Here is a 55,910-nt window from a genome sequence, read left to right on the forward strand (position 1 = left end):
GCTGGCAGGCCGTGTTCACGGCGGCCTGCGGCCCGCCGCGAACCGCGACCATCTGACCACCCAGCCAAACGGCGCAACCGGAGCAGGAACACCACCGGCAGCAAGGCCGACCGCACCGCCATGCCCACCACCAGGAACCTCAGATCAACTCCGAGCGAAACCGCTCACCCAAGCCGACCGGTGGATCGAGGCTAAGCTGGCCGCCTTCACGGATGCCGGGGTCCTGAAGAGTGACGAGCGCGTCGCCGAGGCGGTTCGTTTCATTCGGAATCCGCCACTCTGGCCAGGGATGATGCCGTTCTATCGGATCATGTTCGCGGGAGCCGTGGCGTCGCTTCCCCTGCAGCACCGGCTGCTGCTCGGAGCGTCGTCCACCTCAGAGAATGCTGCCCGCACTCGCCTGGGACTGGAGAAGCGAATATTCATTGAGAAGGCTCGAACCCGGGGTTATCCAACGAACGGGTGGGGGATGAGTTCTACCAGTCGACACTCAGGGCATAGTTGACGCACCCGGACTCCGTATGGTGTCTCCACCGTCGCCACGTTCATCTCGTGGCCGCACGCAGGACATACTGGTCCCTCTCCGGGGATGTCGCCATCGTTCATCGTAGGATTGTGCCTCACATTGTGAAGGCCCACGCCGACAGGCGATGCAGGCTTTCGTGCCCCGGGATTAGCTGCGCAGAAGGCTGACTATGTGTTTGTCGCGTTCGGCGAGAGCAACAGTAACCCTCTTATCGATCAGGGCTGTGAGCTCTGCCATGGCTTGGTGGGCGTACTCGTCCGCGCTGACTTCTGTTGTTGACGTTTTAAAAACATTTTCCGATGACCGTGCTTCTATGTAGCGAATGATCGCGTCTAGTAATTCGCGATTTGGCATTATATATTCCCCCCGAGTGTGGCTCTTGATCCCAAACCTAGTCCTTCATGCCATGGGCCGGCAACGAGCACCACGCGCGCAGATTTTGCAATAAATGTTTTACACGGGTCTTGCCTGCGTCCGGCACCCGGCATGACATGAAGGCGGAGGAGCTTGACGAGTTTCTCCGGCCGCCTCATCGAGGCCCTGAGCAGGTATCAGGTCGCCATGACGCTGGCCTGGGAGTCGTCGGCCTGGCGGCTGCGTTCGAGGGGCCAGTTCGGGAAGTAGGTACCGGTGCACAGCTTCGGGATCGCGACGTCGAGGGACGCACATCAGGGCCCGGGGGAGGGACTATACGATTTTCGGTGTAACTCCTAACAATGGAGGTGCCTGATGACTGATGTGATTCTTGGCGTGATGGAGGACGAGGCCGTGGCGACGGTGAAGCATGAGGACGTGGTGGATGGCCGGCTCGTGGACCAGCTGGTCGGGCGGGCCCGGGAGCAGGGTCTCGCTCTGACGGGCGAGAACGGGTTGCTGGGCCAGCTGACGAAGATGGTCCTGGAATCCGCGCTCGAGGGCGAGATCACCGATCACCTCGGTTATGAGAAGCACGAGAGGTCCGGGTCGGCCTCGAACGCACGGAACGGGTCCCGGACGAAGACGGTTTTGACGGATATCGGGCCGGTCCCGATCGAGGTGCCGCGGGACCGGGACGGGTCGTTCCAGCCGCAGATCGTGCGCAAGCACCAGCGGCGCCTGACCGGAGTAGACGAGCTGGTGTTGTCGCTGTCCGCGCGCGGGCTGACCCACGGTGACATCAGCGCGCACCTCGCCGAGGTGTATGGGGCCGAGGTGTCCAAGACGACGATCTCCACGATCACTGACCGGGTGCTCGAGGGCATGACGGAGTGGCAGAACCGGCCTCTTGACCCGGTATATCCGGTGATTTTCATCGACGCGATCCACGTCAAAGTCCGCGACGGGCAAGTCGCGAACCGGCCGATCTACGTGGCCCTGGCCGTGACTGTCGAGGGCAACCGCGACATCCTCGGGCTCTGGGCCGGGGACGGTGGCGAGGGCGCGAAGTACTGGCTGCAGGTGCTGACCGAGATCAAGAACCGGGGTGTCCGGGACGTGTGCATGGTCGTCTGCGACGGGCTGAAAGGCCTCCCCGACTCGATCGGGGCCGTGTGGCCGGAGGCGATCACCCAGACCTGCGTTGTGCACCTATTGCGGGCCAGTTTCAGCTACGCCGCACGGCAGGACTGGGACAAGATCGCCAAGGCCCTGAAACCGGTCTACACCGCCGCGACCGTCGACGCGGCCGAGGAACGCTTCCTCGAGTTCGTCGAGGCGTGGGGGAAGAAGTACCCGGCGATCGTGCGGATGTGGGAAGCGAGCTGGGCCGAGTTCGTGCCATTCCTGCAGTTCGACGCCGAGATCCGCCGGATCGTCTGCACGACGAACGCGATCGAGTCCGTCAACGCGAGGATCCGCAAGGCCGTCCGCGCCCGCGGCCACTTCCCCAACGAGTTGGCCGCACTGAAATGCGTCTACCTGGCCGTGATGAGTCTGGACCCCACCGGCCAAGGACGAGCCCGCTGGACCCAACGATGGAAGGCAGCCCTCAACGCCTTCGACATCACCTTCAACGGCCGCCTGTCTATCCGAGACAACTAAAAATCAAACCCAGTTACACCGAAAACTTGACAGACCCTACGAGCGTCGCCCGCTCACTGAGGGCCACGAAGGCGGCCGGCCGGTGCTTGCTACTGCGGTTAACCGCAGTTATTGCCTCACGACGGCTGAAAACCCAGACGCCACGACATCCGGCCTAGGCTCAGCGCCCTTTAACAGGGAGGCTGGGACATCATCGCCGGCCGAGAACATGATCCATTTCGCTAAGGAGCTTCGTGTCCAGAATCCAAGACGGGTCAAGGACCGAGGGCTCAATGATCGTGCCGCCCAGTGACCAAGAACCCATAGGCACCAACAGCAGAGTGCCCAGTCATCGTTCTTGGCGTGGCTGGACGCGCACGCGAATTGTCCAGCTTGCTGCCGTCGTGGCCGCGACAGGGGTCGTCGCCACGATCGTCGTCCTCTTTGTCCGGCCGGTGGGGACCCAGTTCCCGTGGCATACGCACATTGTCTCGACCACGTTTTGGGTGGGCGAGGTCTTCGACCCGACGGCCGCAGACGGCAGCCAGGTTCTCTCCACTTATAACTCGCTCTGGATCCAGAGCTTTGGAGGGTGTGACGGGGTTCTCACTGATGGGTCCTGTCAGACCGAGCAGCGCAGTGGCGTCAATGGGTTTTTTCCCAGCCAGATGACTCCGAAGGAGAACCCGTTCTACCTGGATCTTCCCTTCGATGACGTCCACGATCAGACTGCCCTATCCATGCGCCAGAAGGTGATTCCGTGGGCGGGGGAGCCGGACTACGCAGCGCCTGCGGGAGATCCTACGGCGAGTCTGATGAAGAACAGGTGGGTCAGGATTCGGGCGAACGGGCAGACTTGCTACGGCCAGATCGAAGACGCCGGCCCCGGCAGCTATCACGACTCCAGCTACGTTTTCGGCTCCAACGATCAACGACCCGAAAACCGCAAGTTCAACGGTGCAGGCATGGACGTGTCCCCAGCGCTGAACGGGTGCCTACATTTCACCGACGTCAACGGGGAAGCCGACACTGTCGACTGGCAGTTCCTCGCAGCAAGCGACGTCCCGGCCGGTCCGTGGACCGCGATCGTCACGACCAGCGGAACACGCTAACACCACACAACACACCTGGCGCCTGGTGCAGTTCCTCGAGGTGCGTACGTCTGCCCATGATGAAAACTGCACCCGGGGTGCCGCCGTGAAGCCCCAGCTATGAGCGATGAGCGGTTGCAGGGCAGGGCGCAACGAATGGGGAGGGTGCGACGATCGCAATAGTCGCGAACGAGCTTGCGGGATTGCAGGAGAACCTCAGTACTTTTGTGAGTTGCCGGAACTGATCGGAGGTCGGTTGGTTGGCGAGTAGCCCTTGTTGGTACTTCCAGTCCACGTAGTCGGTACCCCTTGTTCTGGGTAGTTGGTACGGCCTGACCTCTTCCGATTCTCTAGTCGAAGCGGGGACACATCGGTGTCGCCGCTTCGATGAGACGGAGGCAGTATGGCCAACTACCGGAAGATCATGGAGCTCGTGCTCCAGGGGCGCAGCTACAACGAGATCGTCGAGATTGTCGGGTGCTCCCGGCGCGATATTTCGGCGGTGAAGAAGACCATCACGGCTCGCAGCATCACGGCGGGGTCGGCAGAATCGATGACCGACACCGATATCCAGGCTTTGTTCCCCGATGGGCGCAAGCGGGTCTCTGACGAGTATGAGACCCCGGACTTTCCCGCCGTGCTGCGGTCGATGAAAGCCAATCGGCACTTCACCCTGCAGCAGAGTTGGCGCAAGTATGTCGGTGCTGGCGGGCAGAGCAAGAAGTATGGCTATGCGCAGTACTGCCACCTGTTCGGTGAGCACCTGCGGACCAATGACCTGGTCGCGACGCTGCAGCACGAGCCCGGCCGGGCGATGCTCATCGACTGGGCCGGTGACACGATCGACCTGGCGGACGCGGTCACCGGTGAGACCACCCGCGCCTACCTGTTCCTGGCGGTGCTGCCGTTTTCCGGGGCGTTGTTCTGCCACGCGACGGTGAATATGAAGTCCGAGGCCTGGCTTGACGCCCACGTGAGGGCGTTCTCTTTCTTCGGCGGCGTCCCGCAGATCCTCGTCCCGGACAATCCCACCACCGCGACCCACCGGCGCACCCAGGGAGACACGGAACGGATCGTCAACGCCCGCTACCAGCAGCTCGCCGACCACTACGGCACCGCGGTCGTTCCCGCCCGAGTTCGCCGCCCGCGTGACAAGGCGGCCGTGGAATCGGCGGTGAACGTCGTGAACAAACGCGTCATCGGCTACCTCGCCGAGGATGTCTTCACCACCCTCGGCGAACTGAACGCCGAGATCGCAGTGCGGGTGAAGGAGATCAACCATGACATCCGCCGGGCGAACGACACCACCCGGTGGGAGGTATTTCAGGCCGAGGAAGCCGCCCAGCTGGGCCCACTGCCGGGCGACCGGTTCGAGGAAGTGGAGTGGAAAGAACTCAAGGCCGGCCGCAACTACCACCTCAGCTGCGACGGGCAGCACTACTCCGTCCCGTTCAAGATGGCGGGCCGGCTGCTGCGCGTGAGGCTGACGTCATCACGGGTGACAGTGTTCGACGGTCAGGACATCGTCTCCGAACACGCCCGCAAGCTCGGCCGGAAGGGCCAGTACTCCACCCTCCCCGAGCATGTCCCGACCCAGCACCGCGACATCGAGGGGCTGTGGTCCCGGCGCTGGTTCGTGGACCGCGCCCGCTCCTTCGGCCCGGCGACAGTGACGGTCATCGAGCAGGTCCTCGACCGGCAGAAGATCGAGGCGCAGGGGTATCTGGACTGCCAGAACATCCTCGAGGGCCTCGGCAAAAGGAACCGGGGGCGGCTGGAAGCAACCTGCCAGGAGCTGATCAACCAGCGCGGCCACGCCACGTATTCGACGCTGAAGCGGATGATGGCCGCGATCGACAGCGACCGCAAACGGCCCGGCCCGCTCATCCCCGCGGCCTCGACACGGAAACCGGCCAGCACCGTCGCGTTCCGCGACACCCTTCTGGACGTCTATGTCCGCGACGCCTCCCACTACGCCCGCGGAACGGAAGAACTCTGATGTTCACCAGCATCGACTACGACAAATTCCGGGCCCTGAGGGTCACCCACGTCGCGACCCGGTTCGAGGAACTCATCCGGGACGAGACCAACGACACCCTCACCCCGGAACAGCTGTTTCTGACCGCGATCGACTACGCGCTCGAGCAGCGACGACACAGCCGGATCGAGAAACTCATCCGGCAGGCGAAGTTCCCGATCCCGAACGCGTCGGTCGCTGAGCTCGACTACCGCGAAGGCCGTGGCATCACCCCGGTCCGGATGCGCCGATACGCGGCTCATTCCTGGCGGGCCGATCCGACGAACCTGCTCATCATCTCGCCCAGCGGCGGCGGCAAGAGCTATCTCGCCTGCGCGATCGGGATCGCCGCCTGCCTGAACGAGCACACCGTCACCTACGCACGGATGGACGACCTCGCCCGGCGCCTGATCATCAGCCGAAGCGATGGCATCGCCCACCAGCGACTACTCAACGAGCTCTCCGACGTCGACCTCCTCATCATCGACGACTTCCTCACCGTCGGCATCGACAGCGACGCCGCCAGCGACCTGTTCGCGGTGCTGGCGAACCGAGAACACCGCCTACCGACCGTGATCGCCTCCCAGTCAGGCCCGGCCTACTGGGTCGAGGCCCTCCCGGATCGAGTGGCAGCGGACTCGATCGTGAACCGGCTCGCGAACCATTCCCGCACCATCAACCTGGGCCGCGTCGACATGCGCAAGATACGCGACGACACCGCCCGCGCCAACAAGGAACACTGGGAATAAGACTCACCGGGGCGGTGCTGGCAGCGGCGGTCAACGACCCGCTGCTGCCAGTACCACCTCGCCAGAAGATCAGTACCACCTGAGTGGACTAACGGTTCCAACTACGGCTACTCGCCAGTTGGTCATCAGGGGCTTTCGTGGAATTCTGCAGCAGTGAGTTCGAAACTTGATGCCGGGATCAACCGTGCCGGGAGAGTGTCTGTGAGGTTTTGTCATAGGCTGTCCGCGAGGCCTGCCAATTTGGGGTACACGCCAGCTTGATCTCACATGGGGTCAGGGCCAGGGCATTCGTCGTTGTACGACGTTGTAGTGTGTGGCGTTTTCTCTTCGAGGTGGCTGTCCTGCACCAATTGCTGGACCGGCATCAGTTCCATAGCCGTCACGCCCAGCTCGGTGAAGTGCGTGAGAGCGGCAGGGCTTGATAGGCCCGCGTAGGTGCCGCGAATGTTGTCCGGGACGTCAGGGTGGGTCTGGGTGAAGCCTTTGACGTGGACCTCGTAGATCACCGTGTTGCTGAGCTGTGTCAGCGGTGCGCTGTCGCCGGTCCAGTCCAAGTCCGGGTCAGTGATCACGCAGCGCGGTGTAAACCCGGCGGAGTCGCTCGGGTCCAAGTGTTCGGGGTTGTTCTGGTCGTGTCTGAACATTTCCTGGGCCCACGCGTAAGCGCCCTCTACGGCGCGGACGTGGGGGTCGAGCAGCACCTTGAGGGCGTTGTGACGTAGCCCGTTGGAGGCCGTAGCGCGTACCGATCCCCGCCCCGGGAATCAGGCCGTGGAATACGTGGCCGGTGCGCTCGGCCAGCGGGGTGCGGGTGTCCACGCCCGCGTCATCGAAGGAGCAGAACTCGACCAGGTCGGCCGTCTCGGAATACACCGCCATGTTGATGCCCCCCCGCAACCGGGGTGGCACCCAACGGGTAGGGCAGAGACCGGGATGCGACGGAGCTCATGGGCCCCTTTCAGTTGGAATCGACGCGCTCAGGACGAGAACTGAATCGTCGCCATCACGGCCGAAACACCCCGAAACTGGAGACCACCTATACCGGTTGATGACAACCCGGTATCCGCGGCGGTGCGCGTTTTTCGCAGTCCACGGGCACGTGGGGGGTGCGCAGGGCGTGGGCGCTCGGACTGGGAAAAACCTGTGAGGCGTGGTAGTGGTGGGTGCCGGGCGTGAGAAATCGGTCGCGGCGCCCGTCGTAGTTAGTGTCTGTCCCTGTGCATTCGCGTCGGGGAAGAACCGTACTGAAAGGGAGTTCACCGTGACTGGACGCAATACGTTTGTTCGCAGCCTGCATGATGTGGGGTTGGCCGTATGGGCGGGCGGGGCATTGATGGGAGCTGTTGGGCTCAACGGGAGCGCCGCGACGGCGAAGAATCCCCGGGAACGATTGGCCTTGGCCAGTGAGGGATGGAAAAGGTGGGCGCCGGTACAGGTAGCCGCCCTCATCGCCCACGGGGTCGGCGGGGCCGGCCTGATCCTAGGCAACAAGGCGCGTCTGGCCGGTCAGCCCGAAGCGCGCGCGAACACCATCGTGAAGCTGGCGCTCACGGGCGTGGCCGCGGGAACAACCCTGTATTCGGGCATCTTGGGCACGCAGATGAGCAAGCACTCCGGGGAAGCCACCATCGGAACCACCGAAGGCGGTCCCGGCGCGTCCGCGGAACTCGAATCTCTGCAGCGTCAGCAGCGCGTGTTGCAATGGGTGACGCCGGCTCTCACCGTGATCTTGATCGTGCTCGCCGCCCAGCAAGGCGAGCAGCAGCGCCCGATCGCCGGATGGCTGGCACGATTCTCCCACACCTCCCGCTGAACCGAGAACCCCTGATTGGGCCCCACTGGGGGCCACACTGCGGTGACGCAGTAGCCGCCACAACCGCGCGCAGCTGGCCTGTGGGACGCTTTCCTTGCGAGGGCCAGCGCGCGTTGTTGCTGCAAGACGAGTCGCTGCCGACGACTTGACCGGAGCTTGCGGAATGTGCGGTGCAAGCCACGGAATCTGAGTGCACTGGGTGCACTACCTGGTTGTTATACGGGCCTGCGCATGAAGACATCCGGCACGCTCAGATTTACCAAGGCCGTCACGAGGAGGGTGCGTCCAGCTTGACGCAGGGTGGGAGGCGGGCTTTGGAACGTGCTCTGTTCATAGTCGGCAGCACGCCCAATGTCGGTTTGGCGCTCGGCCTTGGTCCGGTCCGCTTTGACGGGGCGGCCCGGACCAACGCAGCGAGGTCCTGCCCGGGTGCCCGGACAGGATTAGTTTTAGGCCGTCCGGCGGCGGTCTGTGACGAGGCCGTAGATCAGCAGCACGACGATGGAGCCGCCGATGGCGAGTAGCCAGGTTTGGATGGAGAAGAAGTCCTGGAGCGGGGCTTTGAAGAGCAGGCCGCCGAGGAACCCGCCGAGGAGGGCGCCGATTACGCCCAGGAGGAGGAATCTGAAGAAGCCCATGGTGGGTGCTCGCTTTCTAGTGTTGGACCGGGTGATCGCCGAGGTGGCGGCACCGGGGGCGGAGCTTTGTGCGGCAGGCCGGAGCCTGCCGCACTGCAGGGTTAGCTTGTGAAGGCGTCCTTGACGTTTTCGCCGGCCTTCTTGACGCTGGCGGATGCCTGCTCGGCGCGGCCCTCGGCGACCTTCGAGTCGTCGTTGGCGGCCTTGCCGATGGCCTCGTTTGCCTTGCCCTTGAGGTCTTCGGCGGCGTTGTTGATCTTGTCGGATGCACTCATCGTGTTCTCGCTTTCTGTGTTCATTGGGGTGCTGCTGGGGGGAACCGGAGCAGGGTGTGCCGGGGAGTTGGAGACCGAACCGGCCAGCGGGTCGGCGGTGTCGTCTGGTTCGTGGATGTCGGCAATGGTGACGTTGACCTCGGTCACGGTCATGCCGATGAGGTCTTCTACGGCCCGGACCACGGCTTCGCGCACGTCTGCAGCAGTTTGCTGCAGGCGAGCTGGGTACTGGGCCACGAGTGTGACGTTGACGACTACGTTTGCCTTTTCAACGTCTACGTCGATGCCTTGGCTTGCATCGGTGCCGTTGATGGTTTCTCGGAGTGCACCGAGCGCGCGCGCCATGCCACCGCCGAGGGCGTATACGCCGGTGACGTCGCGGGCGGCGATGCCCGCGACTTGCGCGATGATGCTCTCGCTGATGAATGTTTTGCCCGCACTGCCGCCCGGGTTTTCAGAGGGCAGGGTCACCGCGGACGGGGACGAGAACGCCATAGTCGCACTCCTTCGCTTCAGCACTATGTAGTCGATGCGGTCAAGTCGTCAGTGTTGCACCGATGTCGTACCCGACGACGGTCACAGTTATGACGTGTGGACTGGCCGATTCGTCACATCGAGTGGCAAAAAATACCCGTGAAGGCCCAGGACCCGTCCGGACACCCGGTTCTCGTCGGATGTGGATGCGCCCGGCGTTCGGCGGTGGTCGAAATCCTACGCACGGGCTCCCGGCGGGTGCAACTAACAGGGCTGGTATCGCGGCGGCGGGGGTTCGGACTGCGGGGCGGGGTTCGTGGTGAAGCTGACGAGCTTGTGGGTGTCGTCGCAGAATGGCTTAATCGCAGACACACCGCAACGGCAGAGCGCGATGGATGCGCGGGTTCGGGGTATTTCCCCGTTCTCGTTTTGCAGCTCGAAGTCGCCGCGGACAAGCAGTGGACCGTCGGGGCGGGCTGTGATTGGGGGGGGGGGGGGGGGGGCNGGGGGGGGGGTGCGTGTCTGCCCGGCTCATGGTGTGGTTGTGGCCGCCGGCGGGAAACCCGCCTGGGGTGAGGTTCGTAGGGAAGGCTTCCCGTCTTTCCAGGTGGTGAGGATGTGGTCGGCCATCCGGCCGTCCAGGGTCAGGCAGGTGTTGGCGCCGAACGTGATGTCGGCGACGGCGACGGCGACGGCGACGGGGTCGTCGTGGGCGAGGAGCCGGCCAGGTCGCGGCCGGCGATTTGTTCGTGTACGGCATCTGCTTCGACCTGTTCGTCAAAGTATTCGGTGACCGCGTCATCGAAACCGAGGCGTTGGAAACCGTCGGCGTAGAGTCGATTCGGGATCGCGGACGTCATCTCGAACGCCGCCAAGTGCCCCACCAACGCGCCCACAAGGCGACGATTCAACCCGAACAGGGACATCGTGTTGAACGAGGCCAGGGTGATTGCCGGCACCGCGTCCACATACGCCCCGTAACGGTCGTCGAGCCCGACGCCGCGCATCGTGGCGGCGAAGAGCACCGAATACATCCGCTCCACCCGGCCGCCCCCGTACTCGTCGGCCTGAATCTCGATCAGGGCCGCCTTTGCCCGCCCGGTGAGGCGCGGGATCGCCGAGGAATGCGGGTCGGCCTCTTTGAGGGTATACACGGAGCGGTGCACGATGAATTCGATGGCTTGTTCCCGGGTGGCCGTTCGTGCCAGGTTCCGGGCCAGGCTGGGGTCCGGATGGGTGCCGGTGAGGGTGAAGAGCGCAGACCCGTTGGGGCACGGTACGGCGAAGCTGCGCCTCGAGGGCCCGTTCAATCATGATCCGGGCGCTGATGGTGTCGGGGTGCCATCCCCAGTCCTCGTCGCCGGGAATGACGCCGCCGTAGTGCAGGCCGTAGAGCAGGAACAGGGTGAATTGAACGTCGTCGTCGACCAGAATGTCGCCCCCGTTCTCAAGGGCGCCGGCTACGACAACGCCAAAGCCGTCCAGGAGGGCCTCAGGCGCTCCCGCGCCCGGGCGGTCGGGACCGGAACAAAGCTTTGAGGAGCTGCTCGCTGAGCGGTCCGCGCGCCGAGAAGAGAACGCGGGGGAGAGTGTTCGTGATGCCGGGAATCACGGGGCTTCGATCAAGTGGTCGTGCTATCAAATCTTCTGGGGAGGTGGCGGCGCGTGCCTGTTCGGGGGCGGAGAGTGTTGCCGCCGAACAGGCCCGCGCCGGGTGGTGCCGGGTTGCGGGTGAAACCCGGGTGCTGTGTGTTAGCGGGCGTTGTTCATGCGGCGGGTGGTGCCGGCGTCGGTGGGGTTGAGTGTGTTGTGCACCTTGTACTTGGCCTGCTCGGCCTGTTCTTTCACGCTGGGCGCTTTTTGGGCTTCGAGGCGCATTTTCGGGGCTTCTTCTTCGGCCTTGGTGAGGTAGGACTCCCAGCGGGCTTGCATTGGCTTGATTAGGCCGCCGCCGGCGCCCACGATGATGACGCCCGCGATGATGGCCAGCACGGCGATCAGGATCGGGGTGGTCACGGTCGTGGCGACGTCGATCTGGTTCAGTGCCGCCGTCACGCCCAGGAACAAGATGAAGATGCTGGCAATGTTGGCGAGGACTTTCCCGTAGGACAAACCGCCCAGGGTTCCCTGGATCAGTGTTTTCGCGCCTGCCGCGACCGCTGCGGCGATGACGATGATGATGATCGCGACGATGATTTTCGGCAAGAACGCGATGATGCCAGCGAGCAGGTCGCTGACCGGGTTGGGTCCAAAGACGCCGAACGCGAACTGCAACACGAACAGCACCAGCGTGTAGTACAGGATCTTTCCGATGATGTCGGAGGCGTCCAGGGCGGAGCCCGCCAGGGCCTTCTTGACTCCGCCGCGTTCCACGATCCGGTCAAAGCCGACCTTGTCCAGCAGTCGTGCCAGCGCTTTGGAGATCAGTTTCGCCACGACAAGTCCGACAATCAGAATGACCAGGAACAGCAAGAGTTTGGGGACGAAGTCGATCAGAGTGGCCAGCCCACCCGCGAGAGCGGTAGTGAATTCGATAGGCATGTCAACCTCCAGGGTTGGATTGGGCCGACGGGTCGGCACGATGTAGTCGGAAACGACGGCGTGTGGCAGTTCAAGCGCGCCGCATGTCAAGCGCACCGCACGCATTTCTTCGGAAAGGCCGAAGAACGCAGCGCACAAGGCGCGAATTGTCACACAGCTCTGGGTAAGACGTACGACGTCGGTGATTCCTCACGCGCGGATCCGAAATCGTGGGAACGTCAGTCGATGCTGGCGACCGTGACGCTGATGGTGTCGATCGGTTCAGCGGCCCGGATGGCCGGGTTGGCGGCGATCGTGTCGTACACGAGGCGAGACACCGAGGCCGCGGATTTCGTGTCGGCGACACCGATGCGCGCGGAAACGCTCAGTCCGGCGTGTCCGTTGGAGACCGAGACGAGAGGGGGGGACACCGTGCGGGTAGTGATTGCGTCAACGACGGCTCCAACGATCGTCGCGAGCAGCGGCGCGGTCGGGTACAGGGTGCTCACGCCCGGCACGGCGCGTACGGCGGTTTCCAGGTCTGCAGCGAGAGCGGTGGTATCCGTCACGGTGTGTCCTGTCCGATTTCGGGATCGTGCCGGGTGAGGTAAATGTTTTGAATAGTTACGTCGATGGCCGCGATAGTGAGTTCGGTGTGCGCGCTCAACGCGGCTGCAACGGTTTGTCGGAGCTGCTCGGCGAGGGCCGGAATGCTCTCGCCCCGGTAAATGCTCGCGTTGATGGCGATCGTGATGGGCGCCCCCGGCGTGGCGAGGTCACCGTCGAGTCGGCAGCGGCCGACGATGAGGTTGGCGACGGTATCGCCGGCCGCGCGCACGAGTCCGCGTACGGCTCCCTCGGTGACGAAAAGTCGGGCGTGCGGCGAGGGATGTTCGAGGGGTATGTCGCGTCCGGATCGGGCGTCGCGCACGATTCCGTCCATGATCGCGGTGACCCAGCTGTCGTCGCGCACGTCTGCCCGGTCGGCTTCGTCCTGGAGTAGGGAACTCATCGCGGAGCTCAGGCGCTCCAGCGAAGCGAGAGCGATTTGACACGCCGGGGACGTGTCGATCGACAGGTTGGCGGGTACCCGGCCGCGGTCAAGGTAGTCGTTGAGTTCCTCGATGGTGTGGCCATCGAGGTGGCCAGGCTCATTGTCGGAGAGGTACCAGTCCGAGGTGGCATCGGGCATGTTCGGTGGTGTCATCGCCAGGCCTCCATCTCGCGGATCAGAGTTTTGCGGGCGCGGGCGAGAAGGCCGCGGATCGTGGAGACAGGTAAGTCGAGTTCTTCAGCGATCTCGGCATAACTGTAGTCCCCGAATTCTTTTAGTTCCCAGCATCGACGCTGATTTGTGGGTAGCTCGGACAACACCTGGGACAGTGCCTCGCTCCGCGAGAGCGCCTCAACCGCAGTGATCGGCGAGTGATGGTCCGGTGCGGGCACGTCGAGGTTGTCGAGACTGGAATGGTGTCGCCTGGCGCGGATCCGATCGATGCTCTTGTGGCTGACGATGCGCATCAGCCACCCCTTCGCCAGAGCGGGATTTTCCAGGGTCGGCAGCTTCGCCCACGCGGTGATGAACGTTTCCTGGACGACGTCATCTGCTTCGTCGTTGGATCCCAGGATCCGGGTCGCGTAGGCGCGCATCAGGGGGCCGTGCCGGCGCACGAGCACCTCGAACGCCCGGATATCACCGTCAACGGTGCGCTCGACCAAGGTTCGGTCGTCAGCATGCTCAAGCAGAGCCCTGATCTGGCTGTCTGGCACGGCCGCCCCCCTGTTCGCTGGGAACACTAGCACCTCGCGTGACGAAGTGACCTTCCTTTACGACTACACCATAACCAACATAATTCCCCCGGTCCCGGGGCGGACAACACAGGAGCGTCACTCATGAACAATCCCACGTCACCGACTCTTTCCCCCACCTCGAGTTCCGCAGCCGCCGCCGGGCGGGGTAAGACCGTGATCAACGACGCGGTCGTGGCGAAAATCGCCGGCATCGCAGCCCGGGAGGTCTCTGGCGTGCATGCCCTCGGCGGTGGTGCCGCGCGGGCTCTCGGCGCCATCCGGGACGCCCTGAACACTACTGACGTCAGCCAGGGCATCAGCGTCGAAGTGGGCGAAACCCAGGTTGCAGCGGACGTCACGATCGTGGCGGAGTACCCGGTGGCCCTGCAGGATGTGGCCGACCGGGTTCGGTCCGCGGTGATCGGCGCCATCGAAGACCTCGTCGGCATGGACGTCACCGAGGTGAACGTCACCATCAACGACGTGCACCTGCCCAGCGATGACAAGGACCAGAAAGCCGAGGCGCGAGTCCAATGAACACGGCCACGAAAACAGGCGCCCTGCTGGGCGCCGTGCTCGCGCTGACGTGGCTCGTCTTCGGGTTCTGGCCGTTCTTCTTCGTGGCCGTGGCCATGGGCGTGGGAGCGACCCTCGGGCGGATTATCGAAGGCAAACTGAGCGTGGCCCGCCTCGTCGACGCCTTCCGCGGCACCCGATCCTCCTCATGACCACCCTGACCCCGGTGGCACCGTCCCTTCCTGTGTTACAGCTCGCTCCCGGTCTCGTTCCGCCCGGTCGTGGCCGGACAACCGTGTCCACGCGCGCTCTGAACAGGCTGGTGTCCGCCGTCGCGGCCGAGGCCCTCGGAGTGAGCGTGGCGACGGTGGGTACGACGATCACCGATGACCGGGGCAGTCTTGCCCTGACCGTCAGCGCCCCGATCCCGATCCTCTCTCTCACCCGGGTGGCCCGTGACCCGTTGATCGTGCCGCGGTCTGGCGGGACGATTCTGGAGCGCGCCGAGCAAGCCCGGCAGCACATTCATCACCGTGCGGGGGAGTTGACCGGATCCGTCGTCTCCTGCGTAAGTGTGCAGCTCACCGGCGTCGACTTCAAAGCAGAGGACCGGGTCACGTGACCACATACCGTTCCACCTATAAGCGGATCAGCCGCCGCGAGCTGCATTCGCCGCGTTCGGTAGCAGCAATCACACTTGCCATCCTGATCAGTGCCGTCTGCCTGTGGCTGATGAGCGAGATCGTGCTGCACCTGCTCGGCCGGCCCGGCCTACTCGCCACCCCCTCCGAGATCGCCCACACGGTTGCGGGTGTCGGATCTGCCCCGCCGGCCCTCGTGGGCGGGATCGGTGTCGCCGCCGTCCTGATCGGGGTCCTGCTGCTGTTCCTGGCCGTCGCACCGGGCCGGCGTTCCCGGCATTTGCTGGCTATCGCGCGGGCCGTGACCATCGTCGATAGCGAGGTCATCGCCTCCGCCCTGGCCCGGGACGCCGCCCGCGCTGCGGGAGTAGCGCCGGACAACGCACGGGTAACCGTGACAGGCCGACGGGTGACGGTGCACCTCACCCCGACCTCCGGAACCCCGGTTGACCAGACGGCCGCCCTCACCGCCGTCCAGGGACACTTGCATGAACTGGGACTGCGGCGCGTGCTGCAGCCCCAAGTCGTCGTGGCCGCCGTGGGAAAGGTCGGTGAATGAACTCCACTAACCGTGTCCTCAACCGGCTGTTCATTTTGGTGGTCGGCCTCGTCATTTTCAGCGGCGGCGCAGCCTTGCTGCTGGTGGCGATCGCAGGGCCCGTCCGTGATACCTGGACGCACTCGGCGGCGATCGGGGTTTCCGGGGTGACCCGGTGGCTGCGCGCCACTCCACTCCCCAACCAGCCCATGCCGATCAGCGGCAGCTGGTTGTGGCTGGTCGCACTTGCAGCCGGCGGGGCACTTATCATCCTGCTTGTCCTCTTCATCATCCGACAGGGCCACGGCCACACCCGCCAGCTCATCACCGTCGGCGGAAATGCCGGTATGGTTCTCGTCGACTCCCACGTCGCCGAGCACGCCATCCAGGACGCCCTCTCCGGCCGGCCGGAGCTTGTTGCCTCCCACGTCTCCACCTATCAGGTCAAACACCAATCGGTGTTGAAGGTGGCCATCACCTGCCGGCGCGGTATCTCGCCCCGGGAAGCCAGCCGCATAGTCACCGAGGTATTGGTCGCCTTCGACACTCTGCTCGGTGGGCAACTACCCGCCCTCGTACAGATCAGCGCTGGCATCCGCGCACGCACAACACAAACTACCCGCCTCCACTAACTCCCATCCGTTCGGGAATCGGCCCATCCCGAAAGCACACGATCACCCGGGTTCGACTACCCACACGCCGGCAGCGCACCACCGAGACAACCCAGAACTTTGCTACCAACGCACAGCCCCGAAGACGTGTATATGCTTCGCTCGCCGGAGTTGTTGCCCCTGAACATGTTCGCTCTCGCTCCATCAACCACGAAAGGCACCCTCATGAAAGCATCGGCAGAATTGGGCTCCAACCTGCAATCCATCCTGGTAGACGTGATCGAATTGCATCTGCAGGGAAAGCAGGCGCACTGGAGTGTGGTCGGCCACAATTTTCGGGATCTGCATCTGCAACTCGATGAAATCATCGACGCCGCCCGCGCGTTCTCTGACGAACTGGCCGAACGCATGCGCGCGATCGACGCCCTGCCCGACGGTCGCAGCGAAACGGTGACGAAAGCCACCCACCTCCCGCCGTTTCCCGCAGGAGAAGTCGACACAGGAGACACGGTTGTTCTGATCACCGAACGCCTCACGGTTACCGTCGATAACATTCGTGCTGTGCACGATGCAGTCGATGCGGAAGACCCCACCAGCGCAGACATTCTGCACGGAATCATCGAGAAGCTGGAGCAGTTCGTGTGGATGGTCAGCGCCGAAAACCGGGTCCCGCGGAAACCATCCAAAAAGACGCCCACCCGCCCCGCCGGGACGGCCTGACCGGCCCATGATCAGACCCGAGCCCCTACGTCTCCGGCACCCCGCCGGACACGCAGCGGAGGCCAGCTTTCATGACTGCGCGGATGCGGCTTGGGCGGTGAACAGCAATGCCGAGCGGGCGCTTGCTCTGGCCGTAGAATTGTCCGGGACCGCTCCGCGGCCAGGGTCAGGCAAGACAGTGGAGTATTTCGAGGTCCTCGCGACGTTGGCGTGTTGCGACCATATAGCGGAGCGGGCAGCCCAAGCGCATTCGGACGCGTTGGCAATTGTGAATTAAGCCGGCGTCGAGCCGGCCGAACTCTTCCGCGCAGAAAACGCGGCGGCGGCGACGTGGGGTGTTTTCGCCGCTGAGGGTGCGGGGACCCATCTAACGGCGGACACCGGTATCTCGGGTTCTGGGTGGCGGCTGAACGGCACGAAACCGTGGTGTTCTCTCGCTGGCACACGTAGCTATGCGCTCGTCAGTGCGCACGTCACCGCCTCCAGCGGGCGACTATTCGCTGTGAGCCTCCGAGACCCGGGCGTCACACCCGACGTGGATACGTGGGTCAGTTAAGGGCTCCGTGCAGTTCCAAGCGGCCCGGTGTATTTTGATAACGTGCCGGCTGTGCCCGTGGGCGGTCCGGACTGGTACCTGAGCCGGCCCGGTTTCGCGTGGGGCGGGATTGTCGTTGCGGCGTGCTGGCTAGGAGGCGCGGTTGGCGTCGCCCGTCGGGTGTGGGCTGCTGCGTTGGAGAAGGATCCCGATCAGATCCCTGCGGCGCACCTGGGCGCGTTGGACGTGGCACTCACGGCCGCCCGGACCTCGTTGATCACCGCCGCAGAGCAGATCGATGCGGAACCGCAACAGGCGCGGACGGGGCGTATCTGGCAGCCCGGGTGCGAGGCCTGGTTGCAGAAGTCGTCTGTATTGATGTCGGTACACGTCTGCACGGAGGCATCTCGTCGTTTTGGGGTACACCCCAACTAGACGTCAGGCCTACGTGGTCAAAGCCGTCAGGATAGGGTTCTATTCGGATTGGTTGACGGCCTTCGTTTCTGGGTTATAGAGTTCAACCTGACAGAAGAGGCAGGAGAACCCCGTGACGGGTCAACGAGTTGGATACGTGCGAGTCAGTACCCTCGATCAGAACACCGTCCGTCAGCTTGATGGTGTCGACGTTGACCGGGTGTTCGAGGACAAGGCGTCGGGGAAAGACCTGAAGCGTCCCGAGCTGGAAGAGATGATCAAGTTCGTCAGGGATGGCGACACTGTCCTCGTGCACTCGATGGATCGCCTTGCCCGCAACCTGGAGGATCTCCGCTCGATCGTGCGCCGGCTCACGGCGAAGAAAGTCCGAGTCGAGTTCGTGAAAGAACAGCTCTCCTTCACCGGGGAGGACAATGCGATGGCGAACCTGCTCCTGAACGTGATGGGGGCGTTTGCTGAGTTCGAGCGTTCTCTGATCCGTGAACGTCAACGCGAGGGCATTGCCCTGGCGAAGAAGCGCGGCGTCTACCGCGGCCGCGCACCGTCGCTGGACGCGGCGCGCGCCGCGGATTTGCGGGAGAAGGCTGCACTCGGGGTGCCGAAGGCTGCTCTGGCTCGAGATTTTGGTATCAGCCGCGAAACCGTTTACGCCTACCTCCGCGCCGACGCCTGAAGGATTCTCCGATGAGGTAGCCATGCCTGCGACTGAGGGAGTGGGGCGTCTCCGCGGTATCTCCGTGCCGGGCGTTTCCGACACTGACAACTGTTTCCGACGTAAGGGCATTTCTGTCCAGCCAATGTTCAAATAGGCGGGGGTATTGCATCGGCGCCCGCCGATCGGTAGGGAAGCCGGCCCCCGCGAGGTCCTTTCGCATTTCCCGTCCGAAGGCGTACAGGCCGTAAAATCCGACAGCAGTCGTCCCCATGAAAAGGACGACGATGGTGACCAACGCACCGGGCACGAATGGGCTGTCGCGCAGTCCCATGACCAAGAACAACATCAGGAACAATCCGAAGACATAACTCAGGATGGAATAGGTGAATCGTCTCCTGACCGGCACGAATGCGCCGGCATAGCCGGGACCAATCAACGGCTCCCACGACTTCCACGTTTGTGTCAGTTCTGCCGAGGTAGACATAGTGCCTCCAATTTCCGTGCCCTGTGGCCAGAGTCTACGAGGCATCAAGAGAACAGCCCGAGCTGTGGTGACTTTCGCTTTCTCGCCGCCCGCTGTCCTGGTAGCTGGTCGGATCTATCTGCGCACAGTAGGGAATACGACGATCGTTGCGACCGACTACTTCGGATTTGGCCGTGGCCGTCGTCGAACTTCGAGCCACGCAGCGAATCGAGCTTCAGATGTCAGCGCATTCTCCGGAATTGAAGTTCCGTCTTCCAAGCCCAGGCTCCGCTGAACCGAAAACGTCAATCGTTTCCGACACAGCCTGGTGAATACTACGATCGCGGCGTAGTACGCCAACTCGATCACGGAAAAGAGCGCGACCCAAAGAGAAGTCCTGTCTGGGTCATGAGGTATTAGGCCAGGGCCCACAGTGACTATCAGGATTTGAAAAAGCCAAAAGCCCAACTGAAGGAAGATCCCCGAGCGGTACTTCGTTCGCAAATGAGATCCTTCGACCCCGATCAGCGGCACCCATCCAGCGCTAGTAGGCAATCTGTGCACAACTCCTAGGTCGATGGAAACGGTCTAGCTCGTCTGGCTGCGGGTTCACGTGAATAGTCCGAGCCGTGCTGCTTTTCGAATGGCATCGATTCGGGATGTTGCGCCGAGTTTGGCGTAGATGTTCGTGGTGTGCCGTTTCACTGTGCCCTCGGCGATTGAGAGCTGGCTGCTGATGTCCTTGTTGGAGGCTGCCTGGCCGACCATGCGTAGGACCTGCATCTCTCGGTCGGAGAGTAGTTTGTTGGGCCGGGTAGGCTCATCGCCGCCCGCTGTCGTGGTCTGTGGACGGGATGGGGCAAGGATTGCCGCGATGAGGTCGTGACTGGCGACGTCCTTGGTGAAGTACGAGGCCGCGCCGGCTCGCAGGAGCTCCTGCCTGAGCACGCTGTCGCGATGCATGGTGAGGATGATCACCGCCACGTCCGGAGCCTTGCGGGCGATCTGCCGCAGGGTCGATTCTGCGGACGCTCCGGCCATCTCCACGTCCAGGAGCAGTACGTCGGGCCTGTGCTCGAGAGCGAGAATGATGGCTTGTTCACCGGATTCGCCTTCCGCGACGATCGTTATTCGGTCGTCCTGTTGCAGGAGAAGAGAGAGCCCACTTCGGAATAGGGCGTGATCGTCGACCAGGACGACACGTCGGGCATCGATTGTCACCGCGTACCGTTCCTGCTCGGCACGGTGAGCGTAACCGACGTGCCCCCGCCTGTTTTCGACGCAACTGTCATGTCGGCGCCGACGACGTCAGCTCGTTCGCGCATGGTCAGAAGTCCCATGGAATCTGTGCGCACTTGGAACGGGTCGAATCCGATGCCATCGTCGTGGATCTCGATTGCGACGTTGTGGTCGGTCCATGTGAAGGTGACATCGATGTGGGCCGCCTTCGCGTGTGCGACCGCGTTCCTCAGCGCCTCCCGAATGATGAGGAACACCTCTTCGCCGACTCCCGCGGGAATCCGACGCGGTATGCCCTTCGTGTGGACCGCTGTCGTGGACCCTGCTGACGCAGCGTCGCCCAGGAAATCACGCACAGCGTCATCGAGGACGTTGTTCCCCACGGTCTGCCGGAGTTCGAGGGCGATCTCTCGTGTGTTGTCGAGCGCTTGTTCCAGCAATCCGGTGGCCATCGTGAACATCTGGATGCCGTCATCGGTGCTGGTGCGTGCGGCTGTGATCCCCAGGTTGACGCGTTGGAGGCTGGCTGCGATACCGTGGGCGACACGATCGTGGAGTTCGCGTGAGACGCGCATCCGCTCTTCTGTCTGCGCCACCGAGAGACGTTCGAGAAGGACATCCACGTACCCGACTGAAGCCGACGCCACCCGTGCCATGATGCAGTGATGCAAGGTGCGTGCGACGGCGATCGCTGTTGGTGCCGTGAGCGTCACGTCGCCCAGCGCCTCGATGAGGCGGGGGAGAGCCAGATCGAACAGAGCGCTCGCTGCGGAGAGACTGTCTGACGGGTGGACGTCGTGGCCTGCTCGGGAACGGCCAATGTTCGCGGACGTAAGGCCGACCTGTACCCGCTCAATGATGGCAGTCGGGTCGAATACTCCGCGGTCTGCTTCGTCGGCGAGGGCGAGCAGGGTGTCGTTGACGATGTCCCGGACTTGACTGCGAACTTCACCCGCGGTGACCTCGTCGTCCACGAGAACGCTCTGCTGCGCGCGCAGCGTGGCATCGACGGAAGCGACAATCCGGTCGCGGATGAATGCGCGCTCGGCTGGCTCGGCTACTGGCATGTCCACAGCCTGCCACTTCCCGATGGCACCCCGCCGCAGTTGCCACGGCAGTCGAGCTGACCGGAACTGTAACCGCGTTTAATGTGACCAATGGCACATTCCGCTCGGGATGCGTCCCGCATAGCCTTGTCGATGACGGTCGTCCGTTCGCTCATCGCGGGGCCGGTGGGAACGCGTGGGAAACCCTGGGGGGAATCTGTATGACCGCTCGGCTCGCGATTGCAATGGGATCGGCTGGGCTCCACCCGGAGCAGGCAGGGCAATAATCATCGCTGCTCAGAGCGGGGCCGGTGGGGAAAACGTGGGGAACCTGGGGGGACCTGTGTGACTGCTCGACTCGCGATGGCAGTGGGCTAGCTAGCCATGACAGATTTCCCACCGCCAGTCCCGCGAGACGGCTACGACGTTCCTGCGCCGGCCATGGGTAGAGTGCGCTAATGAGACAGGGAGGCCACCGGTCGGTCCACTCCATCGGGATAGCAACATTGCTCGCGGCGATCCTGACAGGCTGCACGGCGCCTGCGGTGCATCCTGGTCCTTCGGAAGCGTCCAATGCGGCGGCGCCTGCACCGTCGGCTACTGCCGAGGAAGACACCGTGAAGAAGGTTCCGGGCTTGTCGGACCTGCCTCCTGGCACACTAATCGCCATGGGAGATTTCAGTGGCCAGGGAACCACGGGGAAGATCCAGATCAAGGCGAACGGCGCGGACCATGGGTTCGACGTCATCTTGACCGGCCTGCAACCTGTGCCGCTTGCCGGAGCCTCGCTCGAGCTGAATTCCCTGCCATCCACGGCAAGCGAATGGGACCTGCAGCAGGGCTTCAGCTACTACCGATACGACCCGCTCAGTCAGGTGTCCGATCAAACCTTCTCGACACCGAGCGTCGACTACGGTGGCTTCGAGACGAACGATCCCCGCTTCATGCGCACAGCCGTGATCTGGGCGGCACCGCCCGGAGCGCCGATCGGACTGGGCAGCGTCATCGCGACCGCCACACTCACCTGGGACCTTCCCAACATGCCTGCGGGCCCTAATGTCACCGACCATGGCTCTGCCGAGGGCGCGCAAGGTCAGGTTTCCCTTGGAGCTGACGACACTCCCTTCAGCTACCTGATCGCTCCAAACGACACGGAGAATGCAATCGCTGCTCGGTTCGGCATCACTGCGGAAGACCTCGAATGGCTCAACCCGGATCGGTTCGGCGATCGACTCAATCTGGCCAACATCACGATAAACCTGTCAATGGACTCGCGTGGCCTTCGTTGGTGAGTGGAAGTCCGGTCCGTGGCGACGGGCTGGATTGCGGTGGTGACCAAGGTGAGCTGGTCAATTCCGCTGGGACCTCCGCTGAGGATGCTCAGGTAACCCCGGCCCGGATTTCCGAAAAGGCGGGGCAGTCCGCGATCGGCAGTAAGTTCGTTGTCGGGGGCCGCCGATTGCCCTCGGTTCTTTCGAAGAGAGGGTTCGCCATGACAGATTTCCCGCCTCCCGTTCCGCGGGACGACTACGACGTGCCTGCACCTGTGCCGGTGGATCCGTGGGCGCTCGACGGCGTCCAGAGGACGCGTCCGCCATTTAACAGGACGGCCATTTGGGGTTTCGTACTCGCCTGCGTCGGGTTGATCGTTTTCGGATTCGTCGGTGCGTTGGCTACGGCACTCTGCGGCCGTGCGCTCCGGACCATACGTCGGACGGGGGCACGTGGTCGGGGTCTGGCGATCGCGGGCATGTGCATTGGCCTCATCGATTTCGTTTTCTACGTGATCGGCCGTTTCTACCTCGGATGACGAGACCCCGTGCAGTGGACGCGCAGGCCCGTGGCGCCTTCGGCGACCTCACCATCGCCTCTGCAATGGTCGACCGCACCGTCCACCACGTTGACCTCACTAGCCTCAAGTACGACGGCCTGCCGGCTCGACAACACGAAGCCATCGCGACCACGGCACGCTAGGAACACACGACAGTGGCCCTGGTTTCAGTTGGCGTTAACACACAGATTTGGTTGGTAAATAAATAGTTAACTAAAACACAGCTTGTAGTGTAAAGATGGTGGTATTCGAGTTTCTATTCTTTGCTCGAATGCCACCGGATGATTGGAGAGCTAATGGCTGTCACTACGCATGTTAATGCTGCTCACGCGAGGACGATCAGGCTCGACATCCGAGAAATCACTCGCCGGTTGAACGCATCATTGGGTGGAACCCTTGTTGCATCTCTATCCGGGAGCAAGGATCACAAGCTTCCGTACCGTTGGGCCAAGGCCGATGGCCCCGCTCCGAAGAATGAGTCAATGAGGCGGCTCCAGTTCGCCTACGAGCAGTGGACAAAGCTGGTCGAATCTGAAGGGGAGCACGTCGCACGCGCCTGGTTCATTGGTGCGAACCCCTGGCTCGGCTACGACACACCCATAACCGCTATCCGTGAGGACCGTTTCAAAGAAGCTGGCCAGGCCGTTCAAGCCATCATCGACGATACCTTTTCCGGTTAATGACGGTCTGTTCCGTCTCCGGGTTGGAGCTTGTCGACAATCCGGCGCCCGGCAGCTATCGCATTGCTCGAACTTCGTTCGGCGCGCTCTCCCCGGTAATACGAGAGCCTGAACCTGACGGTTCCCTCGACCCTGCCGGGTGGGGCCGGTACGACACTGTAGGGCGCACGCTCTACTCCACGAACGACCGACTCACGTCATTCATGGAGCTTCTCGCCCCCTACCGCACCGAAATCAACGGAAGTCGGCGCGCTCTGCAGAAAGACGCCGAGGCTATGGGTATTTCACTCGACGATTATTGGGCCATGGTGGTCACCGACTGGGACCAGGGCGGCACTATGCGTGCCAGATGGCTGCCGAAGGCGTGGCGCGAAGGACGTGCGATCTATCGACTCGACTACATGCCCGGGTGGTGGGTGGACATCACGTCAACCAGCACTCTGACCGCGCTCTCCACGCATCTTGAGGAAGAGTTGACCACTCTCGGAATCGATGGAGGTCTTACTGTCGCTCACCTCACGGGAGACGATCGTGCAATTACAACCATGATCGCGGGGTGGCTCAGGGATACTGTCACCCTCTTCGATGGAACTCAGCCCCTCGGCATCCGGTTCACCTCAAAGCACGGACACCCCGCCGGCGGAACTGGAACGTGCTGGGCGTATTGGATGCGGGCCACTGACGCTGGGGTGGACGAGCCGATCAAGATCATCAATGAAACCGCCATCGATGAGACCGACGAGGACTTGAAAGAGGCACAGGCGTTCTGCAGAATCCAGACCCGCTGATCAACCTGAAGCGTCAAGAGGTCGGCCAACCTAATTGAATCCGCTACCGCAAGTAGCGATTTGAACCTGAAAAAGTTGGCACATAACGCGACTAGTGCGTACCCTACGGTCCAGGACAAACCCGGCAGCGTGAAGCGAGTGGAGCTGTCCACCGATGCGGTCCACGCCGCGAACTTCCAGAAGGATTGCGGGAGCCCGACGCCGCGGTACATCGGATCATCAGTTGCGAGCACGGGCGCAGTGAAGGCGCTCTGCGGTTTTTGTTCGTGCGTGCGTAGGTGAGGACATGGTCCTCGAGGCCGAGCCAGAGCTTTCTCGACTGGTTGAATTCCCCGGCCTGCGGGGCGTGGCATCATGTTGTAGGCGAAGGTGTCAGCATTGGCTTGTCTGGCGGACACCGCGTCTCCCCACACCGGTTCTCGTCGCCGGACGAGATGTCCGCGGTCGCGAACGTTTTTCGCGTAGACCGCCTCCCCGGTCTGTTCGCCGATGGGATGCACGGGTCGAGGTGCAAGTCATCGCCTCGGTCAACGTCGACGAGCTGGTTACCGTCGATGTTGACGCCAGTCGCGAGGGCAAGGCGCCGCACAGGCTCCAGCAACACGGTGAAATGTGTGTAGGGCAGATCGCTGGCGCGTCACCTCATCGGGTAGCGCTGTTCTGGCGACCCGGTGTGTGATCTCGTGACATCCAGTGGACACTGGATCTCGTCACTTCGTGGACGCTGGGTCTCAAGGCTTTGCATCGCCGGAACAGCGCTACCCGATAGGGCGACTCGCCACCGTCGAGACCGCGAGTCTTCAACGACCGCAGGAAGCTGGTCCAGAAGCCCTCGTTCTCGCTGTCGCCAACGTCGAAGCCGAGGACTTCCCGGCGCCCATCAGCGGCCACGCCGACCGCCACGACGATCGCCTGGGACACGATCCGGTGGCCGACGCGGGCCTTGCAGTAGGTGGCGTCGAGGAGCACGTAGGGGAAGTCCTGCGCGGCAAGGGTGCGGTCGCGGAACTCGGCCACCTCAGCGTCCAGGCCCGCGCAGATCCGGGACACTTCAGACTTGGAGATCCCGGTGTCAGCGCCGAGGGCCTTGACGAGGTCGTCGACTTTCCGGGTCGAGACACCGTGGACGTAGGCCTCCATCACGACCGCGAACAGGGCCTAGTCTACCCGGCGGCGCTCGGCAGCCTCGGCGAAGCATCCACCACCAACGGGCAAGGCGCCGGTGAGGGAATCACGCCCGGAGCTGCTAGCTGGGTGACCATGGATCTGGCACCCGGACGCTACGAGGTGCTCTGCAACCTTCCCGGTCACTATCCCGCAGGAATGTACAGCGAGCTCACGGTTTCCTAGGCACACTGACGCGGCGTAGCGGTCAAGGGTGTCGACGTACGTGTAGGGCCTCATCCCGAACCTGTTTACCCCTCGGGGTGTGACGGTAGCTTGAATACATCGTGGCCAGGCATTGCCCGACCGGACGGAAATGAACAAGGAGGAAGAAATGATGTGGGGAAATGGATACAACATGGGTGCGGCGGGGTGGGTGTGGCCGATTGGGCTGCTCCTACTCGTCGGCATTGTCTTACTGGTCATCTGGGCAGTCCGCGCCTCGGGCGGCGGAGCGAACCGGGGTCGGCGCGATGATTCGTCAGCCGATTCGCGTCCACGAGGACCGAGCGCCGCGCGTCAGGTTCTGGACGAACGATTCGCCAAGGGTGAACTGAACGCCGAGGAATACCGCGAACGGTTGACGGTGCCACACCAGTCGAGTCCGTTGTCGTCGGAGCTTCGACATTTTGGTTACGGGGGTCAGTAGCCCAAGTCACTCCATTCGTCGGAGCCTCGCGCCCATGCGTCGTCGGCGAGGCGGATCAGTGTCCATGCATCGCCTGTGCCGAGGGTCTTCTCGACCCGCCTGAGAACAGTACCTCGCCGTGCTCGGAAGGGAAGGCCGGCGCCTCGGACCGCATACCTCCGGACAAGTGGAATGGCGAATGGTTCCCGCCGCATTTGCATCATGGTTGCAGGTCCTTGACATAGTTCGTATAGCCATTGAGTAACCGCTGCTCGAGTTCGTAAAACTGACTAGGTGTGGCTCCGGCAGGCGCTCCGATATCAACGATTCGCGTGCCTGCTCTCATTTCGCTACTGATAAAAGCCTTGTTGAAGAAGAGATCTATCGTTTCATTCCGCAAGGGAACCCAAGAGGGCGTCCCCGCGTACGTTCTCGCGCCGATCTGCTCAGCATATGGAACTACTCGCGCCATGCCTCGACCTATCACCAGCGTTTCGTTCGAAACCTGAACGGCGGCGCTGCCCGCACCGCCACCGGCTGCGGAAGCACCCCCGGACACCACGGCTGTGACTACACCACCGGCTACAGCGCCGCCGACGTACGATCCATCTTTGTTGAATGTGCAATTGAGGCCTGTGCCGAAAATACTGTCGCTCGCGCTGCGGGCCATATCGGTGAGCCCGAAGGAGGCGCCGTCCCCGAATCCGACGATGAAGCTGGTGACGTTGGCACCGGGCCCGTGGAGGAGGCTGCCTGCGAGCCAGTCGAGTCCGTTGTCGATTGTCCAGAGCCCGTACGGGTCGGTCGCGAGAAGGGGGTTGTTGGATGCGTAGGCGTACGGCTGGTGGGTAATGGAAAGGGCGGGGTCCACGGTGAGGAACTGCCCGGTGGCTGGGTCGTAGTCGCGGGCGCGGAGATACACGAGCCCGGTGTCGGGGTCGGACGTACGACGCGCTCGGGGACCCCCTCTCGGTGACGGATCCGCTTAAGCGGACCGCGACAGCAACATTTGATGCGACCGGTAATCGGTTGACCGCAACCAGCCCTACCGGGCGGAAGCCCAGCATCACCACGACCCTCCGACGAAGGCGAGGCCTCACTGAAGAGGCAGCCAACGCAGCGATCGACCAAGCCTGCCGCAGGCTCCGCCTTCCAACAATCCGCGCTGTCGTCGATGAAGCCACCACAGCAGCACAGAAGGAACAGCTGAGCTATCAAGGGTTCCTCGCAGAACTGCTGCTGGCCGAGTGCGACGACCGCGATCGCCGCTCATCGGTTCGACGAGTCAAAGCCGCAGGCTTCCCGAGAGACAAATGGCTCGGAGATTTCGACTTCGACGCCAACCCGAACATCAATTCCGCCACCATCAACACGTTAGCCACCGGGGATTGGATCCGCCGCGGGCAACCGCTCTGCCTCATCGGTGACTCAGGCACCGGCAAAAGCCACCTCCTCATCGGCCTCGGCACCGCCGCTGCCGAGAAAGGATTCAGGGTCAAATACACGCTCGCCACACGCCTCGTAAACGAACTCGTCGAAGCCGCCGACGAGAAGAATCTCGCCAGGACCATCGCCCGCTACGGCCGCGTGGACCTGCTGATGATCGATGAACTTGGTTACATGGAACTCGACCGGCGCGGCGCCGAACTCCTCTTCCAAGTCCTCACCGAGCGGGAAGAAAACAACTCGATCGCGATCGCGTCCAACGAGTCTTTCTCAGGCTGGACAAAGACCTTCACCGACCCCAGGCTCTGCGCCGCGATCGTTGACCGGCTGACCTTCAACGGCACCATCATTGAAACCGGCACCGACTCCTACCGACTCGCTCACACCCGCGCCGAACACATCACCTGATCAGCCGAGGTGGAAGCTACTTCACCTCTTCGAAGTGCTCGACAGCGGGGAACGGGTCGTAGAAACGGTGTAGTAACTCTTTCCAGGTCTTGTACTCCTCTGACGTTCGGAACCCGGACGTATGAGCTTCCAGAGAGTCCCACTCCACGAGGAGCAAGTAGAGGTTGGGCGATTCCATCGATCGGGATAAGGAAAGGCACCGAAACCCGGGTTGCTTGCTGATGAGGGAACGCGCTTGCGCGAACGCCACCTCGAATTCCGATTCGTAACCCGAACGAACAGGAAGAATCGCGTGCTCAAGAATCATGCACCCAGCCTTTCACACTCTCCTGAGCCGACCCGGGACGCAGCACTAACCCTCCCAACTGATCCACATCGATGGGTACCGCTTAGATCGCCCTCATGGGTCCCGCTTGTGTTGACATAGCCAACTGACTATGGCAGCCTCAGGGGGCTTTTGCTGAGTTCGAGCGGTCTCTGATTCGCGAACGTCAGCGTGAGGGTATTGCCCTGGCGAAGAGGCGTGGTGTGTACCGGGGACGCGCGCCTTCTCTGGATGCGGCCCGGGCTGCGGAGTTGCGTGAGAAGGCGGCCGACGGCGTGCCGAAGGCTGCTCTGGCTCGAGACTTTGGTATCAGCCGGGAAACTGTTTACGCGTATCTCCGCGCTGAGGTTTGAAAGACTTTCCGCTAACGGACGAGGCCGTTGGCGGTGGGGGTGGACGTGACATCATCTGTTGGAAGAAGTTCTGTGTGCTCACGCGCGTATTTGCGTGCCCGGTATATTCGTCGACCGAACAGAGGGAAGAAAGCCAGCAGCACGACGAGGAGCGCGATAATTAGCCCGATCGAAAAGTCCGATCGGGTTCCCGCCACGAGGGACTGTGCCTGCTGGATTCCGAGTCCGACATAGAGCAGCGTGATGTAAGCGAGTTGGAAGGGAAAGACAATCGAAATCAGCACCGCGTATTTGGCCGCAGCGACCTGCTCGTCGTGATCGAGCTCTAGTTGCTTGCCGCGTAGCACTACCTTGCCCATCTTTCTCAATCTTCCAAGGTCCCGGCTGACGCTTTCGCGAAGACGGCGATTTAGTGGCAGCGTCACGAGTATGCAGGCAAGGGCCGCGGCGAAGAACGCAGATTCTGCCGCGAAGGTCAGCTGCACGCCGATTTCCGAGATGGCGGACGTGCTCCCACGGGCGAGAACAATGAACAGCACGAGAGCGAGTACGAGTGTGGCTACAAAGGTGATGGCAACGATGGTGATCTTGCGCACGATCTCCCTTCGGCTGATCGGAACCCAGGGTCGTTCGACGAGGGGACGTGCTTCTTCGTGTCGGAGGAGCGTTTGTCCCACGAGCAATGCGACCGCGGTGAGCGCGACCCCGGCTCCGATGAAGACGATCGGCAGCCAAGCAGGCGCGTGGGTGAGGAGCGCATAGAGAATGATCGCGACCGCTCCGAGTGCCTCGAGTCCGAGCACTATCCCGAACCACCATCTGAAATACCGTCGACTCTCGCCCGTTTTCTTCACATCCCAATATGACGTGATTGAACCCAGGATGAGTGGGCCGTAGATGAAAACACAGAGCGCGCCGATCGCCAGTAACAGCAGGCCGCTCGAATCTGTTGGCGCTTGGACGAGGATCAGGAAGGTGCCGCCGATAATGAGGCCGGTTGCCACGAGCACCGACAAAATGTATGCGAGTACTTTCATGGTTGTAAGCCTTTCGGGTCGGATCGTGATACTCACACTCAGCAGCCTCGTAGTCAACCCGAAAATTGGGCCGCTCGAAAAATGTTGAATTCCATCAATTTCGCCAAACGAGCACCGTTGTCTCAGTTTTTTACTTGGCCCACTTCACGCGCAGAAGGTTCTACCTCAGCAGCTCACACCTCTCGACTTGTCGGGGGATCGGCCGCCGCTCAGTCGTGGGTTAGTCGTCGCTGTACGGAATTCTGGTGGCCAGCCCATTCTGCCGGGGCCAGCAAACGCGCGCACCAAGGTGCGAAGTTCCTCACCGTGACCGAAACCGACCGGGGGTTGTCTTCCCTATCGCGTTTTAGTCGTAGAGGTATTGTTCGAGTCGGGGTACGCGCAGGAGTGCGAGGGCGCGTTTTTCGATTTGTCTGACGCGTTCCCGGGTGACGCCCTGGACGGCTGCGACCTGTTCGAGGGTGTGCGGCTCGTCGCCGTCGAGTCCGAACCGGGCGGTCAAGATGGCCTGTTCCCGGGACGGCAGTCGGTGAAGGTGGAAGGAGATATCGGCCCGGCGGAGGGTCAGGGTCGCGTATTCCTCGGGCTCGGGCAGGTCGCCGTCTTGGATGAGTTCGGAGATGTCCCCAACACCATCACCGATCGGCATGTCCAGAGAGATGGGTTCGCGGTCGTAGCTGAGTAACCTGGACACGTCCTTGGCCGGGAGAAGGCTGGCAGCTGCCAGTTCCTCGATGGTTGGTTCCCGATCGAGGGAAATCATAAGGTCGCGGCGGATTAGCTTGATCTTGTTGAGCTTTTCCGCGGTGTGCACGGGGATGCGGATCATGCGGGACTTGTCGGCTATGCCGCGGTGGATTGCTTGGCGGATCCACCAGGTGGCGTAGGTGGAGAACTTGTAGCCGGTCGTGAAGTCGTACTTTTCTACCGCGCGGACGAGGCCGATGTTGCCGTCCTGGACGAGGTCCATGATCGGCACCCCGCGGCCGGAGTAGTGTTTGGCGATGCTGACGACGAGGCGGAGGTTGGCTTCGATGAAGTGGTTCTTCGCCCGGCCGCCGTCGTGGGCGAGCCAGGCGAGTTCCCGGGAAAGCTCGTGGTCGTCGACCCCGTGCGCGAGTTTTTCGGCGGCGAACAGTCCGACTTCGATCTGCTTGGCGAGGTTGACTTCGTCCTCGGCGCTGAGGAGGGGGCCTTTGCCGATGCGGCGCAGATAGTCACCGAAAGTATCTGTGGCCTCGCGCGTATAGCGCCCGGCGACCGCCGGGCGAACAAGCGAGACTGGGGAGGTGGTTGTCGGGGCTTGGGTTTCGGCGCTCATTTCGTTGCCGCCCCGGCGATACTCTCCACCGCTCGGGCCAGGGTGGACATGGCACAGCATTCTAGAGGCCTGATGAGACTCGTCGCCTCGAAGGTATCTCCGACGTGTTGAATGTAGCCGAGGAGAACAGAGGCCGGCTCATCCCCGTCTCGCTGACCTCGTACTTGCCAGGTCGTCGCGGAAACGGCGACTAAGCTAACGCTATCGGGCTGACGTGAAGCTAGGACATGTTCGGGCATGAACGCCTCCAAATCACAATGGGAGGTTCAGTACACATGCTGAAAAGAGAACTCTCAAGAGGGTTGACGTACCCCTGCGCACCCCTGTATGGGGGCGTCCAACCGTCGCTACGTCAAGTCGCGATGAGTTGGAAAGAAACCTCTCGTTGGTCAGCCGTAAGGTCGTCTGGGACCGACGGCCTCGGCAAAAACGACATGCTCCTCGAACGGTGCAGGTCCTACGAACCTGCTGACATTTGGGCGATGAAAGCGTACCGACGCACGGTTTCGGATGGAGTGTTTAGACCTTGATGCATGCAGGGTCGTGATGATGTTCAGCGTCAGTTGTTTGATACTGGGGCGTACGCGAAATTCGCACGCAGAAGAAAGCTACTGATGGAGAGAGCCTGCACTCACGAGAGGGCCAGTGGCCGCCTCACATCGGTGCAACACGCCCATCAGGGCCGGGGTTACACCACGCTATTGGACGCAACCGGCCACGCGCGGCGGCGCGACCCTCTAGTCGAGCTGGGGCCACTCTTCTTTGTGACTGAATCCCCTTGAGTTGTCGACCATTTTTAAGTAGGTCGGCGCCAGTGCCCACAGCGCGACGTTCACAATAATAGGCACCGGGGATATCGCGGCGAACAGTTTTCGCCCCCGGTCGGCCTCCGCGCCAGCAAGCAGAGTCGACGTTCCGCGCAGCTGAATACCCTGAAGCTTCGTGACGTCTTTTTCTTGGGTGGAAATAGTCGCGGCGACGGTGGGATTGGCCAGCATCAGGCGCCCATGGGCCGTGTTCGGGCTCGTGACAAACAGCAGCCTCCGCCCGGGCAGGTCAAACGAGTAGAACACACTCGCCGCCCACACCGCGTTTTCGGCGCTGGCGGCGAGCGACACCACGTGGTGGCCGGCGATATACCGGTCGATCGCCGCGGTGAACGCGGGCGATATGGTTCCGGCGGCCATGGTTTAGAAGACCAAAGACCAGAGCGTGGTCACCGGAATAACGAAGATCAGCGCCGGCAGCATATTCGCAATCGGGAAGTTTTTCAGGCCGCAGATTCGGAAACCTGTTGCCAGCATCAGAACTCCACCCACGGCGGAGAAGTTGGCCTCTGCGCCACCGCTCATCAGCGGCTCAATGAACACGGCGCCGAGCTCAATCAGAACCATGATGACGATCTGCGGCACCGCGACCACTCCGACCGCGTAGCCCAGGGTGGTGGCAAAGATTGCAGAAGTCAGAAGGTCGAGCGCGGCCTTGGCGATCAGAATCGACGGGTCGCCGGTCATGCTTTCGTGCAGAGCGCCAAAGATTCCGGTTCCGCTCGCACAGAAGAGCACCACAATGGCCACGTACTTCTCGAGGAATTCTTCATGGGTGATGTTGCCGGGTATCGGCACAACCCGTCCGATGAAGCGGTTTAGCGCCGATGCGGCCACGCCGATGACCTTCTCGACGTAGGCCAGCTCCCCTACCACGCAGCCGAGGAGAACCGAGATAACCATCACGCCGATGGTATCGACCTTGACGATCATCACCACGCCCATGGCCATCGAAGCCACACCGAAGATTGCGGGCAGGCCGACTTTCAGTCGTGTGGGCATACGACCGCCGAGGGCCGCACCTCCAAAGCCGCCGACCAGCACGGCTACGGAGTTGATAATAGCGCCTATCATTGGACCTTCTTTGATTCGGCTCCCCAGCGGGGGAAGGTGTCGATGTGGATGTCAAACAGGTCGAGAACCCGACCTACGGTCTGGTCAACGATGTCGATCGACGACGTCGGTCTGATGTAAAAGGCGGGGACCGGCGGGAAGATGATCCCGCCGGCCTCGGTCACAGCCGTCATGTTGCGCAGGTGCACCAGTGACAATGGGGTTTCCCGCGCGAGTAGCACCAGGCGGCGACGTTCCTTGAGGATGACGTCGGCCGCCCGCGAGACCAGCGATGCGCTGACGCCGGTGGCTATCTCGGCCAGAGTGCGCATCGAGCAGGGCGCTATGACCATGCCGTCAGTGACGAAAGAACCCGAGGAGATCGACGCTGCGATGTCGGAGGGCTTGTGCACAAAATCGGCAAGGCCCTCCAACTCGTGTTTGGACAGCACCGTTTCGTACTCCCGGGTGATCTGCCCGGAAGGTGATATGACGAGATGGGTTTCGACGTCCTGTCCGCGCAGCACGTCAAGCATCCGAACGCCATAGGCGATTCCGCTAGCACCGGTGATGCCGACAATCAGGCGCTTGCGCGCCACCTAGTCCTCGTACTCGGGGAAGTGAAGGCTCGGAGCCCATGGCCGGGGGTCGACTTCCTTGAACTGGGCGCGGGCGAAAACATCCTTCATGTGGAACGGTGCGGTCGCGTCAAAGATCGTCTTTGCGGTCACGCCCTTCACGGGAAGGCGCGGGTCGTAGTCCGGCTGCTGGCTAGGGTCAAGCACGTGCCCCATCACACCGGGAACCACGATGAGGTCGAGGTCGCCCTGCATCCGGGTGGTCATCGCCCACAGCACGTCGTCGGAGTCGAACGGGTCAACGTCTTCGTCCACGAGGATGACGTTCTTCAGCTCGCTGTAGGTGGCCAGGGCCACCAGAGCGGCCTGGCGGGCACGGCCGTCATCGAACGCCTTGGACTTGTTCACCTGCACAACCGCGAGCAACTTGCCGCCGCCGGCGGTATGTGCGTAGACCTGCGAGACGAAGCCCGGCAGGGCCGCGTCCAACGCGCGAAGGATCGAGGCCTCAGTCGGGATTCCGGCCAGCGACGTATGCTCCTCGCCCGGGCCGACGAGAGTCTCAAGGATCGGGTGCGTCCGGGTGGTCACCGCCGTGACCTTGAAGATCGGCAGCGCGGCGTTGGCCGGGCCGTTGTAGCCGGGAAACTCGGGCATGGCGTGCCCAGTGTCCGAGTGCAGGTCCTCGCGCATACGCACGTTCGGCAATAGCTCGCCCTCGATGACGATCTCAGCGCGCGCGATGGAGTGCTGGTTCACAGTGATGGCCTTGACCAGCTCGACGGGCGAGTGGCGCAGCCCGCCAGCGACCTGCAACTCGTCGTAACCGAACGGTGTGGTCGGCGCCTCGAAACAGGCTCCGATGTAGACGGCGGGGTCGAGACCCATGTTGATGGTTATCGGAAGAGCCTCGCCCTTGGCCTCGGCCTTGAGCCGGAACGCGTCGATGTGGCGGCCCGGCGCGAAGAAGATCGACAGCTCGTCCTTGCCCTGCACTGCGATACGGTGAATAGTGACGTCGGAGTGGCCATTTTCGGGGTCGGTGCCCAGCAGCAATCCCATACAGAAGTACGGTGCGGCGTCTTCCGGCGTGTTCGTCGGGGCCGGCAGCAGTGTACGGATGTCGAAGCCGGGGTCGGAGGCGAGGTAGATCTTCTCCTGCACAGGTGCATTGTTCTTGTCCACAACGACGGGTGCGAGCGCCGCGTTGAAAGCGGCGGCCACAACCTGGTTCACTGTCTTCGGGGTGGCGCCGAGCAGGGTCGCGACGCGGCTTCGATCGGCGAGCACACCCACCACAACACGCACGTCATCGAAGCCGATGATCTTGTTGAACTGCATCGCGGGGCCACGACGAGTGGGCCGCATCACCGTTCCACCAGCGCCGACGTGCTTGTACACGCCCGCCAGTTCGGCGTTCGGGTCGACCGGATGATCGGTCTGGATGAAGTTCTTCGGATCATCGGCGATGAGGGCGAGGGCCGACCTGAGGTCGTTAACCTGTCCCTGCGGCGCCTGGGCTATCGTCGGTTCCGCGCTGTTGATAAGCGCCATGAGGATCCTCCTACGGATTCACGAGCCCTACTAGGCCCAGACACCAGCGTAATCCTTAACTAGTTAAGTATTTTACCCCCGGTGTAAGCCACCCGGCTCATGGATTCAGCCCGGCTTGTGAGCGAGCAGACGCTGCAGCAACCGGATGAGCTGGCGCTGGTCAGCTTCTGCCAGTCCACCCAAGCTCGCTGCCTCGGCAGCGAAAAACTCGTCGAGCACCCCGTCCAGCACGGCGCGCCCATCGTCAGTCAGCGCAAGCTGGTACTGGCGGGCGTCCTTCGGATCCAAGCTGCGCGTGACCAACCCCATCTCATGCAGACGCCCGAGGCGCTTCTTCATTCCCGCCTGCGTCACGAACATCTGGCCAGCAAGCTGTGCCTGCGTAACAAACGTGTCACCATCGGCGCGATAAAGCGCCGCGAGGATATCGAAAATCTCCCGTGACAAGCCATGGGCGGCCAACACAACATCCGCACCGGAACGAAGGTGTATGGCGGTGCTTCTCACCAGGGCGATGAGCTCGACCTGCTGGGAATCATGGCCCCGCCGTTCCCACTGAGCGGCGAGTTCGTGCACGGCGCGAGAGGAATGAGTGTCTTCGTCTGCGCCAAATTGTGTCTCAGGCGAAGCCATGCAGTTAGGCTACCACCCAGCCCGACTCCGCTGTGAGCGCCGCGACACCAGCAGTTCCTGGCGTCGTCGCGGCAGAAACGCACTCCCGACGAGGGCACTCCCACGTCTTTGCTGTAAAAACCTACTCGTCGCTATTGGAGCCAGCGGCGACCAGGCACGCGCCCCGGGCGGAACGTGGAGGAATAGAGGTGCGGCCGCGGTCACGCCCCGATGAATGGTGTGGTTTCCCGCTCTTGAGCGTTGCTTCGCCAACGGGAAGAGCCACCGTGGGATGGTCAGTGAGAACCGATCAAAGAACTCACAAAGGACACCACACGACCCTTCTATGGTTGAAATCAAGCAGTAAGGGTCGCCAGTGAGCGATAGATGCTGCGGGCGATGATCGTTTGAGGCAGCGGTGGATCTCTCGCCGGGTCTTGCCTTCGGCGGTTCTTCTGTCAACGTAGCTTTTCGTCGTGGGGTCGGTGATCATGCGGCAGCGGGCGATGATGTGGAGCGCTCGGTTTAGTTGACGGTCGCCGTGGCGGTTGAGGCGATGCCGGGTCGTATTTCCTGATGATGCCGGAATTGGGCTAACGCCAGCCAACGCCGCGAAGGCGGCTTCCGAGCGCACTCTGCCTTGGTGGGAATAAGCGGTCAGGATGATAGCGGCCGTGAACGGTCCGACACCGGGGATGTCCTGGATGCCTGGAGCGAGTTCGTCGACGTGCTTTGACAGGGCCGCGTGATTCGTTTTCAACTCGTGAGTGCGTTGGTGGATCGCGGAGGCGAGCCTGCGGGCTTCAGTTCGGGCGACGGCAGCGGCAGTGTCATCGCTGGAGCGATCGCGCCATGCGGCGATCATGTCGACTTGAGTGTTGGTCAGGGGTGCGCGGACGTCGAGGCCCAGGTTGATTATCCGCAGGAGCGCGTTGAGCGCGTTGCGGTCGCTGGTGCGTTGGGAATCGATACTGTGTCTCGCGACGAGCAGAACTCGAAGGGCGCTGCGAAGCCCGTCGGCGCGCGGCAGAATCAGCGCGGTCGCATCGGTGCCAAGCGCGGTGCGGGCGGCAGCCACGGTATCGATTTGGTCGGTTTTGCCGTGACCATCCCGGGCCTGCCGTTTGGGTGGTTTGACCTCGCAGACGCGGATCCCCGCGGTGGTGAGAGCGCGAGTCACGGTGGCTCCGTAGGAGCCGGTGCCCTCGACAGCGGCAAGCTGCTGCCCATCCGAGCGTCGCTCAATCCATGCGATCGCGCGGGCGGTGCCAGCGTCGGTGGTGGGAAATGAAGCGGTGTCAATGACTGCGCCAGTAGCGGCAGCAACGACTGCGTAGGTGTGCGTTTTGGCGTGGGTATCCACGCCGATGACGTATTTGTATGTGTCAGCCACGGTGCTCACGAAGTGTCTTCTTCCAGTAAATGGTTCGTTATCCAGGCCTGGGAGAATCGTCGCGAGGCAGATCTCTAATGAGTCACACCCCCGCCGGAGCGTGGGTGGACAACGTTCTATGAAGCCATCGAAACGGGTCAGGCCGGCACCGACCTAGCCCAGCGGACAGGTCGTGTGAAAGCCACCGCTTGCGCGGGACAGATGGCTCTTGAGTCACGTTGGGAAAGGCCGATACCAGCTTGCCAGCCAGCCCCAGGCCAGCTACTAACCATTAGAGATGGCTCTAGACCAGGCTGCCCTGCTCAACCTGCTGGGAGAACTCAAACTCACCGATGTCACCGACCGTATCCGCGTCGCGACGGAAACTCTCTATCAAGAATTGATCGATGCGGAAGCGACCGCGTTCATCGGAGCCGCCCCATTCGAGCGCTCGGGCGCTGGCTGGCAGCGCTGCCGGGTGCACTTCATCCGTAATGTCCTGGCCGTGATCCCGAAGGGGTCCCAGGACATGGTCGCCTCGATCATCCGCACCATCTTCGCTCAGCCCGACCGTGAGCACATCGAGAAGCAGTTCCGTAAGGTCGCCACGATACTCGGCCGGTCCCACCCGAAAGTCGCCGCGATGCTCGTCGACGCGCAACCCGACCTGCTCGCTTTCGCCGCGTTCCACAGGCGACACTGGCGACAGATCTGGTCCACGAACCTGCTGGAACGGGTAAATAAAGATATCAAACGCCGCACCGACGTCGTCGGCGTGTTCCCAACGCCGCCGCCCTGTTGCGCCTGGTCGGGTCGGTTCTGATCGAGCAGCACGACGAGTTGGAAGCCGGCGAACGCCGCTACTTCTCTGAAGCATCCATGCTCGAACTGGCCACCATGAACAACCCCATCGAGGTCCTCGACGAGGCGGTGATCCTCCCCGAATTCGCCGCCGCCTAAACTAAAATAATTGATCCGCACGGTGTTGAGAAACTCCGCCACTCAGCGGGACGTGACCTCGGAAACCACCCACGGTTACGTCAGGAAAGCCGCATTTCTGGTCAGTTCGGCATGACCAATAACAGCGTATTCCGGTCGACAGAATGTCCGGATAGGAGACGGTGTAAGCGCTCGGCAGACCTAGTTGTGCCCGTTGTTCAGCTTGCCGTTTTTGACAAAGAGCGAGTAGCCGTTCTGCGCGTCAGGGGCGCGCGGACCGAGTGCGCACCTCGGCTGCGACCGACGTGAGCGCCTCGGTGAAGGCGGTGAGCTGCATAGCAGTGAGGCTGGTGGTGCAGGCGGCGAGCATCTTCGAGAAATCTCGGTGGATGCCGCTCATCACGTCGTGCCCATGCTGGGTCAGTTCAAGATAAAGGCTGCGGCGGTCGCCGGGATGGTCGACCCGGTGCAACAGGTTCGCGTCGACTAACCGGCGGGCGATGGCTGTGATAGCACCGGTGGTCATACCCAGGTGGTGGGCCAGGTCCTTGGGCGTGATGCTCATCGACCGACCCACCCTGAACAGCGCACGCAACTCGGTGCCGCTCACACCGGAATCTTGCGCGATGCGCTGGCGGTTGGCATCGAAGGCGCTCACTAACAGCGTAGCCGCCGCCGGAAAACCGGTGAGGGTGTGCGCGAGTGGTGCGGGTTGGGCCATGTCGCCTCCGGTCGGCCCGGAGCGAGTCGTGTCACTCACGGTGGGGGGAGCGCATTTTATCGAATCCTTCCCAAACACGCTCAGAATGTATTTTAATGTTGATGTAACTTACTCAGTAAGACATATCAGGCACTGACAGACCCCGATGGAGTAGCTCATGATTCCCGACATTCTCTCGCTTGGTCAATACGACACCGTCTACAACTTTCTTTCGCTGGTGATCGCCGCGCAACTGTTCACGGCGGTGTACCTCCTGATCGCGCTGCCGCGCATTCTGCCTCGGTACCGGCAGGCAATCACAGTCGCCATCGTGGTCTGCGGTATCGCCGCGTACCACTACTTCCGCATCTTCGATTCGTTCAAGGCGGCATTCGTGACCGACGCCGTGGGTGGCCGAGGCGACTACGCTCAGGCCGCCGGGGCGGGATTCAATGAGGGCTACCGTTACGTGGACTGGCTCCTTACCGTGCCCTTGCTGCTGGTCGAGCTCATCGCCGTGCTCGCGCTGGCCCGGTCGGTGCAGCGGGGTCTTCTCGTGCGGCTCGTTCCGGCTGCCGCGCTCATGATCATCCTCGGCTACCCCGGCGAGATCAGTGGCGACAACGGTCTCCGTGGCCTGTTCGGACTGCTGTCAACCGTCCCGTTCGCCTACATTCTCTATGTTTTGTTCGTGCAGCTGAGTAAGTCGCTGAACCAGCAGCCCGTGGGCGTGCGACGCACACTGAGCCAGCTACGCTTCTTGCTGTTGCTGAGCTGGGGCGTCTATCCGATCGCCTATCTGTTGCCGCTGCTGAGCATCGCCGGTCCTGATGCCTGGGTCTACAAACAGGTCGGCTACTCGATCGCCGATATCCTGGCCAAGGCCGTCTATGCGCTGATCATCTTCCAGGTAGCGCGCATCAAATCTTTCGACGACGACCCCACGTTCGCCGACGTCGAGCGCTCCCGCGACGGGGCTCCGGCGCGCACCTGACCCTGAGGTAGGCGTCACGTTGCGGCGCGCGGGTAGACGGGGCGGCCCCTGGGCACGAGGCCGTGAGTGCTGCCGCGGCAGTATTGTGCTGCAGGATCTATTCGAGAAGGCTGAGCGGATGCCGGCGCAGCGCTGCGCGTCGGTCTGCACCTGTCAAGTCTGCGTCGATCAGCCCGCCGATGAGGGCGCCCATGAAAGTGTCGCCGGCAATGACGGTGTCGGCCACCGTCTTCAGGCGCACACACACCTGCCCTGAGAGCTGGGCGCGAACGCTCTCTCCTCGCCCTGGGTGACGATCACAACGGCCGGCTCGGCGGCCAGCCAGAACACTACCGTCTCGGCGAGATCACGATCGGGGTGCACCTAGAACAGGTCTGCGTCGCTGACCTTCGCGACGTCGGCGAGACGCGTAAACTACGCCGCCCTCGACTGGGCGGCCACAGAGTCATGGATCAGCGCCGGCCGGATGCTCAGATCAAACGTGATGGTGGCCACCGCGCGGCTGGTTTCCGGCAGGCGTGCCGCGTTAGACGCGCCCGGCTCGAGCGCCGTCGCGACCGACCCGAGGTGCAGCTCGTCGGCGGCGTCCGCCAGCTCAGTTTCCACGGCCGGGCTTCAGATGCCGCTCACCTCGCCGGCCGCCTGACGCTGGGCGAGAGCTCGGAGACGTCGCAGCAGAACAGCAGGACCGGCATGGATGAAGCTGAATAGATATCATATGCACTGCATTCTGGATTCGGCTGTTGGTGGCTATCAGGTGACGGCCGGGCTACGTAATGGCCTCAGCAAGAATGCATCTGGGAACTTGGAAGAAGTATTTATCGATCGCCGCCGCCATGGAGTATGTTATCAGTTGGGCTGACAGCTTAGCTTCAGTACCGTTCAGTTAAGCATTGCCGTGTTACGTTGTGGGTATGGCGCGTACAGGGTGGGTGAAGCCGGTCTCTGACCGTCGGTTGTCTGATTTGGTGTCGGTCGGCTTGCTGACGCGTGTTTTCCCTGGGGACGTTATTGACGAGGTGGTCAAGGCGGCGGGTCGGACTGAGCAGCGAAACCGGGCTTTGCCGGCGCGGGTGATGGCGTATTTCTCGATTGGGATGGGTTTGTATGCCGAAGCGTCGTATGAGGATATGTTTGCTCAGCTGACGGATGGGTTGTCGTGGTCCTCTGGCTGGTCGGAGGCTCATGTGCCGCCGTCGAAGTCGGCTATCTTTCAGGCGCGTCGCCGGCTCGGATTTGAACCGGTGCGGGATCTGTTTGCCCGCGTTGCGCGGCCTCTGGCTGGGCCAGACACGCCGGGGTCGTGGTTGGCTGGGCGGCGATTGATGTCCATCGACGGAACGATCCTGGATCTGGCCGACAGTGTGGTGAACGCAGAGTTCTTTGGCCGCCCGCCGGTCAGCCGTGGCGAGCAATCTGCCTTCCCGCAGGCGCGCTTGGTTGCGTTGGCTGAGTGCGGCACTCATGCGATTCTCGACGCGGTGATCGGCCCATGCACGACATCGGAAATTGAACTCTCCCGGGAGCTCGCCGGCCGCTTCGAGCCGGGCATGCTGGTCTTGGCCGACCGTGGCTTCTACGGCTTCCGGCTGTGGGAGCAGGCGGCAGCGACGGGCGCTGACCTGCTCTGGCGGGTCAAAACGAACCTCCGCCCACGGCACCTGGAAACCCTCGCTGACGGATCCTGGCTGGCCACGATTATCCCGACATCTGGCCCGGGGCGGCAGTCGACAACGCCCTTGACCGTGCGGGTCGTTGACTACACCATCGACGACGGCCGCGACAATCCCGACGGCTACCGGTTACTGACGACGATCCTTGATCCGGGCGAGGCATCTGCGGAAGAACTCGCGACCGTGTACTCAGAACGGTGGGAGATCGAGTCTGTGTTCGATGAGTTGAAAGCGCATCAGCGCGCCCAGCGCATGGTGATGCGGTCTAAATCCCCGGACCTGGTCAAGCAAGAAATCTGGGGCCACCTCTGCTGCCACTACGCGATCCGAACCCTCATGGTCGAGGCCGCGCAGCACGCTCACCGCGACCCCGACCGGGTCTCCTCCATCGCCGCACTCCGCATCGCCCGCCGCTCCGTGGCCCAGGGCGATTTTTCCCCCTCCGCGACCTGGCCACGCCAAAGCGGTCTGGCGCCTCGCCATCCTCGTCCTCGTCCTCGTCCGACGGCTGAACCCCGCGCGGCGACGCCGGTCAAACCCCCGCGTCATCAAACGCAAGGTCTCAAAATGGCCCGCCAAACGCTTCCACCACGCGCACTGGCCACAACCCCGCCACGAGCCAGAAATCGCCATTTAAACCCTTAACTGAACGGTATTGAGGCTTAGGAGTTACAGTAATCGCACCATTTTGGATCTGTGCGAGCGTGATTTCGTGGGGTCCGGGTTTGGTAACTGCACCGGCCGCAGCCGTGGATATCGCCTGCGATGGTCTGGGTTGCCGATCCGTAGAAGGAGCAAGGCGCGCCGCGTTCGACGTTGATGTGGCCAAACCCGGGCGCTCGGCAGTGCGGACACTCTGTTGCAAGTCGCGGGGCCATTTTTCTCAGAGCGTCCGGATGGCTGTGGCGAGGGACGGTGCCTTGTGGGCGCGGTAGTCCGGAAGTATCACGACGGAGTGGTGCTGTTTCAGAAGAGCTTTAGTGGTGTCGCCTAGGACCTCGAGTTGGGTGATGTTTTTGTAGGCGGTCGTGTCGTTGTTTTGGGTGCTCTGCAGGATCACTCCTTGGCCCGGGAAGCCGATGGCTGACGCGAACGTGAGGGCTTCGCGGGCGCTGGTGATGCGTCGTCCTCCGGCTACTGGCGAGGTGGTGACGCTGCCTTCGACGATTTCCAGGCCCAGGGTGTTGTCAATGAAGATGAGAAGTTCACTGCTCTCCACGAAGAGTCCGAATCCGGAGGTGAAGGTTCCTTCGGAGGCGAGGCCGAGGCTTGTTCCGGCGATTTGCATGCCGAGTCGGGCTTTCGCTCGGGCTGAGTCGCGCGGGCTGAGGGGGCGGGGGATGTCGCCGGCGAATGTTCCAAATTGGTCGGTGTCGATGCCCGTCGCCGCGGTGCCGGTTGCGCCCAGTGAGTTCTGGAACGCGGCGTGGGCGAGCAATTCTTTGGCGTGCATCGTGGCGAAGGTGATTGTGCGTCCGGTGTAGGCCGTGCGGGGTCGGGTCATTGGAAGTAGTCGGGCCTGGAGACGTAGGTGTCGGAGACGAACATGACACCACTGGAGGTGCTGAGAAGTTCCTGGACGGCGTCGATCAGCTCGCCGGCGTTGTCGGGCGGTAGGACCGTGATGAGCATGGTGAGGGTGTCGTATTCGTTGAAGAGTAAGGCCCCGGAGTGTTGGCCGTGGTGTCCGATTCCGGACACCCCTGACACGGACGTGTAGCCGGTGGCTCCGGCGGATGTGATCAGTTCGCGGATTGCGGGGGCGTCGCGGGCGGGCACGACAACCTCAAGCCGGGTCATATGAGTCAAGTTGTTCATGGTCATCTTCCTTTCAGCGTGGTGGGGGCGGCCTTCCAGCCGTATGGGGTGTAGCGGTGCCAGGGGGCCGCTGGGTCGGTGTGTGCGGTGAGGGTGATCCAGTCGTTGTCGAGCAGGTTACGCAGCACCTGGTTGCGGGAGACGATGCGTCCGATGCTGTCCAGGGGCGCTTGGATGATGACGGTCAGGCGCATCGGTTCGTGGAAAAGTTGGTCGCCGAGGCCGACGGATTGCCACGGCAGGCCGCGGCGCAGGTCGCCGGTGTGGCCGGTGAGAACACCGATGGTGCCGATGGCGTTGTGGATGGTTTTGGTTCCGGCGCCCAAGGTGGCGGGGTTGAGGGCGGAGAAGTAATACTGGTGGTTGATCCACTGGGCGACTACCAAGGGTGCGGTCATGATCGTTTCCAGCGCGACGCCATCCAGGTCCAACTCTGCCTGATACGAGTGGAGGAACACCCGCCGGTCCAGGTTGACGCCGCGGGTCATTTGACGCGGTCCGATGATCATGGCGGCGTTTCCGGCAAGACCCAGCTCTGGATACACTTCCGCCCAGTCGTGGGCGCGCCCCTGGACCCGGGCGGGCGAGCGCGGGGATGCTCCCGGCAGGTCCTGTGCGCGTTCTGTGACCAGCATCTTGGCTGCTGTGTGCTGGGCCCGGTCGAAGGTTCGCGCCACATCGACGTGGCTCGGTGGAATGAGGTGCGGGTCCAGGAGTGTGACGGCGTCGGTGACGGTGTTGTGCTCCGCTGCGATGAAGAAACTGTCGGAGGGGATATCGATTCCGCGGGCAGCCAGGAGGGCGCGTACGTCGGGGGCGTTGAAGATGGCGGCGGAGGCGCGGGCGTTGGCCGCTCCAGGGTTGCCGCCGCAGGCGCCACAGTCCAACGCTGACTGGTAGAGGTTGTTCATTGACTCGGATGCGTGGCCGGCGAGTACGACCAGCGGGGCGAACTGGCCGATGCCCATCATCCGAACAGCGGTTTCAGCCATCGCGGCTCGCTCCTCCAGCGTGAACGAGTCGGCGACGGTCACGTTGCTCGGCAGAGTGACCGTCGATGGGGTCAGGAATCGGTGGATTCGTGCCGCCAGCGTCGGGAAGAGGGTGCGCAGCACGCTGACGGCGCCGTACAGCCATCCGGATACCTCCGCGAAGGCGAATGGTGTCACTGTGCCGGAGTCGGCGAGGTGGGTTGACCGCCGGAGCGCGTCCCGGGTGCGACCGCGCATGATGTGGTCTTCAGCTTTCGCTGGGTAGGTCGGGTCTTCGGTGAGGTGGTGTCGGGCGGTCAGGAGGGCCGGCAAAGAATCGATAGCCCCGCGAGCTCTGTACCGGGAGAAGCGCACGGGGACGCCGAAGAATCCGGCGAACCCGAACGTTTCCACTTCGGGGAGGACCTCGATGTGACGCCGCATTCCTTCGGACCGGGGGTCAATGCACATCACTAGTTGCAGTTGGGGACGAGGGGTAACGGGATCGGTGCCCCTGAGGGACGGCATCAGGGTGGCGCGGTAGTGCAGCTCGTAGGCTTTTTGCCACGTCAGCGCGTGGGCGGGCAGCGGATGGGTGGCCAAGACCCGGCTCACTGCCGCGATGTCGTCCCGGTCTCCTCGACTGCCGATCGATCGGGCAACGTGCTCGGCCCGGTGCCACAGGGTCGTTTGGGCCTCCTCGGCTATTAGCGGTTTGCGTGACGACGGGAAAGGTGTTGTGTCGAGGACGGCTTGGATGGTCAATCTCACGCCCAAGTACGAGAGCAGGTCGATGTCCCCAATCTTCTCGGCCCGCCACTTGATGTGGCCGACCCAGCCCGGCAGGTACTGGAGCTCGGCTCGGAGCGTCTCCGTAACCTCCTCCGCTGGGACTCCGAGTTTGACTAGCGCCCACGCCAGTGCGGCGTCGGGTTCGACGGGCAATTCGGCCACCGTCCGGCGTACCGTTCGCGGGAGTGACGGGTCCCGGCGGGCCAGAGTGCGCCACGCCTTGTAGAACCCGTGCCGCCTGTGAGGCATTGCCCACAGTGGGTCCGGGTTCAGGTAGGACGACACCCAGGTGGCCAGGTACTCGTCCAGCCAGGGCGCCGATGGTTCCGTTGCGGCGGGGGAATTCCACTGCGCGCTCTTCATGTCCAGGACCGCCACGCTCACCGCGGACACGCTTTTCCCGCCGATGGTGAGCTTCCCGGCCAGTTCGGGAATACGCTCGGCCAGGGCTGCTTCGAGGTCGGCATCGACGATGCGGCCGCGGTCCGCGTCGGCAAGGTAGGCGTCTCGGGATCGGGTCAGGACCACGCCCGGGGTGGCGGCGGCCTCGAATGGGCGAGGTTCGTGGCCTGCGAGAGGGTTCACTGCGATGAAGGACTCCACCGGCCAGGACGGCACAATGGCGTGAGCGGCTGTGGCCACCTGGGCGCGAAGAATCAAATTCATGACAACACTCCTGTGGTCACAGACGGGCGGGGGATAGCTGGCGGGCGGGGAAGGGCGGTCGTCACGGTCCTGGTGTAAACGAGGTCACGCAGGTGTGCAAACTGGCGCGGGTTGCGGGAGAGCAGTTGGACCGCGATGAGGCCGACGGCGGGCAAGGCCAGTAGCCAGGCCGGACCTGCGTTGATGGTGGTCGCGGGTTCCAACGCCGCTGTGAATAACTGCAGGAGAGCCACATATCCGAACGCCAGCAACACTATCGATGCCGTGCCGGTGAGGAACGTTCGGGTCGAGAAATTGGTGCTCAGTGCTGTGCCCAGAGCAACGCTGGCGGTCACGGCAACGAACACGAGTAGAGCGGTACTGGCCGTTGACACTGCGGGGGAGAACACCCATTCGGCTGCAGACAGCGACGCCAATGGCACCAGCACCGACAGGGTCACGGCTGCAGCGAGTGTGAACGGCGAGTAGTTCTTTCGGGGTGGAAGGTCTCGGTCGACGGCGTGCTGTCGCACTCCCATGCCGGCCCCGAGGAAGAGGGTGGATTTGAACAGGGAGTGGGCGACCAGATGGAAGATTGCTGCCGCGAATACTCCCAAACCGCAGGCCATGATCATGAACCCCATCTGCGCCATTGTTGAGAACACCAACCGGCCCTTCACATCCGGCCGGACCAGGCGAACCGCCGATGCGTAGACCAGAGTCACGGCACCGGCCATGAACACCCCGATCATGACGGCCTGGTGTGGCGCGATGGCAGGGGCGAATCGGATCAACAGGATCGCACCGGCGTTGACCACGCCGGCGTGCATCAGCGCGGACACAGGCGTGGGCGCCGCCAACGTGAACGGCAACCAGCCGTGGAAAGGGATCTGGCTTGAACGAGCTAACGCCGAGATCACGAGCAGCGCGGCACACGACAGCTGAAGCGGCAACGGCAACGACTCCGAGACGTCACCAAGCTGGTCCAGGGGGATATCTCCTCTGGCGGTGACCAGCAGGATGGCGACAGGAATCAGGAAGACAGTGTCAGCGATCATGAACCTGGATCCGGTGCGCCGGATCCCATCGCGGGCCTGCGCAAGCGGCCGATAGGTTGCCAAGAGCACAACGAGGGCTGCCCCCGCTCCGATCCAGGCCACGGTGAACAGGGCCACCGACCCGGCGCACACCATCAACACGGTGAACCCGGTGAGCAGGTTGGCTGCGACGACAAACCATACCTGTCGAAGATCACCGCGGAGGTAGCGAATCGCGAAGACCTGGATCAGCGCGCTGAGTCCCAGCACCAGCATCGACAAGATCAACGCCAAGGCATCCAGGTGCACGGAAGTGGACCCGAACACCACCTGCTCACTCTGGTGCGGCGCGGCAACGGACGCGATAGCGAACGTGAGAGTCGCGACGAACCCGACCCCGACTACGGTCGCCGATAGGCGAGCCACCCTATCCCAGCTCACCCCAGCCCAGCCAAGGAGCGCGGCGCAGAGCCCCGCGATCCACGGCGTCAGGGTCACACCACCCACAACAAGCCAATCAGACATCAGCACCTTTCAAAGCACGATTTATAAAACAGGAAAAACATAGCACATGTTGAGTATCGGGAATTGAGTGTAGAGAGTCGCTCGTCGGGTGGGAGATAATCAAGAGATGGCGACTTGGACGTTTCTGACCAATCACGCCCACGTGTTGCTGTGCGTGGCGGACAACCCGAACGTGCGGCTACGCGACGTCGCCGTTCAGGTCGGTATTACTGAGCGAGCGGCGCAACGCATCGTCACCGAACTGGAGGAGGCGGGATACCTGGACCGCGAACGCGAAGGTCGCCGCAACACCTACCGGCTCAACACGGCAATGCCCCTTCGGCATCCCCTGGATCGCGACCATCGCATCGGGGAGCTTCTTTCCACCTTCGCCAACACTCGGTGTCACTAACAGATCCGGGGGTCCAACGATGACTGAGAAAAGCGGCCGCCCGGGCGTTGCCTTCGTAGGGATACCCCGATGCGGCTGGAACGGGACACGCTGCAGAAACTCGTTGCCGAGCTTCACGCGCAAGGGATGAGGACAAGGGCTATCGCGCCGATTGTGGGAGTGCGCGGCGACACCGTGGTGAAAGACATTCGAGGTGGCGGAAATCCGCCACCTGCGCCGGGTCCGGAACCTGAGTCCTACTGGTCCCCCGAAGAATCATTCGTCGGGACGCACAGCCTCGAGTGGCCCTGACCCCGTGGAGTGGACACCTCACAAGAGAGAATGTCCACTTGACGGGGTCAGGGCCGCGAGGCTATATCGTCGATCGCGCCGGCTGCGGTCACAGGGCCGCGCGGAGGGATGGTGGCCGGACCTTCTTTGTTGGTTGTTGTAAGAGGGAAGGGAAGTGTCAGCCTTTAACGGCGCCCGCGCTCAGGCCATTGACGTAGTAGCGCTGCAGGAGCAGGAACGCGATGAGACAAGGAATCGTCGCGACGGTGGCGCCAGCACTGAGCACTCCAAAGTCGACCTGTCCGAATTGCCCAGACTGAATGTTCACCAACGCGACCGGCAAGGTGAAACTGTTTTGCGAGGTGATGAGGATGAGGGCGGCGAGGAAATCGTTCCAAGCGAAAATGAATGCGTAGAGTGCCACGGTCGCCATGCCGGGAGTGACCATCGGTAGCAGTGTACGGAGAATACCAAATGTCGAAAGTCCGTCGATCATGCCCGTTTCTTCTAGCTCCTTGGGCACTGTGGAGAACGCGTTTCGCATCACAAAGATTGCGAAGGGCAGCTGGAACGTCGTGTAGACGAACACAAGACCGATGAGGTTGTCGGTAAGCCCGAGCGTGTTCATAAGGGTGAACAGCGGTGTGAGGATGCCCTGAAAGGGCACCATGAACGGTACGAGCAACAAGACGAAAACGGCGCCGGCGCCGGGGAATCGGAGCCGGGCGAGCCCGTATCCAGCGAGAGTGGCAACGACCGTGGTGAGTGCTGTGGTGCCGAGCGCGACGATGGCCGAGTTCGCGGTGTATGTCCAGAGGCTTACCCCGGAGTCCTGAAGTGCCGTGTAGTTATCGAACGTGAGGCCTTGGAACATCTGGGGGCCGACTCCAGATCCCGCGACGGAGAGCGTCTGCACAGACCGGAGGATTGTCCAGGCGATTGGAAATAGGAAGAGAAGCGCGATGATTGTCGCGACCGTGTAGTGCGCTGCTCGGTTAAGGGGCTGACGGACTGATCTAGGGCGGAGGGTGCTAGATCGGGCGGCTGAATATGCAGACATCATGACTCTTCGGATCGGTCGCGGAGTGCGCGTATCTGCGCGACGGTGAATATGACGAGAAGGACTAGTAACAGAATTGATAATGCGGCGCTGTAGCCGAGTCGGTAACGCACGAAAGCGTTGGTGTAGATCCACATGACGATTGTCACGGTCGACTGATTGGGGCCGCCGTGCGTCATAACGAAGAATTGGTCAAAGGCTAGGAACGACCCTGTGAGGTTCAGCATGAGGACGAGCGCGACGGAAGAACGCATGAGTGGCAGGGTGATAAACCATTCGCGTTTAAACCAGCTTGCCCCATCCATGAGGCTGGCCTCGCGGATTTCCTCGGGGACGCTCTGCATGCCTACCATCAGCAGAATGATGGAGGTTCCGAGGGTTTTCCACGTGATCATCAGCACGACGGTGAAGAGCGCGAAATTCGAATCAGTGAGCCACGGAAGAGGTGCGCTAGTGATGCCGAGTTCTTGCAGAATTTGATCGAAGAGACCGCTCTCGGGCTGGATGAGCAACAGAAATATATAGGCACCGCTGGCAAAACCGACCACGACAGGGGCGAAGTAAGCGGCACGGAAGAACGCGACCCCGCGGAAACGTCGGCGCACGATGAGCGCGAGGGCGTAACCGAGGAAAAGTTCGATCGGAGTAATGATCAGCGTGTATTTCATAGTGAACAGAACACTGTTCCAGAAGGTGCCGTCCGTCACGGCCTCGGCGTAGTTGGCCCCCCCGATAAATTTCTGCACGGCCCCGAGAAGTGGCCAGTTGTTGAGCGACATCCAGAACATCAGCACCATGGGTGCAACAAAGAACATGAGAATCAGCGCAAGTGCGGGTGATACAGCGATCAGGCCGGCAACGGAGCGTCTCCGTTTCAAGGTGTGACGGCGGCGCCGCGCCGGCGCAGGGGCAGCAATCGCCTTTGCGCCGGCGTGGGTGACGGTTGGTGCCGTCACTGGCCAGCCTGTTCGTAGGCTTGCTTGATCAGCGGTGCCGAATCCGCGTCGGCTTTGGTTAACGTCGCGTTGACGTCAGCGCCGTTGTAGACGATGGATTGGAAAGCTGCGAGCCAGGGTGAGGTGGCACTGAGCTGCAGCGCGTTTGTGGCCATGCTGTCTGGCGCGTCCGATTTTGCACTGACTTGTAGCTGCAGAGCCACAAGCGGATACTTGGCGGCGAAGTCGGCGGTCAGCAGGTCGCTTCGCACCGGAGAGGATCCGGTGTCGGCGATCGAGGCTTGCTGATCCTTATCGAGCAGCCAGCTTGCGAACTCCCAGGCGGCGTCGGGGTTTTTAGAGCTTGCGATGACGCCGATGTTGTCCCCTCCGGCGAAAGTGGAAAAGTTGCTGCCGTCTGCGTTCGGAATCGGACCGTAACCGACCTCGCTGCCACCTTTTTCCGCGGGGGATACAAGCCATGATCCGGCGAGGAGGATGCCTACCTTGCCGGCGTTCCAGTCGGCACCCCAGGTCGCGCCGGCCTCGGTCTGGCCGGCCGGGTTCACGACACCGTCCTGCCAGAGCTTCTGATAAAACTTCAAGGAGTCCGCAACCTGCGGCGACGTGCTGTACGTCGTTGTCTGGTCAGGGCTTGCGGCGGTCATCGTGGTGCCGCCCGACGCCCAGATGAGGGGCTGCGCGGCAAACGAAAGGCAACCACCGCACGCACCGGGGATGTCGAACCCGTAGATGTCGTCGCCGAGGGCACGGACCTTTTTAGCGTCCTCCTCGATTCCAGCCCAGGTCGCTGGCGGGGTGTCGGTCTGGATGCCGGCCTTTTTGAAGAGGGTCTTGTTGTACAGCAGGATGGAGGGACCTGCGATGAACGGAACCGAGTAGGTCTTATTGTCGTAGGTTCCGAGTTTGGACATGCCCGGGTTGAGGTCGCGTGCGAAGTCGAGTCCATTGACCTTATCGCTGACGTCGGCAAGTACGCCGGTTGCGGCGAACAAGGGGCTGTTCGCGACGTCGAAGTCGAGCACGTCCGGGCCGTTGTTGCTGCGGACTCCCGTGCCGACTTTGTTGACGTACTGGTCATCGGACACCTGAGTTACTTTCACCTGGACGTCTGTGTGGGTGTCGTTGAACTTCTTCGCGAATGCGGCGCGGTCGTCACCGACCCGAGTCCACCAGTTTATGGTCGTGACGCCGGACGAGGACGACCCACCGGAGCATCCGCTGAGGGCACCGGCGAGCAGCGCGGTGCCGAGACCGAGAGCGATGAGTTTGCGGTTTCGAGATTTCATGTGTTTCCTCTTCGTTGAGTGGTGCAGCTGGGTTGGTAGAGAGATGCTTTTGGTGGTCAGGCACATATGCCCGATGAACGAGGGGCATAAGGCGGTTTCAGTGTCAGATCGTAGGGATCCAGACGCGCATGGCGCCTGCTCCTCGGTTGCCCCACGCGAAGTAGGGAATGGCGGTGACGGTGATGTCGTGCGGCTCTGTGCCCGGTCGGGTCGATTCTCGGTATAGCTCTGTATCTGGGAATTCGATTCGACCATTTCCAGCGATCGCGACCCTCACGCCGGGTGCATCGGTCCCCACTTCTGACAGGCCCTTCGAAACGTCGAGTCGCACGTCTTCGAGGATCAGGCCAGGTTCGTAGTCAGCGCTTTCTATGCAGTACACGAGCGGTCCGCGACGTAGTGCTACCGTGCCGCGCACGGAGTCAATCCGAGGGTGGGCGTGCACAATGGACGGCTCCACACGAAGTTCGAGCACCAAGAGCTGCGCCGCGTCACCGATACGGATGACGTGTACGTAACCGTCTTCACCGACAAGCAGCGCGGCGCCGTCTAGGGTGGCTGTAGCCGAATGCGCCCACGCGGGAATGCGAACGGCGATCTCGCGGACTCCTGCCCCGGTTATCGCAAGCTCCACATGTCCGTCCCATGGCAGATTCGTAGTGATCGCGAGCTCAGTTATGCCAGCAGACGACTCGGAGCGGATCGTCGAAGCGAATAGATGATGGATCTGCAGGCTACCGGAGGCGTCTGTGGTCGCGACGTAGTTCTGCAACGATGCCACGAGGCGGGCGAGATTGGGGGGACAGCAAGCGCACATGAACCAGCTGAGTCTCTCGGTAGGATCCCCGTCGTTCTCACCGCGGTGACCCGTGCGCATCTGCAACGGGTTGGTGTAAAAGAAATGGCAGCCATCCAAGGACACGGAGGCCGCAATGGTGTTGTAGAGGACCGTCTCCATCTCGGCGGCGTGGCGAGAATCACCGGTCGCGAGAAGCATGCGCCAGTTCCACTGGAAGCTCGCGATGCCGGCGCACGTTTCAGCGTAGGCGCGGTCCGGCGGAAGCTCGAAGGGATCTCCGAAGGCCTCGCCCGTATGCCGGGATCCTTGGCCGCCTGTGACATACGTCTTCTCGGAGTAGGCGCTTTCCCAGATTCGCGTCACCGCGTCCAAGTAGTCGCGCTCTCCATTCTCCAAGTACACATCGGTGGCGCCAGTCGCGAAATACACCTGGCGTACGGCATGCCCTGTGGCGTCCTGCACATCGCGGATGAGAGCATGGTCACCGAAGTATTCGGTGCCGAGATTGTCTTTCGGTAGCAGACCCTGGCCGCGGCGTTCGATCTGTTTGCAGGCAAAATCAAGGTACGCGTGTTCGCCGGTAAGACGGTAGAGCTCGACGAACGCGGTTTCGATCTCGGCGTGTCCGTCGTATCCGTCTGCTTGCTCGCCAAGGTCCTCAATGATCCGCGTAGCGAAGCGTCGGGCGACCTCAAGTAGACGGTTTTCGCCTGCGCCCCGAACGAGAGCTACTGCCGCTTGGAAGAGGTGGCCGGCGGTGTACAGCTCGTGACTCCACACTAGGTTTAGCCACCGAGTTTTGGTTTCGTCCCCCTGGATGTGCGTGTTAATGTACCCGTCGGCATCCTGTGCGCGCTCGATAAGTCCCAGTGCAGTGTTCAGGAACTCGCCCTCGACGACAGCACCGACACGACCGCTCTCCCATCCGATCGCCTCAAGGGTCTTATAAAGATCAGTGTCCGCAAACCACATGCCTCTGTAGTTGCCTGCTTCACCGTCCGCGACACGTCGAAAATTGTGAAGCACGCCAGAGGACTCAAGATTCTCGACGCAATGGCGGATGGAGGCGTCGTGGTTGCGGGCCTGCCACTCACCGAGAAAACTATCGGCGTCAAGGGATACGGCAGTGCTGGGTAGCGGGTTCAGCTGCCCGTAGGCAATCGCTCCAAGCGGACCGGTCGTCGATGAAGGGGTGATGACCGCGGGGGACGTGCCTGGCACGAGTTCTCCTTTGAACTAGGAAGAGCTAAAATATGTTTCACAAGTTTTCACTTTTTCTGCCCGACTGACGGGTGCATTTAGGAAAACAGTGAAAAGCTTTTCACACAATCTAACCGGTCTTTCTTTTCTTGTCAACATGTCCACTCGAGGAGGTCAATATGACGATCATCAACGACTCGGGGGCCTCACTGACGGCCACTATCCGCGATGTCGCAGCCGCAGCCGGTGTATCCGTTTCTACCGTGTCGAAAGCGCTGAGCGATGGATACCGCGTCAATCCAGAGACCCGCGCACGCGTAAAGGAGATAGCGAAATCGCTTCACTTCACGCCCAACCGCCAGGCGCAGAGCCTGCACAGCGGCCGCACGGGGACGGTCGGGTTGCTGACGAGTGACCTCGACGGACGCTTCTCTATACCGGTCATGATGGGCGCTGAGGACGCCTTCGGACTTGGTGAGGTGTCGGTGTTCTTGTGCGACGCACGGGGCGACTCGATCCGCGAGCAGCATCACGTTCGCGCTCTCCTCAGCCGCCGAGTGGACGGACTCATCATTGTTGGCGACAGCACTAACCCACGCGATCCGCTCTCTCTTGCTCTTCCGATACCCGTGGTCTATGCATACGCACCGAGCTCGTCGCCTGACGACATTTCTGTTATCAGCGACAACGTAGGTGCTGGCCGTCAGGCCGCCGAGCACCTCATATCTTCGCAGCGAGATCGTATCGGCTACATCGCTGGAGATCCGACTTTTCGAGCGGCGACTGACCGGGTTGCCGGAGCCACAGCCAGTCTGGTCGCTCAAGAACTCGAGTTTGTCGGCGGCTCAGCGTTGTACGGCGGCTGGACGGAAGAATGGGGACGCAACGCGGTGCGCCACTTGCTGAGCGTCGATTCGCTCATGGACGGCGTGCTCTGCGGCAACGACGCAATTGCAAGGGGTGTGGTAGACGCACTCCGAGAAGACGGCTACGACGTTCCTCGTGCTATCTCGGTACTCGGGCACGACAACTGGGAGCTCATCGCCACCCAAGCCCGCCCTCCGCTGTCAACTATCGACATGAATCTAGAGGAACTCGGGCGAAACGCCGCCCGGCTACTGTTCCGGGCGATTGACGGCGATCGCGCGATAGGGACCCACGAAGTTAAGACGCGGCTAATTCACCGCGGGTCCACTTCGCCAAAATACTGAGACTCGAGGGTGCTCGCCGGTCGGGCTGTCCCGCTGGTCGTTTTTGTGCTGCTCGGCGGTGCCTGGGCTGACCGATTGCCGCGCAAGAGCCTCATGGTCACCAGCGATTTGGTGCGGTTGTGCACGCAGGGTGCGTGCGCTGATCCTGACGCAGCATGCCTCGGCGCTTTGGGTGATGGTCCTGCTGTAGGCGGGTAACGGTGCGGCGAGTGCTTTCTTCCGGCCTGAATCCACGGGACTGGTGCAGGAGGCTGTTCCCGTCGCCGAGCGGCAGAGCGAATAGGGGTTACTGTCGGCGAGGAACAACATCTCCGCTCACGCAGGCCCGGTGATCGCCGCCGTACTCATCGCCCTTGTCGGCAATGCTTGGGCGGTCGGGGCGCCCTGCGAATTTCGACCGAGGTCGTCGCCGCGATCGAAGTCGACATCGGATGGTCGGTGGCCTTGTTCGGCATCACCTACTTCGTGATCCTTAACGGTGACTTCGGCACTCAAGGCGGCCGTGCGAGAGAATCCAGTGAGGGCGCCCATGATCATGGGGGCCAGCGTCATAAGTGCGCGGACCTACATGTGATTTTCGATCACCCGTCATAAACAGACGAGCGGGCTGACCTGGGAGAGCTCTTGACGATCGTCCGTGCCGACGTTCGTCTGCCTTTCGGTCCGAGTCAGTTGGTCACGACGTGCAGCGTCAGCTTTTCCGGTCGTTAGAAATTTGCGCGGGCGGCGAGATAAAGCGCTCCAACGAGTTCGGCTCGGCTTCCGTGTTCTGCCGCTGCAACGGTCATTCCTTGAGCTGCTGCAGGTTGCGCATACTGATCGATACCCAGTCTGATGCCGGTGAGAAGCGCAGGATTGGCCGTTCCGAGTGTGCCGCCGACCACTAAGAGACTGGGGTTGAGCAGGTTACACAGCGAGGACAAGGCTTGACCCACGGTACGACCGGCGTCGCTGAAGATGCGGTCCGTGATTTCATCTGCGAAGGGGAGGCTGTCGATTCGGTCGATGGTGACGCCTTCATGGCTGTGGGCTAGCTGCGCGACGACGCTGTCGACTGAAACCACTGCCTCAAGACACCCTCGGCTACCGCAGCGACACAGCTCCGCGTTGTTTTCGAGTCGATTATGTCCTATTTCTCCAGCTAATCCTGCTGAGCCTTTGTAGATTCGGCCTCCCAGAATGAGTGCCGCTCCGATGCCGTCGGAAATTTTCACGTAAAGAACGTCATCATGCCCGGATGCCACACCGCGCCGATGTTCTCCGATCGCGCCGAGGACTGCATCATTTTCTACCAGCACGCTGTGCCCCAAGCGCCGCTGTAGCTCTGCAGCCGGATCAAGCCCGACCCAGCCCGACAAAATCGTGGGCGATC

58 protein-coding genes and 7 pseudogenes (1 of these 65 running past the window's edge) are annotated in these 55,910 nt (G+C 62.3%); 26 read left to right on the plus strand and 39 right to left on the minus strand.

Going from position 1 to position 55,910, the window contains the following annotated elements:
- Positions 1-673 precede the first annotated feature (673 nt).
- A complete protein-coding gene (locus E3O46_RS13350) occupies positions 674-880 on the minus strand; it encodes a hypothetical protein (RefSeq protein WP_134447220.1) in 207 nt (68 codons plus the stop codon).
- A 399-nt stretch (positions 881-1,279) separates the two neighbouring features.
- Between E3O46_RS13350 and E3O46_RS13355 the strand changes: the two genes are divergently transcribed.
- The 4 genes from E3O46_RS13355 (at position 1,280) to E3O46_RS13370 (ending at position 6,381) form a co-directional block, all read left to right on the plus strand.
- The gene (locus E3O46_RS13355) at positions 1,280-2,545 is read left to right on the plus strand and encodes an IS256 family transposase (protein WP_241987423.1); all 1,266 of its coding nucleotides are present in this window, start codon (positions 1,280-1,282) and stop codon (positions 2,543-2,545) included.
- 272 nt (positions 2,546-2,817) lie between these two features.
- Complete coding sequence (locus tag E3O46_RS13360; RefSeq protein WP_134449476.1) at positions 2,818-3,636, plus strand: hypothetical protein; 819 nt, start codon at positions 2,818-2,820, stop codon at positions 3,634-3,636.
- 382 nt (positions 3,637-4,018) lie between these two features.
- Complete coding sequence (gene istA / locus E3O46_RS13365) at positions 4,019-5,614, plus strand: IS21 family transposase (RefSeq protein ID WP_241985107.1); 1,596 nt, start codon at positions 4,019-4,021, stop codon at positions 5,612-5,614.
- A complete protein-coding gene (locus E3O46_RS13370) occupies positions 5,614-6,381 on the plus strand; it encodes an ATP-binding protein (RefSeq protein WP_134449011.1) in 768 nt (255 codons plus the stop codon). Before istA ends, E3O46_RS13370 begins: the two co-directional genes overlap by 1 nt.
- 263 nt (positions 6,382-6,644) lie before the next feature.
- Here E3O46_RS13370 and E3O46_RS13375 read toward each other — a convergent pair whose 3' ends face one another.
- Both E3O46_RS13375 and E3O46_RS19040 read right to left on the minus strand, forming a co-directional pair.
- A complete protein-coding gene (locus tag E3O46_RS13375) occupies positions 6,645-6,953 on the minus strand; it encodes a hypothetical protein (RefSeq protein WP_134449843.1) in 309 nt (102 codons plus the stop codon).
- Positions 6,943-7,260 carry an early set domain-containing protein gene (locus E3O46_RS19040; RefSeq protein ID WP_134449842.1) on the minus strand — a complete coding sequence of 106 codons (318 nt, stop codon included), beginning with the start codon at positions 7,258-7,260 and terminating at the stop codon, positions 6,943-6,945. Before E3O46_RS19040 ends, E3O46_RS13375 begins: the two co-directional genes overlap by 11 nt.
- Positions 7,261-7,642: 382 nt before the next feature.
- Here E3O46_RS19040 and E3O46_RS13385 point away from each other — a divergent pair, with 382 nt between their 5' ends.
- Positions 7,643-8,194: a hypothetical protein gene (locus E3O46_RS13385; protein WP_134449841.1), complete on the plus strand. Its 552-nt coding sequence runs from the start codon at positions 7,643-7,645 to the stop codon at positions 8,192-8,194.
- Positions 8,195-8,643: 449 nt separating this feature from the next.
- On the opposite strand, the gene E3O46_RS13390 is transcribed toward E3O46_RS13385, so the two are convergent.
- The 4 genes from E3O46_RS13390 to E3O46_RS18935 form a co-directional block, all read right to left on the minus strand.
- Positions 8,644-8,868 carry a GlsB/YeaQ/YmgE family stress response membrane protein gene (locus E3O46_RS13390; protein WP_370295010.1) on the minus strand — a complete coding sequence of 75 codons (225 nt, stop codon included), beginning with the start codon at positions 8,866-8,868 and terminating at the stop codon, positions 8,644-8,646.
- Positions 8,869-8,933: 65 nt separating this feature from the next.
- Positions 8,934-9,602 carry an Asp23/Gls24 family envelope stress response protein gene (locus E3O46_RS18490; protein WP_134561854.1) on the minus strand — a complete coding sequence of 223 codons (669 nt, stop codon included), beginning with the start codon at positions 9,600-9,602 and terminating at the stop codon, positions 8,934-8,936.
- A gap of 243 nt (positions 9,603-9,845) precedes the next feature.
- On the minus strand, positions 9,846-10,064 hold the full coding sequence (locus tag E3O46_RS13400) for a CDGSH iron-sulfur domain-containing protein (protein WP_134561893.1): 219 nt from the start codon (positions 10,062-10,064) through the stop codon (positions 9,846-9,848).
- A gap of 161 nt (positions 10,065-10,225) precedes the next feature.
- Positions 10,226-10,747: an iron-containing redox enzyme family protein gene (locus E3O46_RS18935; RefSeq protein ID WP_338145027.1), complete on the minus strand. Its 522-nt coding sequence runs from the start codon at positions 10,745-10,747 to the stop codon at positions 10,226-10,228.
- A 172-nt stretch (positions 10,748-10,919) separates the two neighbouring features.
- On the opposite strand from E3O46_RS18935, the gene E3O46_RS18940 reads away from it, so the two are divergent.
- On the plus strand, positions 10,920-11,120 hold the full coding sequence (locus E3O46_RS18940) for a hypothetical protein (protein ID WP_338145028.1): 201 nt from the start codon (positions 10,920-10,922) through the stop codon (positions 11,118-11,120).
- 213 nt (positions 11,121-11,333) lie between these two features.
- Here the strand turns inward: E3O46_RS18940 and E3O46_RS13410 are convergent, their stop codons facing one another.
- From E3O46_RS13410 to E3O46_RS13425, 4 genes are all read right to left on the minus strand, one after another.
- Entirely contained in the window at positions 11,334-12,275 is a 942-nt protein-coding gene (locus E3O46_RS13410) for a mechanosensitive ion channel family protein (protein WP_198413481.1), read from the minus strand.
- Positions 12,276-12,340: 65 nt separating this feature from the next.
- Entirely contained in the window at positions 12,341-12,670 is a 330-nt protein-coding gene (locus E3O46_RS13415) for a hypothetical protein (RefSeq protein WP_134449839.1), read from the minus strand.
- Positions 12,667-13,308, minus strand: a complete 642-nt coding sequence (locus E3O46_RS13420; protein ID WP_241985141.1) for an Asp23/Gls24 family envelope stress response protein — start codon at positions 13,306-13,308, stop codon at positions 12,667-12,669. Before E3O46_RS13420 ends, E3O46_RS13415 begins: the two co-directional genes overlap by 4 nt.
- Positions 13,305-13,871, minus strand: coding sequence for an RNA polymerase sigma factor (locus tag E3O46_RS13425; protein ID WP_134449838.1), 567 nt, complete (start codon positions 13,869-13,871; stop codon positions 13,305-13,307). The genes E3O46_RS13420 and E3O46_RS13425 overlap by 4 nt, the downstream gene beginning before the upstream one ends.
- A gap of 123 nt (positions 13,872-13,994) precedes the next feature.
- Here E3O46_RS13425 and E3O46_RS13430 point away from each other — a divergent pair, with 123 nt between their 5' ends.
- The 7 genes from E3O46_RS13430 (at position 13,995) to E3O46_RS13460 (ending at position 18,561) form a co-directional block, all read left to right on the plus strand.
- Complete coding sequence (locus E3O46_RS13430; RefSeq protein WP_134449837.1) at positions 13,995-14,429, plus strand: Asp23/Gls24 family envelope stress response protein; 435 nt, start codon at positions 13,995-13,997, stop codon at positions 14,427-14,429.
- Positions 14,426-14,620 carry a DUF2273 domain-containing protein gene (locus E3O46_RS13435; protein ID WP_134449836.1) on the plus strand — a complete coding sequence of 65 codons (195 nt, stop codon included), beginning with the start codon at positions 14,426-14,428 and terminating at the stop codon, positions 14,618-14,620. The genes E3O46_RS13430 and E3O46_RS13435 overlap by 4 nt, the downstream gene beginning before the upstream one ends.
- Positions 14,621-14,703: 83 nt before the next feature.
- Complete coding sequence (locus tag E3O46_RS13440; RefSeq protein WP_134449835.1) at positions 14,704-15,030, plus strand: hypothetical protein; 327 nt, start codon at positions 14,704-14,706, stop codon at positions 15,028-15,030.
- A complete protein-coding gene (locus E3O46_RS13445) occupies positions 15,027-15,608 on the plus strand; it encodes a DUF6286 domain-containing protein (RefSeq protein ID WP_134449834.1) in 582 nt (193 codons plus the stop codon). Before E3O46_RS13440 ends, E3O46_RS13445 begins: the two co-directional genes overlap by 4 nt.
- The gene (locus E3O46_RS13450) at positions 15,605-16,219 is read left to right on the plus strand and encodes a hypothetical protein (protein WP_134449833.1); all 615 of its coding nucleotides are present in this window, start codon (positions 15,605-15,607) and stop codon (positions 16,217-16,219) included. Before E3O46_RS13445 ends, E3O46_RS13450 begins: the two co-directional genes overlap by 4 nt.
- A 204-nt stretch (positions 16,220-16,423) precedes the next feature.
- Positions 16,424-16,918 (plus strand): Dps family protein, encoded by a 495-nt coding sequence (locus E3O46_RS13455; protein ID WP_134561855.1) that lies wholly within the window; start codon positions 16,424-16,426, stop codon positions 16,916-16,918.
- 1,082 nt (positions 16,919-18,000) lie between these two features.
- Entirely contained in the window at positions 18,001-18,561 is a 561-nt protein-coding gene (locus E3O46_RS13460; RefSeq protein WP_134561856.1) for a recombinase family protein, read from the plus strand.
- 1,054 nt (positions 18,562-19,615) lie between these two features.
- Here E3O46_RS13460 and E3O46_RS13465 read toward each other — a convergent pair.
- A complete protein-coding gene (locus E3O46_RS13465) occupies positions 19,616-20,227 on the minus strand; it encodes a response regulator (RefSeq protein WP_134561857.1) in 612 nt (203 codons plus the stop codon).
- Positions 20,224-21,312 (minus strand): sensor histidine kinase, encoded by a 1,089-nt coding sequence (locus E3O46_RS13470; protein ID WP_134561858.1) that lies wholly within the window; start codon positions 21,310-21,312, stop codon positions 20,224-20,226. The genes E3O46_RS13465 and E3O46_RS13470 overlap by 4 nt, the downstream gene beginning before the upstream one ends.
- Before the next feature lie 437 nt (positions 21,313-21,749).
- On the opposite strand from E3O46_RS13470, the gene E3O46_RS13475 reads away from it, so the two are divergent.
- The 5 genes from E3O46_RS13475 to E3O46_RS18760 all read left to right on the plus strand — a co-directional run bounded on the left by E3O46_RS13475 (position 21,750) and on the right by E3O46_RS18760 (position 24,590).
- A complete protein-coding gene (locus E3O46_RS13475; RefSeq protein ID WP_134561859.1) occupies positions 21,750-22,583 on the plus strand; it encodes a LysM peptidoglycan-binding domain-containing protein in 834 nt (277 codons plus the stop codon).
- 200 nt (positions 22,584-22,783) lie between these two features.
- Positions 22,784-23,101 carry a DUF4190 domain-containing protein gene (locus E3O46_RS19045; RefSeq protein ID WP_420897743.1) on the plus strand — a complete coding sequence of 106 codons (318 nt, stop codon included), beginning with the start codon at positions 22,784-22,786 and terminating at the stop codon, positions 23,099-23,101.
- Positions 23,098-23,265 carry a hypothetical protein gene (locus E3O46_RS18330; RefSeq protein WP_166788291.1) on the plus strand — a complete coding sequence of 56 codons (168 nt, stop codon included), beginning with the start codon at positions 23,098-23,100 and terminating at the stop codon, positions 23,263-23,265. Before E3O46_RS19045 ends, E3O46_RS18330 begins: the two co-directional genes overlap by 4 nt.
- 339 nt (positions 23,266-23,604) lie before the next feature.
- Positions 23,605-23,802, plus strand: a complete 198-nt coding sequence (locus tag E3O46_RS18755; RefSeq protein ID WP_241987420.1) for a hypothetical protein — start codon at positions 23,605-23,607, stop codon at positions 23,800-23,802.
- Positions 23,803-24,005: 203 nt separating this feature from the next.
- On the plus strand, positions 24,006-24,590 hold the full coding sequence (locus E3O46_RS18760; protein ID WP_241987421.1) for a hypothetical protein: 585 nt from the start codon (positions 24,006-24,008) through the stop codon (positions 24,588-24,590).
- A gap of 212 nt (positions 24,591-24,802) precedes the next feature.
- Here E3O46_RS18760 and E3O46_RS19050 read toward each other — a convergent pair.
- Positions 24,803-25,090 (minus strand): annotated as a pseudogene (locus tag E3O46_RS19050) (DNA/RNA non-specific endonuclease); the annotation flags it as partial.
- A gap of 280 nt (positions 25,091-25,370) precedes the next feature.
- A pseudogene (locus E3O46_RS13490) lies at positions 25,371-25,766 on the minus strand (transposase); the annotation flags it as partial.
- On the opposite strand from E3O46_RS13490, the gene E3O46_RS18335 reads away from it, so the two are divergent.
- Positions 25,713-25,940: a sulfocyanin-like copper-binding protein gene (locus tag E3O46_RS18335; RefSeq protein ID WP_166788289.1), complete on the plus strand. Its 228-nt coding sequence runs from the start codon at positions 25,713-25,715 to the stop codon at positions 25,938-25,940. The pseudogene E3O46_RS13490 and the gene E3O46_RS18335 sit on opposite strands and share 54 nt — an antisense overlap.
- 662 nt (positions 25,941-26,602) lie before the next feature.
- Here E3O46_RS18335 and E3O46_RS13500 read toward each other — a convergent pair.
- Positions 26,603-27,313 (minus strand): annotated as a pseudogene (locus tag E3O46_RS13500) (RHS repeat-associated core domain-containing protein); the annotation flags it as partial.
- Between the two features lie 98 nt (positions 27,314-27,411).
- On the opposite strand from E3O46_RS13500, the gene istB reads away from it, so the two are divergent.
- Positions 27,412-28,236 (plus strand): IS21-like element helper ATPase IstB, encoded by an 825-nt coding sequence (gene istB / locus E3O46_RS13505; protein ID WP_134564129.1) that lies wholly within the window; start codon positions 27,412-27,414, stop codon positions 28,234-28,236.
- 16 nt (positions 28,237-28,252) lie between these two features.
- On the opposite strand, the gene E3O46_RS13510 is transcribed toward istB, so the two are convergent.
- Positions 28,253-28,543: an antibiotic biosynthesis monooxygenase family protein gene (locus tag E3O46_RS13510; RefSeq protein ID WP_134561864.1), complete on the minus strand. Its 291-nt coding sequence runs from the start codon at positions 28,541-28,543 to the stop codon at positions 28,253-28,255.
- A 143-nt stretch (positions 28,544-28,686) separates the two neighbouring features.
- On the opposite strand from E3O46_RS13510, the pseudogene E3O46_RS13515 reads away from it, so the two are divergent.
- Positions 28,687-28,914: pseudogene (locus E3O46_RS13515) on the plus strand (helix-turn-helix domain-containing protein); the annotation flags it as partial.
- 11 nt (positions 28,915-28,925) lie between these two features.
- Here the strand turns inward: E3O46_RS13515 and E3O46_RS13520 are convergent.
- The 8 genes and pseudogenes from E3O46_RS13520 to E3O46_RS13555 all read right to left on the minus strand — a co-directional run bounded on the left by E3O46_RS13520 (position 28,926) and on the right by E3O46_RS13555 (position 37,298).
- Positions 28,926-29,951, minus strand: coding sequence for a hypothetical protein (locus E3O46_RS13520; protein WP_134561865.1), 1,026 nt, complete (start codon positions 29,949-29,951; stop codon positions 28,926-28,928).
- Positions 29,952-30,297: 346 nt separating this feature from the next.
- Complete coding sequence (locus E3O46_RS13525; protein WP_134561866.1) at positions 30,298-31,272, minus strand: sigma-70 family RNA polymerase sigma factor; 975 nt, start codon at positions 31,270-31,272, stop codon at positions 30,298-30,300.
- A 737-nt stretch (positions 31,273-32,009) separates the two neighbouring features.
- Positions 32,010-32,459, minus strand: a complete 450-nt coding sequence (locus tag E3O46_RS13530) for a PNPOx family protein (protein WP_134561867.1) — start codon at positions 32,457-32,459, stop codon at positions 32,010-32,012.
- Between the two features lie 3 nt (positions 32,460-32,462).
- Positions 32,463-33,173 (minus strand): DUF554 domain-containing protein, encoded by a 711-nt coding sequence (locus E3O46_RS13535; protein WP_134561868.1) that lies wholly within the window; start codon positions 33,171-33,173, stop codon positions 32,463-32,465.
- Positions 33,170-33,751 (minus strand): UbiX family flavin prenyltransferase, encoded by a 582-nt coding sequence (locus E3O46_RS13540; protein WP_134561869.1) that lies wholly within the window; start codon positions 33,749-33,751, stop codon positions 33,170-33,172. Before E3O46_RS13540 ends, E3O46_RS13535 begins: the two co-directional genes overlap by 4 nt.
- Positions 33,752-35,284, minus strand: a complete 1,533-nt coding sequence (locus E3O46_RS13545; protein ID WP_134561870.1) for a UbiD family decarboxylase — start codon at positions 35,282-35,284, stop codon at positions 33,752-33,754. It abuts the gene before it with no gap.
- Between the two features lie 105 nt (positions 35,285-35,389).
- Entirely contained in the window at positions 35,390-35,917 is a 528-nt protein-coding gene (locus E3O46_RS13550) for a MarR family winged helix-turn-helix transcriptional regulator (RefSeq protein WP_134561871.1), read from the minus strand.
- Between the two features lie 335 nt (positions 35,918-36,252).
- Positions 36,253-37,298 (minus strand): annotated as a pseudogene (locus E3O46_RS13555) (IS110 family RNA-guided transposase).
- 424 nt (positions 37,299-37,722) lie between these two features.
- On the opposite strand from E3O46_RS13555, the pseudogene E3O46_RS13560 reads away from it, so the two are divergent.
- Positions 37,723-38,228: pseudogene (locus E3O46_RS13560) on the plus strand (transposase); the annotation flags it as partial.
- A 241-nt stretch (positions 38,229-38,469) separates the two neighbouring features.
- Here E3O46_RS13560 and E3O46_RS13565 read toward each other — a convergent pair.
- Positions 38,470-38,967: a MarR family winged helix-turn-helix transcriptional regulator gene (locus tag E3O46_RS13565; protein ID WP_134561872.1), complete on the minus strand. Its 498-nt coding sequence runs from the start codon at positions 38,965-38,967 to the stop codon at positions 38,470-38,472.
- 118 nt (positions 38,968-39,085) lie between these two features.
- Between E3O46_RS13565 and E3O46_RS13570 the strand changes: the two genes are divergently transcribed.
- Positions 39,086-39,901: a bacteriorhodopsin-like gene (locus E3O46_RS13570; protein WP_134561873.1), complete on the plus strand. Its 816-nt coding sequence runs from the start codon at positions 39,086-39,088 to the stop codon at positions 39,899-39,901.
- A 97-nt stretch (positions 39,902-39,998) separates the two neighbouring features.
- Here the strand turns inward: E3O46_RS13570 and E3O46_RS18340 are convergent, their stop codons facing one another.
- Both E3O46_RS18340 and E3O46_RS13575 read right to left on the minus strand, forming a co-directional pair.
- Positions 39,999-40,142 (minus strand): carbohydrate kinase family protein, encoded by a 144-nt coding sequence (locus E3O46_RS18340; RefSeq protein ID WP_166791081.1) that lies wholly within the window; start codon positions 40,140-40,142, stop codon positions 39,999-40,001.
- Between the two features lie 173 nt (positions 40,143-40,315).
- A complete protein-coding gene (locus tag E3O46_RS13575) occupies positions 40,316-40,507 on the minus strand; it encodes a hypothetical protein (protein WP_134561874.1) in 192 nt (63 codons plus the stop codon).
- Between the two features lie 308 nt (positions 40,508-40,815).
- Here E3O46_RS13575 and E3O46_RS13580 point away from each other — a divergent pair.
- Positions 40,816-42,015, plus strand: a pseudogene (locus E3O46_RS13580) (IS4 family transposase); the annotation flags it as partial.
- 221 nt (positions 42,016-42,236) lie between these two features.
- On the opposite strand, the gene E3O46_RS19055 reads toward E3O46_RS13580, so the two are convergent.
- Genes E3O46_RS19055 through E3O46_RS13600 form a run of 5 tightly spaced genes read right to left on the minus strand, consistent with a single transcriptional unit; the run spans position 42,237 to position 47,362 of the window.
- Positions 42,237-42,452: a DUF6671 family protein gene (locus E3O46_RS19055; protein WP_420897744.1), complete on the minus strand. Its 216-nt coding sequence runs from the start codon at positions 42,450-42,452 to the stop codon at positions 42,237-42,239.
- Between the two features lie 5 nt (positions 42,453-42,457).
- Positions 42,458-43,078, minus strand: coding sequence for a DUF6671 family protein (locus E3O46_RS13585; RefSeq protein WP_134561875.1), 621 nt, complete (start codon positions 43,076-43,078; stop codon positions 42,458-42,460).
- Positions 43,075-43,392: a P-II family nitrogen regulator gene (locus E3O46_RS13590; protein WP_198413719.1), complete on the minus strand. Its 318-nt coding sequence runs from the start codon at positions 43,390-43,392 to the stop codon at positions 43,075-43,077. Before E3O46_RS13590 ends, E3O46_RS13585 begins: the two co-directional genes overlap by 4 nt.
- A gap of 2 nt (positions 43,393-43,394) precedes the next feature.
- Positions 43,395-45,821: a DUF2309 domain-containing protein gene (locus tag E3O46_RS13595; RefSeq protein WP_134561877.1), complete on the minus strand. Its 2,427-nt coding sequence runs from the start codon at positions 45,819-45,821 to the stop codon at positions 43,395-43,397.
- Positions 45,818-47,362 carry a proton-conducting transporter transmembrane domain-containing protein gene (locus E3O46_RS13600; protein WP_134561878.1) on the minus strand — a complete coding sequence of 515 codons (1,545 nt, stop codon included), beginning with the start codon at positions 47,360-47,362 and terminating at the stop codon, positions 45,818-45,820. The genes E3O46_RS13595 and E3O46_RS13600 overlap by 4 nt, the downstream gene beginning before the upstream one ends.
- Before the next feature lie 106 nt (positions 47,363-47,468).
- Here E3O46_RS13600 and E3O46_RS13605 point away from each other — a divergent pair, with 106 nt between their 5' ends.
- Positions 47,469-47,753: a helix-turn-helix transcriptional regulator gene (locus tag E3O46_RS13605; RefSeq protein ID WP_134561879.1), complete on the plus strand. Its 285-nt coding sequence runs from the start codon at positions 47,469-47,471 to the stop codon at positions 47,751-47,753.
- Positions 47,754-48,201: 448 nt separating this feature from the next.
- On the opposite strand, the gene E3O46_RS13610 is transcribed toward E3O46_RS13605, so the two are convergent.
- From E3O46_RS13610 to E3O46_RS13625, 4 genes are all read right to left on the minus strand, one after another.
- The gene (locus tag E3O46_RS13610) at positions 48,202-48,939 is read right to left on the minus strand and encodes a carbohydrate ABC transporter permease (protein WP_198413720.1); all 738 of its coding nucleotides are present in this window, start codon (positions 48,937-48,939) and stop codon (positions 48,202-48,204) included.
- A 143-nt stretch (positions 48,940-49,082) separates the two neighbouring features.
- A complete protein-coding gene (locus E3O46_RS13615) occupies positions 49,083-50,039 on the minus strand; it encodes a carbohydrate ABC transporter permease (protein WP_134561880.1) in 957 nt (318 codons plus the stop codon).
- A complete protein-coding gene (locus tag E3O46_RS13620) occupies positions 50,036-51,394 on the minus strand; it encodes an ABC transporter substrate-binding protein (protein ID WP_134561881.1) in 1,359 nt (452 codons plus the stop codon). Before E3O46_RS13620 ends, E3O46_RS13615 begins: the two co-directional genes overlap by 4 nt.
- Positions 51,395-51,431: 37 nt before the next feature.
- Complete coding sequence (locus tag E3O46_RS13625; RefSeq protein ID WP_241987422.1) at positions 51,432-53,348, minus strand: glycoside hydrolase family 127 protein; 1,917 nt, start codon at positions 53,346-53,348, stop codon at positions 51,432-51,434.
- Between the two features lie 158 nt (positions 53,349-53,506).
- Here E3O46_RS13625 and E3O46_RS13630 point away from each other — a divergent pair, with 158 nt between their 5' ends.
- Positions 53,507-54,538, plus strand: a complete 1,032-nt coding sequence (locus E3O46_RS13630) for a LacI family DNA-binding transcriptional regulator (protein ID WP_134561882.1) — start codon at positions 53,507-53,509, stop codon at positions 54,536-54,538.
- A gap of 315 nt (positions 54,539-54,853) precedes the next feature.
- On the opposite strand, the gene E3O46_RS13635 is transcribed toward E3O46_RS13630, so the two are convergent.
- Together E3O46_RS13635 and E3O46_RS13640 are read right to left on the minus strand one after the other, a co-directional pair.
- Positions 54,854-55,090 (minus strand): hypothetical protein, encoded by a 237-nt coding sequence (locus tag E3O46_RS13635; protein WP_206750900.1) that lies wholly within the window; start codon positions 55,088-55,090, stop codon positions 54,854-54,856.
- Positions 55,091-55,245: 155 nt separating this feature from the next.
- A protein-coding gene (locus E3O46_RS13640) for an ROK family protein (protein WP_198413721.1) crosses the window boundary here: on the minus strand, positions 55,246-55,910 show its 3' portion. 607 nt of this gene lie beyond the right edge of the window; the window shows 665 of its 1,272 coding nt (coding positions 608-1,272); the start codon falls outside the window, past its right edge — the gene reads right to left on this strand; the stop codon is at positions 55,246-55,248.

Origin of the sequence: Cryobacterium glucosi, assembly GCF_004402235.1 — a bacterium.
Classification (GTDB): domain Bacteria; phylum Actinomycetota; class Actinomycetes; order Actinomycetales; family Microbacteriaceae; genus Cryobacterium; species Cryobacterium glucosi.

Bases quoted from the DNA above. Each gene is read 5' to 3' on its own strand.
- E3O46_RS13620 (WP_134561881.1), bottom strand. From the start codon at position 51,394: ATGTGCCTGACCACCAAAAGCATCTCTCTACCAACCCAGCTGCACCAC.
- E3O46_RS13545 (WP_134561870.1), bottom strand. From the start codon at position 35,284: ATGGCGCTTATCAACAGCGCGGAACCGACGATAGCCCAGGCGCCGCAG.
- E3O46_RS18760 (WP_241987421.1), top strand. From the start codon at position 24,006: ATGGAGCTTCTCGCCCCCTACCGCACCGAAATCAACGGAAGTCGGCGC.
- E3O46_RS13370 (WP_134449011.1), top strand. From the start codon at position 5,614: ATGTTCACCAGCATCGACTACGACAAATTCCGGGCCCTGAGGGTCACC.
- E3O46_RS13525 (WP_134561866.1), bottom strand. From the start codon at position 31,272: ATGAGCGCCGAAACCCAAGCCCCGACAACCACCTCCCCAGTCTCGCTT.
- E3O46_RS13605 (WP_134561879.1), top strand. From the start codon at position 47,469: ATGGCGACTTGGACGTTTCTGACCAATCACGCCCACGTGTTGCTGTGC.
- E3O46_RS13455 (WP_134561855.1), top strand. From the start codon at position 16,424: ATGAAAGCATCGGCAGAATTGGGCTCCAACCTGCAATCCATCCTGGTA.
- E3O46_RS13470 (WP_134561858.1), bottom strand. From the start codon at position 21,312: ATGCCAGTAGCCGAGCCAGCCGAGCGCGCATTCATCCGCGACCGGATT.
- E3O46_RS19040 (WP_134449842.1), bottom strand. From the start codon at position 7,260: ATGGCGGTGTATTCCGAGACGGCCGACCTGGTCGAGTTCTGCTCCTTC.
- E3O46_RS19055 (WP_420897744.1), bottom strand. From the start codon at position 42,452: ATGGCCCCGCGACTTGCAACAGAGTGTCCGCACTGCCGAGCGCCCGGG.
- E3O46_RS13475 (WP_134561859.1), top strand. From the start codon at position 21,750: ATGAGACAGGGAGGCCACCGGTCGGTCCACTCCATCGGGATAGCAACA.
- E3O46_RS13420 (WP_241985141.1), bottom strand. From the start codon at position 13,308: ATGACACCACCGAACATGCCCGATGCCACCTCGGACTGGTACCTCTCC.
- E3O46_RS18330 (WP_166788291.1), top strand. From the start codon at position 23,098: ATGACGAGACCCCGTGCAGTGGACGCGCAGGCCCGTGGCGCCTTCGGC.
- E3O46_RS13360 (WP_134449476.1), top strand. From the start codon at position 2,818: ATGATCGTGCCGCCCAGTGACCAAGAACCCATAGGCACCAACAGCAGA.
- E3O46_RS18755 (WP_241987420.1), top strand. From the start codon at position 23,605: ATGAGGCGGCTCCAGTTCGCCTACGAGCAGTGGACAAAGCTGGTCGAA.
- E3O46_RS13450 (WP_134449833.1), top strand. From the start codon at position 15,605: ATGAACTCCACTAACCGTGTCCTCAACCGGCTGTTCATTTTGGTGGTC.
- E3O46_RS13355 (WP_241987423.1), top strand. From the start codon at position 1,280: ATGGAGGACGAGGCCGTGGCGACGGTGAAGCATGAGGACGTGGTGGAT.
- E3O46_RS19045 (WP_420897743.1), top strand. From the start codon at position 22,784: ATGACAGATTTCCCGCCTCCCGTTCCGCGGGACGACTACGACGTGCCT.
- E3O46_RS13550 (WP_134561871.1), bottom strand. From the start codon at position 35,917: ATGGCTTCGCCTGAGACACAATTTGGCGCAGACGAAGACACTCATTCC.
- E3O46_RS13350 (WP_134447220.1), bottom strand. From the start codon at position 880: ATGCCAAATCGCGAATTACTAGACGCGATCATTCGCTACATAGAAGCA.
- E3O46_RS13570 (WP_134561873.1), top strand. From the start codon at position 39,086: ATGATTCCCGACATTCTCTCGCTTGGTCAATACGACACCGTCTACAAC.
- E3O46_RS13435 (WP_134449836.1), top strand. From the start codon at position 14,426: ATGAACACGGCCACGAAAACAGGCGCCCTGCTGGGCGCCGTGCTCGCG.
- E3O46_RS18490 (WP_134561854.1), bottom strand. From the start codon at position 9,602: ATGGCGTTCTCGTCCCCGTCCGCGGTGACCCTGCCCTCTGAAAACCCG.
- E3O46_RS13535 (WP_134561868.1), bottom strand. From the start codon at position 33,173: ATGATAGGCGCTATTATCAACTCCGTAGCCGTGCTGGTCGGCGGCTTT.
- E3O46_RS13585 (WP_134561875.1), bottom strand. From the start codon at position 43,078: ATGACCCGACCCCGCACGGCCTACACCGGACGCACAATCACCTTCGCC.
- E3O46_RS13595 (WP_134561877.1), bottom strand. From the start codon at position 45,821: ATGAATTTGATTCTTCGCGCCCAGGTGGCCACAGCCGCTCACGCCATT.
- E3O46_RS13635 (WP_206750900.1), bottom strand. From the start codon at position 55,090: ATGACGCTGGCCCCCATGATCATGGGCGCCCTCACTGGATTCTCTCGC.
- istA (WP_241985107.1), top strand. From the start codon at position 4,019: ATGGCCAACTACCGGAAGATCATGGAGCTCGTGCTCCAGGGGCGCAGC.
- E3O46_RS13630 (WP_134561882.1), top strand. From the start codon at position 53,507: ATGACGATCATCAACGACTCGGGGGCCTCACTGACGGCCACTATCCGC.
- E3O46_RS13520 (WP_134561865.1), bottom strand. From the start codon at position 29,951: ATGAAAGTACTCGCATACATTTTGTCGGTGCTCGTGGCAACCGGCCTC.
- E3O46_RS13510 (WP_134561864.1), bottom strand. From the start codon at position 28,543: ATGATTCTTGAGCACGCGATTCTTCCTGTTCGTTCGGGTTACGAATCG.
- E3O46_RS13530 (WP_134561867.1), bottom strand. From the start codon at position 32,459: ATGGCCGCCGGAACCATATCGCCCGCGTTCACCGCGGCGATCGACCGG.
- E3O46_RS13590 (WP_198413719.1), bottom strand. From the start codon at position 43,392: ATGAACAACTTGACTCATATGACCCGGCTTGAGGTTGTCGTGCCCGCC.
- E3O46_RS13600 (WP_134561878.1), bottom strand. From the start codon at position 47,362: ATGTCTGATTGGCTTGTTGTGGGTGGTGTGACCCTGACGCCGTGGATC.
- E3O46_RS13430 (WP_134449837.1), top strand. From the start codon at position 13,995: ATGAACAATCCCACGTCACCGACTCTTTCCCCCACCTCGAGTTCCGCA.